We start from the raw sequence: 57,671 nt of genomic DNA, 5'->3' as shown, positions 1-57,671 counted from the left end.
TAGCTTTCCATTAATTTAGCTTGTTCAACTAATTTATTAACTGGAGCCATATGATTCATCATAAGGAATCCAACTGTTTCCATCCCTAGTTCTTTGGCATAAGCAATATGCTGTGGAGCTACGTCTGCCTCTGTCACATGTGTAGCAATTCGGGCCATTTTAGCACCTAAATTTGCAGCTTCTTTTAATTCATGCAAAGTACCGATTCCTGGTAAAAGAAGCACAGCAATTTTTGATTTATCAACAACGGATACAGCCGCTTCAATTAATTCCATCTCATTCGTACGGGAAAGGCCGTACTGCAGGGAAGAGCCCGCTAGCCCGTCTCCATGGGATACTTCTATAAAGGGTACGTTAGCATCGTTTAATGCTTTGGTGATTTTAAGTACTTGTTCAACTGTATATTGATGGTTAATCGCATGACTTCCATCCCGTAAGGCTACCTCGGTAATTACGATATCTCTCTCATTTGTCATTTTTCTTTACCCCTTTCTAACAGCTTAAACTGTTTCTTTCGTTAATAGTTTTTTCGCAAATGCTTCAGCAATTCTTACACCAGCAGAAGTCATGATATCAAGGTTACCTGCATAAACCGGCAAGTAATCACCAGCACCTTCTACTTGAAGGAAGATCGTCACTTTATTACCGTCAAAAATTGCTTCAGTCCGGAGACGGTATCCAGGCACATAGGATTGAACTACTTTCTCCATTTCAGCGATGGATTGTCTGATCGCTTCTTCATCCATTTTTCCTTCTTCAACAAGTGTATAAACTGTATCACGCATCATGATTGGCGGTTCAGCAGGGTTTAATATCATAATGGCTTTCCCTTTTTTCGCTCCTCCGACTACTTCAATTGCTCTGGAAGTGGTTTCCGTAAATTCATCAATATTGGCACGTGTTCCAGGCCCGGCACTCTTACTTGCAATGGTAGCAACGATTTCTGCATATTCAACGGGTGCAACACGGTTTACAGCATGTACCATTGGAATGGTTGCTTGGCCGCCGCAAGTAATCAGATTGATATTATCTTTATCTAAATGGTCCTCAATATTAACAGCTGCACATACATATGGTCCTACAGCAGCTGGAGTCATATCAATTACTTTGATGCCCGCTTCTTTTAAAACTTTTGCATTATATAAATGCGCTTTTGCAGACGTGGCATCAAAGACGATATCTGCTTCTAAGGTTGGATCAGCAAGGAATCCATCAATTCCTGTATCAACCCCGGCGTAACCTAATTCCCTCGCACGACGGAGTCCATCTGATTGTGGGTCAATCCCAATCACAGCAGTTAACTCTAATAGTTCAGAACGGCCTAGTTTAATCATTAAATCTGTACCAATGTTCCCCGATCCAAGAACGGCAACTTTTACTTTTGACAAAATAATTCTCCTCCAATACCAACATTTTTTTTAATATAGGCTCTATTAAATTGGACTGTTGACTTCCGCTCCAATCAACAGAGTTAATAAACATCGAACGTTTAACAGAGCAAAAATTTATTCTCTATACTTGCTCTATTTAGAGTGCATTTTCCCCTTTGTAACCTAACTGTCTTGAAATCTCAGCTGCAGCATGTTTAATTCCCTCAATTACTTTAGGCAGACGTTCTTCATCTAACCTCATTTTAGGGGCGGCACAGCTTATCGAAGCAATTGCCTTCCCTTGATAATTAAAGATTGGTGCAGCTACACATTTAAGTCCTAGCTCAATCTCTTCATCATCGAAGGCATAACCTTGTTCTCGGATTGAGGGCAAAATGCTTTTGATTTCCTCGATATCGGTGGTCGTAAACTCCGTGAATGCTTCCAAGCTGACGGATGATAAAATACGATCTACCTCTTCTTCACTTAATTGGGACAGGATCGCTTTGCCAACACCTGTACAATGAAATGGGGCTCTTTTACCAATATGGGAATAAATCGTTAAGGCACTTGGACCCTCTACCTTTTCAATGTAAATTAGTTCATCTCGCTGCAGCGTAACTAGGTGAACGGTTTCATTTAGTTCTTCAACAAGATCTTTAATGATAGGTCTGGCAATTCTACCAATATCAAGATTCTTCCCTACATAATTACCTAGTTCAAAAAGTTTAATTCCGAGTCGATATTTCAGATTGTCTAAATTTTGCTCCAGGTAACCTCGATGTTCCAAGGTTTTAATAATGCCGTGGACAGTACTCTTTGATAAGTTCAATCTGTCGCTAATTTCTTTAATACTTTGTTCTGGATGTGAAGTCAAAAAAACTTCGAGGATATCTGCAGCTCTTTCAATTGATTGAATCAGGCGTTCCGTCACTTCGTCCCCTCTTTCTGTTCGACATTACCGAATGACGTTCGTAAATATTAAGTACACTTTTATAGTACTCTTAGGTCATCATTCTGTCAACGTTTTCATTTGTACTATTTTGATAAAAAAAGCCGAATTCTCCCATGGGAAAATACGGCTTCTTTAAAAATAATCCGACTAAATAATCTCAAATTGTTTAAAACCAGTTGCATCCGGAAGATAATCTAACGTTTTATGATTGAAATAATGACATTCTCCTGCGTCAATAATGAAGTGCAAACCATCTCTTGTGACTTCTGTATCATTAGCTTGAATGTTTTCTTCTAATGTTACCTTCACTTTCATAAAACAACTTTTCCGCATTTGCATCCGAATAAACTGTTTAGGACCATATTGTTTTAACCTTGTTTTTAGCTCTTGATTTGCCGCTTCAGTAACAATAAACATAAAATCACCCCGTTTCTACTCGTACCTAGGATGATTATGGCAGATTATTGGAGGCCTGTCATGGACAAAAATTTAACCATCGTAGCTTAAAACCTGCCAAGTGCCGTTGTTCTCATAATACTTTTACTTATTATCCTTTAAAACAAAGCACATGATGCTTCTATCTTCGCTTAAGTCCCAATCCACAAAAATGTCCGCAACAGGATTTTGAAAGATTTCTTCAAAGCGGCCATCTCGATGTAAATATGATTTTTCCAGTTCATCCTTAGTGACCAAGAGTGTATGTTCATATCCCTTAGAAACTAATGCCTTTTCAATCTGAACTAAAATCCCATCGCGTTTTATTAAATAAATACTTGGTGAAATAAAATAGGCTTCTGTTCTTTCAGGTCTTTTTTGTACCAATATGCTTATCCTCTCTACCTCTTCAATCAAAGGTTTAAGGTCCACAGAGCCCCCCTGATTTCGAGCCATAGGCTGTGTAATCTCACCTTCAAATTCGACTACAATCATCCCTGTATTTTGCGGATAGTTCCAATCATGGTAAAAGGATTCAATATCCTGTTCAAATTCCAGTTCAAGAATTCCTTTTAACTGGTTACTTACCGACTTCATAACAATATGTCGCGAGATATCAATATTATCAGGATTTCCATTCTCCAATAAAGTCGATTCTAATGGAGACATGAAACCGCGTATGTAAAACACTAAAAACCGCTCATTTGCATAAGCATAGCAGGATTCCGGTCCACGCCCAAAACTTTTTCTTAGCAATTTGCTAGTTAGGCTGCTAATATCCATTAGCTTTTGTTGCAGTGGCAATACCATTTAGGTTTCGACCTCACTTTCGGGTAAAGGCAAAAAAATACTGCCTTACATTAACATTCCCAGGCAGTAAAAATTTTATAGTCGATCATTTTATGTATAGGTCTTATTGAAACTAAAGATTAAGAACCCTTTATTAGCAGGGATATCCCATATCATAAATAAATCCTCAATCGACCGATTAAATAAGTCTTCAAATAGCAGTTTATGCTGATAATACCCTTTTTTAATTTCTCTTGTATAAGTTAATAATAAGTCGGAATCGCCATTTTCTGCTAACAAATGGTCTAACGGCAGCATAACCCCTTTTAATTCAATTGCACAGATATTCTGCGTATCCTTCACTACCTTTAATTGCCTGGGAACCTTGTGAAGCTGTGAGCCCACCATTCGGATTAGATGAAATAGCTTCTTCTCAAGACGATCATCTATTTTCACAACTGGATTACTGCGATTATTTACTAAAAGTAAAATTCCCGAATTGCTATTAAAGTTCCAATCTTGGTACAAGGATTCAAACGAAATCCCTAAAAGTTGCGATGCCTCTTGCATTACTTCTTTTGACAAAACGGTTATGACCGATGAACGGAATTTTGTTGCCAAATCATATTCTTGTTTTTCTGATAAAATTTCTTCTGCTGGTATCATAAAATTACGGATATGAACGTATAATATATTTCCTTTTAAATATGTATAACAGCTTTCAGGACCTTTACCAAATCCCCGCTTTATTATTTTACTAAATGAACTGCTTAGAGAAAGCAAATCCTCTTGAGTTGCAACCATTCAAATCCCCCTAATAAAATATAAAAAGGCCTAACTTCACTAAAAGGAAGTTAGGCCACGGAAAAGACGACTATATAAAAATAGTTTCCACCATTTACCATCACAAAGAAAGTATTATATATAATGTTCTTAAAATAAGGCACCAAAACTAATGACTGCAAGACATTAGACAAATATCATAATAACATTAATTCTTCAAGATAACAACACCATTAGAAAAAAAATAAAAAGGCCCAACGTTTATGCTTGTGACGATAAGGGTAATTTCACATGGATAGAGGTCCCATTTGAATCACTCTCAATGCATAGATCCCCTTTATGTTCTTTTACAATTTGCCGGCTGACCAGCATGCCAAGCCCCGTTCCGTTTTCTTTTGTTGTAAAAAAAGGCTGGCCAATTTGAGAAAGAATGCTAGGGGGAATCCCACGACCCTGATCGATAATACTAATTTTGACCTGCCCGCCTACAAGGGGACTTCCATTTATTATCAGGACTCCTCCATCGGACATTGCTTCAATTGCATTTTTTATATAATTAATTAAAACCTGTTTTAACTGGTTAGGATCACCGACGATCCACATGTTAGTGAAATCAAACTGTTTGTCGATTTGGATATTATTAAGGAGGGCCTGTGAGGCCATTAAGGTAACAACTTGATCTAATAAGACTTGAAGATTTACTCTTTCATTTTTTTGTTTGGATGGTTTAGCAAGTACCATTAATTCCTTTAGAATGCCTTCAATCCGATCGATCTCTGAATTAATGATTTCGAAGTAGATTTTATTACCAATGTTTTCTCCCATTAGTAATTGTAAAAAGCCTTTAATGGCTGTAATGGGGTTGCGTATCTCATGGGCAATACCGGCAGCTAGTTGTCCGGCAGTGGCTTGTTTTTCTGATAAGCGGGATAAATGATGGATTAGGGTATGATACTCTTGTTCACGTTCCAACGATAACCTATTTTGTTTAATGAACGTTATATCCTTTAAAACTAAATACGAGCCAAGAAACTCGTGTTCAAAAAAAATAGGAATCGCGGTAACGTTAACATCTAATGTACTTCCCTCAATTACGTTTACCTTAGCATCAAAATTATCAATTTTCTCCTGTTCTCTGCCTTTAAAGAAGGTTTGCTCTTGATCTAAAAAGTCGGTTACAAACAGTTTATTTAACTTTTTCTGTTGCAAAGTATCCCTTGAAAAACCTAGTAGTGGTTCACAAGCATGGCTGGCATATTCAATATTTCCTTGCAAATCGATCAGTATAAACGCATCACGAGTTTTTGACAGGATCGAAAAATCCTTATCCATATTCGTATCTCGGTACACTTTTAACAGAACACTTTTTCGATCGGTTCCATGCATAACCATAAGGCAGATCCTCCTTTCATCATTTAAAAAAATAAAAAAGCCACAATAAGAGCAGGTAATTACCTACTTCTTACTGTGGCTTTAAAATCTAGCATACATTTTCTAGAATTCATTACCTTTATAAATTTCCCTATTTACACAAATTGCCAAGTTTATAACATAAGAACAGAGCATCGACTCTATATCCATACTAAATATATTATATTCTTCCATATTTAGCAATAAGTTATCAGTATTTTCTCAAAATAAAATAGTCACTTAGCCCTGCAACTCTTATCTCAGGTTCCACAAAAGGTTTGGTAAGGAATTTTTGAAGGTTCAGGCAGTTTACCATATTCCACCTGTTCCGCAGTATGAGCATACGGGTTTGAGAGCACAGCTAAGAGCCTGTTCATGACGCCGTAATCTTCATAATTTACTGCCGCTTCAAGCGCTTCCTCTACCCGATGGTTTCGAGGGATTACCGCAGGGTTACTGCTCCTCATTAACTGGCGGGATTGCTCTTTTGTTTCTTCCTGCCTTTCAAGTCTACCCAGCCACCGCTCCTTCCATTTTGTAAATCCAACGGACCCAAATAACTCGTTCTCTTCGTATTTATCAAAGGTTAAGGCTAGGAATGTATTAGTATAGTCGGCCTTATACTTATGCATCAAATTGAGCAGTTCTTCAAATAATGATTCATCCTGTTCCTCTTCGTTAAATATGCCTAGTTTCGCTCTCATCCCTGTGAGCCAATTTTTTTGAAACAACTTTGTAAATCCTGAAATATTCTCCTGTGCTAATTGAAGAGCTTGCTCTTGACTTTTATCGAGAAGCGGCAGTAAAGTTTCCGCAAATCGTGCCAGATTCCATCCGCCAATGTACGGCTGATTAGCATAGGCGTACCGCCCTTCTCTGTCAATTGAACTAAAAACCGTGGCCGGATCATATTGATCCATAAAGGCGCAAGGTCCATAATCAATGGTTTCACCACTTATTGCCATATTATCAGTGTTCATGACTCCATGGATAAAACCTATTAGCTGCCATTTGGCAATCAAAGCAGCCTGGCGTTTAATAACTTCCTGTAGCAGCGATAAATATTTGTTCTGAGCATCTTTAATATGTGGATAATGGCGCTTTATAGTATAGTCAGCCAATTCTCGCAGATCATCCACTTCTCCTCTTCCTGCTGCATATTGGAATGTTCCGACACGGATATGGCTGGCAGCCACTCGTGTAAGAACGGCACCAGGTAACATGGTTTCGCGGATAATTGTCTCCCCGGTTGTAACTACTGCTAGGCTGCGGGTAGTTGGAATTCCAAGTGCATGCATGGCTTCGCTGATAATGTATTCGCGCAACATTGGTCCGAGTGCTGCTCTGCCATCACCGCCGCGCGAGTAAGGTGTTCGACCTGAACCTTTTAACTGAATATCGAACCGTTCATCTTTAGGGGTAATTTGCTCCCCAAGCAGTACTGCCCGGCCGTCTCCCAGCATGGTAAAATGCCCAAATTGGTGCCCGGCATAGGCTTGAGCAAGCGGAGCGGCACCGTCAGGGATTTCGTTGCCTGCAAACACCGCTGTACCGTCTTCACTTTGAAGCCCTAACACGTCCAATCCTAATTCTTCTGCCAATAGTTCATTCAGAACCACTAGCTTTGGGGAATTTACAGGGCTTGGATTCTGACTGGTGAAAAATGAATTAGGAAGTCGGGAGTAACTGTTATCAAAATTCCATCCTATTTTTGTCATGGCAGCTCCTTTTCTACATAAAATTATCATTTTTTGTTATTCTTCGTAAAAAGGTGATCCCTTTTTACTTTTTGCCTTCGCATAGTTATTATACCTTTTCTCCTTCTAGGTAATGTGGAGTATGCGTTGATCAGTTATTAAAAAAGCAGCTCCCTGGAGAGAGCAGCTTCATATAGAATGGTTAACTAGTTTTTGATAATCATGTTTCGTATCCACATCCAAAATCGTCCATTCATCATCTATCGGTACGTAAATATGTTGATCAGCAAATTTAAAAATCGGTTTCGCCCCCTGGTCACCGGTGATTGTTTTTAAATAAGGGATCATTGAGGCAGAAATAAAAACAGGATGCCCCGGTGCTCCATTGTAGGTTGGTTGAACAATAAATTTGGATTGAGCTAGTCCCTTTTCTATAATAACTTTGAGAATTTGGTCGATTGTCGATATCCTTAAAAAGGGCTGGTCACCCAAGAAAACTAAAACACCACTTGTTTCATTATTACCAAAACCGATTGCTGCTTTTATAGAACTACTTAACCCTTCTAAGAATTGTTCATTTGTGATCCAATTGAATCGATCATCTTCAAGATTTATAGCTTCTTTTAGTTCCTGTCCTTTATACCCAACAACTGCCATGACTTCTTGAAATGGAAACGATAAAACCTTTGTTAAAACAATCTCAAGCATAGGTTTTCCATCAATCGGAAGCAAAGGCTTAAATTTCCCCATTCTAGAGGAAACACCAGCAGCTAAAACTACTGCTCTTATCTGTATCAAATTTATTGGTAGCCCCATGAATTTTTTCCTCCTCTTTTATAAAGCGTGAGGTTTAAAAATACACACATGTTGGTGTTTAATAGAATAGCTCAACTTAAACCATATTCTTTTATTTTGTTATAAAGAGTCCCCCGTGAAATACCGAGTAAACTAGCCGCGGCGCTCTTATTTCCATATGTTTTTCTTAATGCCTCTTCTATTTGCAACGCTTCCGCATTCTTTGAGGAAACTTCGGAAGAGGTGTTTTCCGCACCTTTTCCCTCGTTATGATTGATTATAATTTTGCTCTTTATGTTCTCAGGCAATTGTTCACTTGTAATAATTGGCTTGTCATTCAATAGAACGATTCTTTCAATGGTATTCCTGATTTCACGCACATTCCCAGGCCAATCATAGTTCACTATGTGGAGCATCGTTTCGGGATGAACCTCTGGAACCATTTTTTTATATTTAGCACTAAACTCATTGATAAATTTATCAACCAATGTGACAATATCCTCTTTTCTGGCCCGAAGCGGAGGGATATCGATTGTAATTACTGATAGATGGAAGTAGAGCTTCTCATTTAAACTCCCTTCCCTTAGCAGCAAATCAATGGGTTCCGAGGTGGACGTTATGATCCGGGTACTAGATGCAATCTTCTTTACCCCTCCAACCCTGTTGAAACTATGGTCGACTAGGTATTCCAGCAGCTTTCCTTGGATGGATAGCGGCATTTTATCAACATCTTCAATAAATAACGTACCATTAGACGCCTGTTCAATCCTTCCAATTTGCAAAGTTTGCTGTTCGGAGGTGTCGGTAACCTTTTGAAAACCAAAAAGTTCAATTTCTAATATGGCCGCAGGAATAACCGCACAATTTAAAGTGATAAAAGCTCCATCTGCTTTTGCTCCACCATAGTGAATCGCTTGTGCTAACATTTCCTTGCCTGAACCAGGTTCCCCTGTTATATGGATCGGTATGTCGGCATGCGCTACCTTTTGCGCAATTTTCAATGACTCTTGAAATCTCGCACTTCCCGTTACCATTGTGGAAAACGGATTTGTTTTAGGGACGAGTAAAGATGAGTTTGAGTCCAACTCTTCATTAAGCCGAATAATATTGGTAATATTATGTTCTGTAGCGACACCGCCGATAATTTTATTTTCAATTATAATCGGTAAGGCATTTATTAGAACATGCGTATCTTTATTTGGACGATGGTACTCTCCCCTTACAAACCGCCCTTCATTCAGAATTCGATGAAGAATAACCGAGTCATCATTAAAGTGCTCACCAATTTTCTTACCCAGGATAAATTCCTTTTTAATCTTGTATGTCTCTTCTGCTGTTGTATTCCAGTAAACAACATTTCCTGATTCATCCACTGCCGTAACAGAATCACTTATAGTCTCAGCCAAGGTTTCAAAATAAGCTGCAATCTTGTTATTCTCTTCATTAAGTTTTTTAATTTCCTTTCCTGATGTTAGGATTCCAATGTATCCCCCTTCATTTTTAAAAAGGACTGGCCTTCTCCAGTCCACTTCCGACGGGAGACCTTTATCAGCTAAAACTACTGTTGAAGGCAGCCATTTGAGATGCCGAAGCCAGTCAATAATAGGCTTAGAATCGTTCCCTAAAGCCATCAGGTTATATTCATAGTTATTAATGATAAAGTATGCTCCATCTGCAACAACGACAAAATTATACTCGTTCAGTTTCTTTTTAATTTCAGTTAACGGTGTACGATCATTTACAATTGTAAAGGAGTAATCTAATTGATATTGTGCACTTTTGAACATACTATAATCCTTTCTCGCTTTTCTTTCACTTTAACACAAAATAAAACGCTTTATCCACTTAATCGCATCAAGAATGCTTCAACACCTATAAAGCAAAAACATTATTATAATAACTGATTTTATCTGAATTTTTAACAACGAGTTTATCTTTGTTAGATATAATAAGGCGCCTGATTATCAATCACCAAAGCTTAGATTAAGTACAAAAAAGCTGAACCCGTATGGTACGGGCTTCAGCTTTTTTAAATGGAATTACTGAATACTTCCCCGCCAACTTAATCAAGAATTTTGACTAAACAATCAAAATCAGAAATATCTCTTGCAACTTAACAATTATGCTGATTGTTTGTATTGATCAAATTCTTTCTTTAACTGGTCACTCGGTTCCGGTGTAACTAAACTGACTAACCAGATAGCGGCCAACCCAACAATGAACCCTGGAATAATCTCATAAAGACTTTTTGCCAATACGGGAACATTCGCCCAAACAATTACAGTAACCGCTCCTGCAACCATACCGGCAAGAGCCCCCCACCGATTCATCCGTTTCCAGTAAAGGCTCAACAGAATAACAGGCCCAAAAGCTGCTCCAAAGCCTGCCCATGCATAAGCAACAAGGGAGAGAATAGTGCCATTTTTATTAAAGGCCAGTAATACAGCTATAAAGGAAACAACAAGGACGGAAAGTCTGCTTACAAGCAACAGCTCTTTGTCTGTTGCTGACCTGCGGAAAAAAGTCTTATAGACATCTTCTGTCAGCGAGCTTGCCGTAACCAAAAGTTGCGAAGAAATCGTACTCATGACGGCAGCTAATAATGCCGCTAACAAAAAACCAGTAATGAGTGGATGGAAAAGAATACCGCTTAATTTAATAAAAATTGTTTCTGGATCTGATAGATTAAGTCCTTGCTTTGAATAATAAGCTAAGCCAATAAACCCAGTAAACATCGCGCCACCGACAGAGAAAATCATCCATCCCATACCTATTTTCCGAGCTTTCTTAATCTCTTTTACGGATGAGATTGCCATAAAACGAACAATGATATGAGGTTGTCCAAAGTAACCTAACCCCCATGCCATTAAAGAAATAATCCCGAGCAATGAAGTCCCTTTAAAAATATCAAATAATTTAGGATCGATCCCTTTGATCTCACCAAATGCCGAGTCAAATCCGCCTACTTGAATTATAGTGACAGCGGGAACAAGAATAAGAGCAATCACCATGATTATTCCTTGGACAAAGTCGGTCCAACTAACCGCTAAAAATCCGCCGAATAAAGTATAGCCAATGACAACAGCAGCTATTATCCAAAGACCTGCCTGATAGTTAAGATTGAAAGTTGACTCAAAAAGAACCCCGCCTGATACCATTCCAGAAGAAACATAGAAGGTAAAGAATACAATAATAACAAGTCCGGAAGTTAACCGCAGTATTGACGAGTTATCCCCAAAACGATTTTCCAAATAGGCTGGTATCGTCATTGAATTATTAGCGGTTTCCGTATAAATTCGCAGTCTTGGAGCCACGTACAGCCAGTTTAAATATGCGCCTATTGTCAGACCGATGGCAATCCAGGATGCACTCAAACCTTGGGTAAACATCGCACCAGGCAATCCCATTAGCAGCCATCCGCTCATATCAGATGCACCGGCACTTAATGCCGTAACTGCCGCTCCCAGGCCTCTTCCACCAATCATATAATCTGATAGATTAGAAGTTCGTTTGTAGGCGAAATAACCAATTAACAGCATTCCCACCATATAAATACCAATTGAAATAAGTATCTGAGTATTCAATCTTCATCCCCCATTTTCCGTATTACCCCATAATAACACGATTACATCCATAGAAGATACACTTGGTTCAATTTCCCGGGAGAGCCCCCTCAAGAGGGGGCTCTCCGATCCTTTTGGTTATGATAGTTTTTTAGATTTTAACTTAGCTTGAGTAAATAACAGTAAGTAATCGTATCCGCCTGCTTTTGAATCCGTTCCTGACATATTAAAACCGCCAAACGGGTGTGCTCCCACTAATGCACCCGTACACTTTTTATTGATATACAAGTTGCCACAATGCATATTTTCAAGAGCAAAGTTAATTCTTTCCTCATCCTTTGAATGGTAGGCACCTGTTAAACCATACTCTGTATCATTATAAATCTCAATGGCTTCCTTCCAATCAGCAGCTTTCGAAATCGCTAGAACCGGTCCAAAGATTTCCTCCTGCATGATACGGGCTTTTGGATTAACATCAGCAAAAATTGTTGGTTCAATATAAAATCCGTTCCCTTCCGCTCTTGAACCGCCAGTAAGCAGTCTGCCTTCCGTTTTACCAATTTCAATATAGTCCATAATTTTATCGACCGATTTCTGATCGATTACTGGACCAATTGAACAGTTCTCTTCCGGCAAACCAATGGATAGGTTCTTCGTCAATTCTACTACTTTTTCTACCACTTGGTCATAAACCGATTCTACGATAATCGCCCTAGATCCAGCCGAGCATTTTTGTCCCTGAAAACCATAAGCTGAAGCCACGATTGCTGCCGCGGCTGCATCCAAGTCAGCTGTTTCATCAACGACAACGCCGTCTTTCCCACCCATCTCGGCGATGACACGCTTTAACCACAACTGGCCTGGCTGAACCTTTGATGCCCGCTCATAAATACGGCAACCTACAGCACGTGAGCCTGTAAACGAGATGAATCGTGTTTTTGGATGTTCAACCAAATATTCACCCACGTCGATTCCATCCCCAGGCATAAAGTTAAGTACACCTGAAGGTAGTCCAACCTCTTCCATTAATTCTACAAATTTAGCTGCAATCACAGGAGTTGCATCTGCAGGCTTTAAAATAACGGTATTACCAGATACAATCGCGGCTACGGTAGTACCCGCCATGATGGCCAATGGGAAGTTAAATGGAGATATGACAATTCCCACGCCCAGCGGGATGTAAGATATTTGGTTGTCTTCTCCTTCAATTTTAGTAAGAGGTTGATGAATGCTTGTTTCACTCAAGCGAATCATTTCCCTCGCATAAAACTCCATAAAATCAATGGCTTCAGCTGTGTCCGCATCAGCCTCAGCCCAATTTTTCCCTGATTCATATACTAAGTAGGAGGAAAACTCATGCTTTCGTTGTCTCATTAAGTCAGCTGCTTTGAATAAATACTCTGCCCGTTCGACAGGGGCAACTTTTTTCCACGTTTCAAATGTTTTCAAAGCTTCCTGCATAGCCTTTTCAGCCAGCTCCTGATTCCCTTTACTAACAGTTCCAATAATTTCATCGAAATTCCCAGGATTTATAGAAACGGTTTGCTCTTCGGTAAACACTTTTTCATTTCCTATTACTATCGGATACTTTTTGCCAAGCTCCTTTTTAACTTTTGCAAGAGCTGCATACATGGATTGTTTATTTTCCTCGATTGAAAAATCAGTGAAAGGCTCGTTTTTAAATGGTGATACCTGAATTGTTGTTGTCATAATTTTTCGACTCCTCTGTATACAAAATTGTTATTTTAATAGATTTTTCAGTACAAACCAAACATTAGCAGGTCTTTCTGCCAAACGTCTCATAAAATAGCCAAACCAATCGACCCCGTATGGTACATACACTCGAACTTTAAAGCCTTCTTTTACTAGTTTTGTTTGAATATCTTCACAAATTCCATAAAGCATTTGGAATTCGAATTGCTCTTTCGGTATTTGATGCTCTTTAACAACTGACTTGGTATATTCAATCATTGTTTCATCATGGGTTGCGATGGCAGTATAGTTGCCATTCAGTAGATGCTGCTTAATGATTTTTTTGTAGTTTTCATCCACATCTGTTTTCTCTGGAAAGGCTACAGTCGGTGATTCTTTGTAAGCTCCTTTTACAAGGCGTAAGTTTGCATTCAGCATATTTAACTCGGCTATATCCTGCTCGGTCCTGTAGAGATAAGCTTGGATGACCAGGCCGACAATGTCATATTCCTTGCGAAGCTCTTTGTAAATATCGATTGATAGTTGGCAATGTGCATAATCCTCCATATCAATTCGTACAAAATTATTATAGAGTTTAGCACGATCGAGAATTTTACGCATATTTTTCATACACAGCTCTTTGCTAATATCAAGGCCAAGAGAAGTCATCTTAAGGGAAAGATTTGAATTAACGCCTGCTTCATTAATAGCATCCAAAGTTTGAATACACATGGCTGCTGATTCGAGTGCCTCTTCTTCGGTATAAACAAATTCACCCAAATGGTCTAAGGTCACAACCTTCTCCTCGCTATTAAGCCTTTTAACAGCCTCTATAGCAGATTTAATAGATTCACCTGCTACAAAACGGTTTGCCCCAAAACGCAATCCATATTTCTTTGCAAGTTTATTGGCGGAAGAGTTTTTCCCAAGTGATTGAAACATGTTTCTCATTATTAATTCCAAATCCTTCAATCCTCCTTAAAATATTATGTAAGCTCTTACACAATTTTAATATTGTTTACACACATTTGTCTATATATTTTTAATTTAAACAATATTGTTAACTTAACAAATTGATAATAAACTATATTCGGCACTTTTTGAACATTATCGTCACATTATCTCACACCCTATTTACAACAGTGTTTAATCTATTTATTCACGAGTAAATATAAAATTTACTGTTTTACAAAAAAAACATCCTATTCTCGTAAATAGGATGTTTTTAGATTATAGCTATATATTTAAACCTAACGTAAAACTCTAGCTGCACTAGTAAATTTAGACGGGTTATAAGCTGCGATTTTTACGACGTCACCTGTTTGTGGCGCGTGGATATATTGTCCGCCTCCAATGTAAATACCAACATGGTAAGCTGGATTTCCTCTGAATACCAAATCTCCCGGCTGTACTTGACTAGGAGAAATTCTGGTACCAACATCTTGCTGGTCTCGTGCTACCCTTGGAAGATTAATGCCAGCTGCATTTCTAAACACATATGAGGTGAAACCCGAGCAATCAAATCCACTTGGTGTTGTCCCGCCCCAAACATACGGAGTGCCCAAAAATTGTTTTGCATAGGCAATAACTGCACTTGCCGAACCAGAGTTAACTGGAGGGGCTGCGACTGCCGTTGGTGCAGGTTTAACAGGCGTGCTGCTTACTGGCGCTTGCGTTACAGGTGCTTGCTGTTCAGGTGCTTGCTCGGTTTGTCGAGCAGGCTTCTGGGAATGTTGTTGGGCTTGTTGGGCATGCTGTTGCGCTTGTTGAGCACGTTGTTGGGCTTGCTGTTGGGCTAACTGACGAGCTGCTTCCTCAGCCTTTTGTTGTGCAATCTGGCGGGCTTCTTCAGCCTTTTGTTCTGCCAATTGTGCCTGTTGATTTTGTAATGTATTTTTCGCATCTGCTAATTCTTGCTCAATTTCTTTTTTATCTTCTGCAATTTTTTGTTGTTCAGAAGCTAATTCAGTTTGGCTCTCTTTTAATTGATCGAATTCATTATGTAATTTTTCCTCAGCATTTTTTAACGCTTGTTCTTTTTCATTCAAACCATTCAGCAAATCTGTATCACTTTGCATAATACTAGAAATCGCAGTAAACCTAGTTAAAAACTCAGAAATGTTATCAGATGACAGCAAAAGTTCTGCGTAAGTTGCTACAGACTGTTTACCTTCTAATTGAATAGTTTTTAGTCTTTCAGCGTAGACCTCTTTGTGAGCATCCAGAGACTTTTGGGCTGCTGTGATTTCACCCTTTGTTTCTTCGATTTTCCCTTGTTGTGTTTTAATTTGATTGTTAAGTTCTTGACTTTTCTCAATTGCAATAGAAATTCGATCGTCTAATTGTTGAACTTTTGTTTCAAAGTCATCAATTTGATTTTGTGTTTGATTGATTTGACCTTGGGTGACTGGATTCGCAAAAGCAGGTGTAGCAGAAATCATTGTCGCAATTATGGAAGCGGATACGGTATATTTTATTAATTTTTTTATCATAATTAGTTCTCCTCTAGTAACCTATAATTCATTCATACATTCTTAATCTATTCTTAATATAATCCTAGTTTATATTCCGAAAGGACTAAAAACAATGAATTAGTCGATAATGTAATATAATTGTAATTTAATGTAGAATAATTTAGTTAGAATGTCGACTTCTGTTATTACATGCTAGAGGAGGTATAGCCGGCAAAAAAAAGAAACAGGATCTATGATCCCATTTCATTATTTTACTTGTGCCTAAGACCCATTTGCTTTGCTAACTAGTTCTAATTTGTATTTTCCCTATTAGAAAGTTACTCCACATGTTCGTATAAAGTCACACTTTCAATGTAGTTTATGAATTTTCGAAGTTCTTTTGTTTGATCTCTGCCAATTTCACCAAACTCGTACATCCTATGTATTTCTGCACGTTCGATATCCATGACCCTCAGCCGCAGCTCTTCTTTTTGCTCTTCGCTTTTTTCATTATAACGGGCAGCCCGTTGTTTTAATTGATCAATGATTCGTTTGTAATCGAGGATCACCAGATTCACAGCATCTGTTATTTTATCTGATTTGTTTGAATATTCTTCTAGAAATTTTAGTGCGGCATGCAAGGATTTTAATTGAATTCCTCTGCTTACACGTAATCTAGCGACTCTTACTTCTTTATCTTTTCGATATTTTAGCCAAAAGCGGCCCCATGTTCTTTTTATTACCCGTAAAAGATACAAGGACCTCGAGCGAACATTGTTAGATAACGCTTCTTCACGATGATCCAGCGCTTTTTCAAACGTAGCAAATACTTCCTCATCCAGCCCTTTTTTTCTCATAAGCTCATGTAAATAGATTCTTTCCACTTTTAGTGCCAGTAATCGAGTTTCGGTTACCTGTTGTTGAAAGACATGGGAATATTTTGAGCTCGCATTCTTACTAGGTTGGATTTGATGAAATTTTCGTTTATATTCAGTCATTAACTCATATCCTGCGGCTTCATTTTCTTCGTTTATTTCTTCTCTAATCTTCTTTATCGCTGCCAGCAAAATCTTTCGCTTTGCCTCTTGAATGCTTATGTAATGCTTGTCCGTTCCTTCAATCTTTTCGCGTTCACTTAAAAATGGCAAAAACACTGTAGCAGCAAGCAGGGTAAACAGTATCACCCCTGCTGCCAAAAAGAGAAGCAAGGAACGTTCCGGAAATGCCGCGCCGTTTATCTTGGTAAAAGGAATCGAAAGTATGCCTGCCATTGTCACAGCTCCGCGAACACCTGTTAAACTAGTGATTAGTGCTGTTTTTATATCGGGCTTCGGTGTATTCTTTGTTCCTGCCTCATGATATTCATAATATGAAATAAAGTACGACCAGATAGCACGGATCCCAAGAATCACAAATCCAAGCGCGATCACATAACTAATGATTAACCCATTTCCTATATTGGGATTTCTGACAGCCTCCTCCATCGATGTTGGTATGTTTAATCCTAATAAAAGGAAGACAACACCGTTAAGTACAAATAACACAATTGACCAGATCCCCTCTGTCAATACTTGCTCTTCGGCTACGAAGGTTTCTGTTTTTTCTTTAACAAGTGAATGAAAAATTCCAGCAACAACAACTGCAATCACTCCAGAAGCATGCAGCAGTTCTTCTGCAATGATAAAAATAACAAACGGTGTCAGGAGATGTAATAAGGAATGAAATGTCACATCAATGATTCCTTGTTTTCTTAATAGATAGCGGACCCAAGTAATCAGGATTCCTAGGAATAGACCGGCGGCTGCCCCAACAATGAACATATAGGAGAAATCAAATATCGCCTCTTTTAAGGAAAAATAACCCGTTACAACAGCTGCAACTGCATAATTAAATGCCACCAAACCAGAGGCATCATTAATGAGGGATTCTCCTCTAACCAGATTTAACACCTTTTCTGGTATATGGATTCGTTTTGCAATTCCATTTACTGCAACAGGGTCCGTTGGAGACAGAATCGCTGCCAGTGCAAAAGCTGCTGGAAGGGGAATATTGGGAATCATCCAATGAATGAAATAGCCACCGCCAATAGTGGTGACCAAAACAAGGACAATGGCATTAGCAAGGATGGGTCTTCTCATTTTCCACAGTTCATCCCGCGGAAAATGCCGCCCATCGTTATATAACAATGGTGCTACAAATAGCAGCAAAAACCACTCTGCTTCCAGTTCAAGTGTTAATTTGCTTGATAGTAGGGCAATCATTATACCGAAGGCAATTTGTGTTAATGCTGTCGGAATAAACGGTATATAATGGCTGATAACATTTGATATTAATAAACATAGCAGCAAGATTAAAATAGTCATTAATAGATTCATCCTGTTACTCTCCTATTGTGATCAGTGTTTTTATTATCCCCATAAGTAAAAATATCGAAACTCATCTTCAAGTATTTTCCATCATTATTCAATGCAACACAAAACATAAAGTGTCTCACCCCCGCAAACCAGAAGTATCTTTAATTTCTTAAGTATTATCTTTAGTTTTTGGTGGTTAAAAGTTTTGAGTGCCAAGCTAGAATAAAAGAATAAGAGAATGAGAGGAGGGCAGTCCTTCATTTATAAGCGCTTCATTTGTTATGAAAAAAACTTTTGTGGGGGTAGAAAATGATAGGAAAGTTGAAAAGATTTATTTCATTACTTCTTGTAGCTTTTTTAGTAATTCCGACAGGCTGGATTGGACATGTTGCAAAGGCAGCGACAAATGGAGATATACCCGTTCTTTTGTATCACCGAATTGTTCAAACTCCTACCAACCAATGGACTGATACAAGCATTGATCATTTTAACCAGGCCATGAAGTACCTTCATGACAATGGTTACACCACGCTATCAGCGGATGAATATGTGAGCATCATGCAAGGAACTGCAACGGCTCCTGCGAAGGCTGTTTTATTAACCTTTGATGATGCTACTCCTGACTTCGTTACCACTGCTCTTCCCGTACTGAAGCAATATAACATGAAATCCGTTCTGTTTGTTGTCAGCAGCTGGATTGGCGGCGGTTACAGCATGTCATTAGACCAGTTGAAAAGTTTGTTGAATGAACCAAGTGTGAGCATTGAGAATCATTCCAAAACTCACGATCAAAACATCTGGGGAAATGGTGCTGCGGGTACTAGTCCAATGACGACTGCGCAAGCTTCAGATGAAATTGTAACAGCGGAAAATTATTTAAAAGATTTAACAGGCAAAGCTCCTGTCCTTTTAGCCTATCCATATGGTTCTTTTAATGCGACTGTAAAGGATGTTGCTAAAACCAACGGCATCAAGTATGCATTTAAGGTTGGTACCCCTAGTACTGGGGATTACGAAAAGGGTCGTTACTATGTATTAGATGCAGATTTAGCAACAATTGCAGGCTGGGTTGGCGGACCGGCACCTGAGCCAACAACTCCTCCAACAACCGGAGACCAAACGCAAACGGTTTTTCACGAAACCTTTGAAAATGGTTTAGGTGTTGCAACAAAAGCAGGCAACCCGCAAATAGAAGCAGTTTCCGGAAAGGTTTTTGACGGCAATGCTGATGGAAAAGCGATCTCTGTAAGCGGTAGAGTGAACAACTGGGATAGCGTAGATATCCCTTTCAGCAAAGTCGGCATGGTAAACGGCAAAAAATATACGATCACAGTCAAAGGGTACGTTGACGGTAGTGAAAGTGTTCTTGCAGGTGCACAAGCTTTGCTTCAGAATGTAAACAGCTATAATGGCTTGTATGTAGCAGCGGATTATAAAGCAGGACAAGCTTTTACGTTAACTGGAGATTACACCGTTGATACAAGCAAAGATAGCGCACTGCGTATTCAATCTAACGACGCAGGAAAAACTGTTCCGTTCTACATTGGAGATATCCTGATCACGGAAAAGGTAACTAGCCCTACTCCTGTGGTCACAAGACCAGCAGCGCAAACCTTCAATCCAATTACGTTTGAAAATCAAACAACAGGTGGCTTCGTGGGCAGAGCTGGTACTGAAACGCTAACTGTAACCAATGAAGATAACCATACTTCTGGCGGTTCTAATGCTCTTAAGGTTGAGGGCAGAACACAAGCCTGGAATGGTCCATCTTTAAATGTTGCGAAATACATTGATCTTGGACAAGAATATAAGATTTCTGCTTGGGTCAAGCTGATTTCACCAGAAAGCTCACAGCTTCAGCTTTCCACACAGGTTGGAACTGGCGGAGCTGCCAGCTACAATAACCTTCAAGGGAAAACAATCAATAAAGCAGACGGCTGGGTTAAGCTAGAAGGAACGTATCGTTATACCACTGCAGGCGACGAAAATTTGACAATTTATGTAGAAAGTTCAAATAACGCTACCGCATCTTTCTATATTGACGACATCACCTTTGAACCTACTGGTTCAGCTCCGGTTACAGTCCAAGATTTAACCCCGATAAAAGATGTCTATAAGAATGATTTCTTGATCGGAAATGCTGTATCATCAGCAGACTTGGATGGTGTTAGAGGCGACCTTCTCAAAAAGCATTTCAATATTGTCACAGCAGAAAACGCAATGAAACCAGATGGAGTGTATGATGCGAATAGACAATTTGACTTTACCGATGAGGACGCGCTCGTTAACAAAATTGCAGCAGCAGGCCTGAAATTACATGGTCACGTCCTTGTTTGGCACCAACAGACACCAACATGGTTGTATTCTGATGACAATGGACAGCCATTAAGTCGTGATGTAGCATTAGCCAATTTAAGAAGACATATTGACACAGTCGTTGAGCATTACGGTAACAAGGTCGTTTCTTGGGACGTGGTCAACGAAGCGATCAATGATGGCATAACAAATCCAGCAGATTGGCAAGCAAACCTGCGTCAATCCGGTTGGTATAAAGCGATTGGACCGGACTTCGTTGAACAGGCCTTCTTAGAAGCAAGAAAAGTAGTTGACGCACATGGTTGGAATATTAAGCTTTATTACAACGATTACAATGAAGATAATCAGAACAAAGCTCAAGCCATTTATAACATGGTCAAAGATATCAACAACAAATATGCACAAACTCACCCGGGAAAACTTCTTATTGACGGTATCGGAATGCAATCGCACTATAACTTAAACACCAATCCTGCAAACGTTCAAGCGTCCATGGAAAAATTTATTTCTTTAGGTGTTCAGGTTAGCATTTCAGAGCTTGATGTTACCGCTGGAAGCAACAGCCAACTGACCGACAAGCAAGCGAATGATCAAGCTTATCTATACGCGCAATTGTTCAAGATTTACAAAGATCACGCATCTCACATCGGTCGCGTTACCTTCTGGGGATTAAATGATGCGACAAGCTGGAGAGCTGCCCAAAATCCGCTTATTTTCGATAAAAACTTGCAAGCGAAACCTGCCTACTATGCTGTCACAGATCCGGATAAATTTATCGCAGAACATTCACCTGAAGTGAAAGTCGCTAAACAATCTACCGCTTTATTCGGTACTCCTGCCATTGATGGAACTGTAGATGATATTTGGAAGAACGCACCCGAACTTCCAGTTAACCACTATCTACAGGCATGGCAAGGGGCAAATGGTGTATCCAAGGTCCTTTGGGATAAGGAAAACCTGTATATTTTAACGCAGGTGAGCGATTCCTCGCTCGACAAATCAAGCCCTAATCCATGGGAGCAGGATTCAGTCGAAGTCTTCGTGGATGAAAACAATGCAAAGACATCGTCTTATGAAAACGGAGACGGACAATACCGAGTAAACTTTAACAATGAGACTTCCTTTAACCCTGGAAGCATTGCCAATGGTTTCAAATCGGCAACCCATTTATCGGGTAATAGCTACGTCGTTGAAATGAAGATTCCGTTCAAAACGGTTACTCCACAACACAACTCAAAAATTGGTTTTGACGTACAGATCAATGACGGTAAAGATGGTACACGTCAAAGTTCTGCTACATGGAACGACACAACTGGTAATGGATATCAAGATACTTCAGTGTTTGGCGTTCTAACACTTGTTGACACCGTCGCACCCGTCACTGCTGATAATGCACCTACAGATTGGGTTAATAAAGATGTTAAGGTTGATCTTTCAGCGACTGATAATAGTTCTGGTGTTAAAGCTACGTACTACAAAGTTGATAACGGTGACCAACAAACTGGAAATTCAATCACTATTTCTGATGAGGGTGTCCATAAGATCACTTATTGGAGTGTAGACAACGCTGGAAATAACGAAGCGCAACATACAGCGACGGTCAAAATTGACAAGACAGCACCAAGGTTAACTATTACTCTAGATAAAACGACAATTTGGTCACCGAATCATAAAATGGTGCCTGTCACCGCAACTATTCGTTCGTCTGATACCGCATCAGGAGTTGACTCAGTTGTGTTAACTTCCATTACTAGTAATGAGAAGCTTCAAGCTGATGATATTCAGAACGCTAAATTGAATACAGCCATTACTGGTTCTACTGCTACCTTCGATCTTCGTGCAGATCGTTTAGGAAACGGTAACGGACGTGTTTACACGATTACTTTTTCGGCTACAGATAAAGCTGGTAATGTAACAACTAAGAGTGTTACTGTCACTGTTCCACACGATCAATCTAAATAATATTTAAAATGTTGAAATACCCTGAATGTACACCATTCAGGGTATTTCTTTGATTAGATTTGTTATAGATAGCCTAAACGTTTGTGGCGTATCTGCATAGAAACAAACACCATTAGACTTTTTACCTAAATGTTTGAGATTGTCCAGTCAATCTCCTTTTGCCCTGTTTGGCGTAAGAACTCATTAGTCCGGGAAAAAGGCTTGCTGCCAAAAAAACCACTGTTGGCAGAAAACGGACTAGGATGCGGTGATTTTATAATAAAATGTCTTGGTGAGGTAATCAGCTGTTGCTTTTGCTGGGCAAATCTTCCCCACAAGATAAAGACTACAGGTGTCGTTCGTTCATTCAGAATTTCTATGATTCTATCAGTAAACTTTTCCCAGCCTATCCCTTTATGCGAGTTGGGCTTTCCTGCCTGTACAGTGAGCACTGCATTAAGCAGCAGCACTCCCTGCCCCGTCCAATCCGTTAGAGATCCATGATTTGGTACCTCGCAGCCTATATCATCATGCAATTCTTTATAAATATTTTTCAATGAAGGCGGTATGCCCACCCCTGGCTTGACGGAAAAACTAAGTCCATGAGCCTGTCCCTCTCCATGATACGGATCCTGTCCGATAATCACCACTTTTGTATCCTCAAAGGAAGTAAAATGAAGTGCATTGTATATATCATTTCTATCAGGATAAATTACTTTATTTTGGTATTCTTCCTTTAGTTTTTGCCGCAAACGCAGATAATAGCTTTCTGTGAATTCCCGTTCTAGTAAAGGAGCCCAGTCATTTTTTAAAATAGTCATTACATAAACACTCGTTTCATTTTGGGTTGTCTATTTATTATAAATACCTGTAGAAGATGTTATCAATGTCAAAAACATTATTTCCTTGATTGATTGAATAAAAGAATAGAAATAGGCAGGCATTTTAGTGGATCTGCCTTTTCTACATCATCAAATACCCTATCAGGAAATGAGGTAAACATTAGGAGGTCACCTGTAGTGGCGATGATTTGAATTATGTGGCAGTTTAACTATGCTTCTTGGGAATCTAACAGTCATGGTAAATTTTATCCAAGATTTCTTAATTGAAATATTTTATCAAGGGGCGTATTCTATGAAAGTTATTGTTTTTTTTAGTGATAGGACATTGGCTCCAAAGTTTATGAGCCAGTTAGTTAGTTTAATAAGGGAGAAGGGCTTTGATGAATGGAAAATGGTTTTTAATGATGGCAGGCTTAATCATAATTTGGAGTGTTTCTTGGCCCATTTATAAACTTGCATTGGTATTTACACCTCCATTGCTTTTTGCAGGGATGCGGTGTTTGTTTGGCGGAGTGCTGTTAGGTGCAGTCATTTGGAAAACACGTGCCCGCATTCAATGGCGAAAGAATTGGAAAATATATGTTGTTACCGGCACTTTAAATATTGCGTTGTTCTATGGGCTGCAAACAGAGGGGCTTAAATTAGTACCATCGGGTTTATTCTCTGTAATTGTCTATTTTCAACCTATTTTAGTAGGTCTTCTTGCTTGGCTATGGTTAGGCGAATCGATGACACTAACTAAAGTATTGGGGCTGCTTCTAGGGTTTCTTGGAGTCATTTCTGTCAGCGCAGAGGGATTTTCCGGCCATGTCTCAATTTTAGGTATTATATTCGGTTTATTATCAGCCCTTTCCTGGGCGTTAGGGACGGTTTACACCAAAAAAAATGCTCACTCGGTTGATACTCTTTGGATGGTTGCTTTCCAGTGTTTAATTGGGGGATGTATTCTTATGATAGCCGGACTTTCGTCTGAAAAATGGACTAGCATTGTCTGGAATGATACTTTTTTGTGGGGGCTTTCATTTGGTACAATTCTCGGAATCGCGATATCATGGATTTTGTACGTCATACTTGTGAAAACAGGGGACGCAAGTGTTGTGGCAACATTTACATTTTTAGTTCCAATGCTCGCAGTTGTCATAGGAACTGTATTTTTGAACGAACCCTTTACGAAACTCTTATTTTTAGGAATTGTACTAATTGTGGCTAGTATTTATCTCGTAAATAGGAAGCAGACCACGAAACAGGTTGTCATTAAAGGGAAAATTGGAGCTTAATATTTCAGAAGGAAAACGAAAGCAGACCCTCGTTTTATTGTTATAAGTTTGACAAGCACTGAGCCCCAAAATCACAAAAGATTTTGGGGCTCAAATTTATGGCTTTTTTTAAATAATCTGTTCCAAGACATTTTGTTCAAATGGCAGGCTTAAATCAGTTATTTCTAGGAAATTCTTAATTGCCAGGGTACAGGCGCCCAATACACACGCTTTTCTCCCAAGCCTTGATAATAAGAATTCTTTATAATTACTAATGGAGGATTTTAAGTTTGTTTTAATTTTACTCTCAACATCAGGAAATAATTGCAATAATTCACTATTAAACACTACTGTATCAGGATTTAATATATTTATTATATTATTTAAACCGATAGAGATATACTTAATAAACACGTCTATCTGAGTCATAACTACTGGGTCTCGTAAAGCAATTAGACTTTCAAGCTCTTTATAAGTCAATTTGGCTTTATTTAGTTTTTTAGATAATTGTTTAAAAAAGCTGACTTCTGAAGTGTAAAGCTCCCAGCAGCCGGAATTACCACAATTACATAATTCCCCATTAGGATTAATGATCATGTGGCCCATTTCACCTGCATGTCCCTGATATCCTTTTACCAATTCACCATTAATCAAAAATCCTAGGCCTATTCCAGAATACATACTGATATTGATTAAGTTCTCACTTCGATGGCAATTAAAGACCTTTTCCGCAAATGTACATAAATTTGCATTATTTTCAATATAAACCATCATATCTAAATTTTTCTCTAAGTCGCCCTTTAAATCCTTGTTATGCCATTGATGCTGTGGAACAAAGCCGATGGTTTGGTCACTCTTCACAGTTCCATGAATTCCAATGACTACGCCAACAATCCCAAATCGACTTTTAGAATATTTTTCTTTATATTCGCTTATATGGTCGATTAATATTTGAAGAATCTCTTTATAGTTCGAGTTTTCTACATTTAAATTTTCAGAATGAACTGGATTCCCCAGAATATCGGATACAGCAAAAGTTATATTTTGATAGTCTAAATCAACTCCTAAAGCATAACCAGCATCCGCATTTAAAGATAGCATGATTGGCTTTCTTCCAACATGGTTATACTCCTGCTGCGATTCAACTATTATCTCTTCTTTTAGTAGATTTGCTACCTGTACAGAAATAGTAGCTTTAGTTAAGTTAGTAATATTAGATAAATCAGCCCTCGAAATCTTTCCATGTTCTATAATTTTACTAATAATCAAGCTTCTATTTATCTTCTTAAGATAAGTACCTACGCCTATTTCCATGAAGATCACCCTTCTACTCATAAAAACATCTATCTAACTCCTTGACATGCTACATTAATAGGTTAGTCCATGACCAAGTTTATAGATTTCCTAACAAACAGAATGTTTTCCAGTGCAAAATCATTATTTATTTTTCGATACCCTAAATATTATATAGATTTATAGTAGCAATATTGAATACGTTTTCACATCCAATATTGCTATCTTTTATATAAAATTGCGTATTGGTTTTAAATATTTTTATAATCATTTACAATCTGACCATCGTCAGATAAAATACTTTTTATATTTGAAAGTATATATCATTTTGAGGTGATTCTTATGTCTGACCAAATCGATTCAGCTACAAAAGTAAAAGTAAGCTTATGGACCCGCTCTTTCCTCTTTATTATGGCAGCAAACGGCTTGCTGTTTATGGCGTTTGAAATGTTGCTTCCCACCTTGCCCTTGTTTGTATCAAGCATTGGAGGTGAAGCTTCCCAAATTGGCCTGATCACAGGGATTTTTACAGTTTCAGCTATTCTTGTCCGCCCATTTTCTGGGATACTCACAACCAGATTCAATAAAAAATATCTACTGATTTTCGGGATGGCAATTTGTGCACTTTCAACAGGGTTTTACTACCTGGCGTCAGATTTTTGGACACTTCTTGCTATTCGTTTAATTCATGGGATTGGATTTGGATTAGCAACCATCTATATTACAACCATTGCGGCTGAAAATATGCCTAAGGAGCGAATGGGTGAAGCTATGGGTTATTTTGGTGTTGGGGAGACCATCGCTATCTCTCTAGGGCCGGTAATAGGGGTTAGTCTGTTACAATCCTTTGATTTTAATGGCATGTTTTGGAGTGCTATGGCGATTTCTCTCTTAGCAATATTATTCGCCTGTTTTACTTCTAGAAAATCTGAGTTTAGTAATGAAAACGGGACTGAAAACCATACTCCTTCAAAATTCAAATGGGTCGAAAAACGAGTATTGCTCCCTTCTATTCTTATCTTTATGACAGGAATAGCTGCTGGTGGTGTCATGTCCTTTACGGCTTTATACGCAGTAGAAAAAGGATTTCACCTTGTTGCATGGTTTTTCTTTCTTTCCGCAGCGAGTGGTCTAGTGGTGCGGGTGATTTCCGGAAAAATGTTTGACCGTTATGGACCCGGAGCAGTTTTAATACCCTCAGGAATGATTACGATAGCGGGGGTTATTGTGTTATTATTAGCACATAATGAACTCCAGTTTCTTATAGCCGGATTCCTATATGGCTCAGGATTTGGGGCTATTTTTCCAGCACTTCAAACATGGTGCTTAAGCATGGTAGAAATATATGAACGCGAAAATTCTATTGCCTCCTTTTTTAATTTCTTCGATTTTGGTTTAGGAGGAGGTTCACTTATTCTTGGTCTCGTTGCAGAAGCATTTTCATACCAGTCAGTATATTTCGTAGCTATAATCGCTTATTTATTGTTTCTACTTATCTATATAATTTATACTGCCAGTAAAAATAGACAGATAGCCGCTGCAAAAAATCAGAAGGATTCACTTTTTCGCTAATGGAGGTAATATGAGCAAAGAACAGATTAAAAAAATCGCCATAAAACATTTTAACCAGTTTGGTTATGATGGAACTAAAATGGCTCAAATCGCTGAAGAGGCTGGAATTCGCAAACAATCCCTTTCTTACCACTATCCAACAAAAAAAGTGTTACTTATGGAAGTGTATAAAGAGGTAATCGAAGAAGAATGTACCTTTGTTCGTCACTATTTTGAAGAACATAAAGAGGAACCATTAGAAAAACAGTTGTATGATTTTATTACTGAACATAAGAATCGTTTTTTGACAGAACCTAATGTTACCTTAATGTACTCATTATCATTCATTACACCACTAGAGGTACATGATTTTGTACTTTCACAGTTCCGGATGTACTTAACAGCGTTAAAAGAGGTACTAAGATTATGCTTTACCCGGCATAAGAGTAGATTAAGTCCTGAAGAATGTACGATTGCTTTTGTTACGATGCTGGATGGTCTAGATATTCAATTAGTATATGAAACACGCCTAGCTTACGAAAGAGCCCAAAAGATCACATGGGATATTTATTGGAAAGGTATCCAATAGATGCCTGCTTAACATTCAAAAAGAGGCCATGAGTTAATCATGTGCCTCTTTTCTTACTGCCTTTATATTCTGTTGCTGTCATTCCTGTAACTTCTTTGAATACCTTACAAAAATAATTATAGCTGCTAAAGCCTACTTGGATACCAATATCTGTAATCGATAACCGCCCTTGTTCAATGAGAAAAATGGCCTCATCGATCCGCTTTTTATGAATATAATCAATCACACTTATTTGCACTTCCTGTTTAAATTTCTTTGCAAGATAAGTTCGATTAAATCCAATTTCATCAGCTATAGTTTGCACATTAATAGGTTCATTAAAGTAGAGATTTATATGCACTAAGGCTTTCCTTACGACAGGACTATATCCTTTAACTGCAAAGTTCTTTACCGCCTCACAATATTCTTCTATCATACTGAATTCCACTGTATCTAATTCCGACATAGACACAGCCTCCTCAATCCTCAACGCGAATTTATCGGAAATTGCATGTAAATATTGTGGTTCAACTCCTCCTTTAGCCGCAGCGATCCTATACAGGGTATTACTCGAAAAGGTAATATTTTTTTTTGCCCTTAATGGATTCCCTGGGACTCTATATAAAAAATCACCTGTATATTCAGGCAATGCTTTCATGGCACTCTCTTTATCCCCAGTTTCAATAAAATGTAAAAACTTCTTTTCTGCCTCATACCTTAGTTTAATGTCCAAGCCCTTCCGGTCATAATCCTCTAGCTGTACCAACGGCTGATCGCGCTTATCTCTGTTATTCATCATAATAAATTGAGAGTCAATATGCGGGTTAACTATTAGATTTACTAACATATCACCGACTGCTAGGTATGATTGTCCTAAATAGACTAATGATTTATAAAACTTTTCTAAAGGGTTGAACCAGGTATTTTCAAGACGATTGTTCCTAATTATATTCCATAGAAATGAGTCATTAACCCGCTCATTTAAGAAAGGGCCAACTAAAATAATTTCAGTAAACTGTGCTTCTTTCTGGTTACCAACCGCGAAATACGAGAGTTGAAAAGAATCTGTATGAAAACAAAAACTATTTTTATTTGCCTTTTCTAGCGCTTGTTGAAGATCAGAGTAGATTCTTTTTCGTGCTTCAACCAAAATGAGCGGCTCATTATCACTAGATAGGTGAAAAATCGTTTGAAACTGATGATCAAACACCTGAACATCTATATTAAAAGCATTTTTAATAAGCAAACATTTACTTAGAAGTTCATCCATTTTAATCACCTTTCGAATCATTTACCACATTATTATCTAGATCATAGTAAGAATGGAAAAATTATTTTTTTTACAAAGTCTCAATTTTATAAAAAAAACAACAAAATTGGATGTGAAAACGCTTTATTATCCTTATTATTTGAATATGTTAATGATACCAATTAACGGTTAAGCCAACAACAAGTTTAAGTTTAAGTAAGGTTGGGTAATTTGGGTTATTTTGGTCATTTCACCTTAGAAAAAGACTCGAATAAAGGAGGTAATGGATGATAATTTGAATCTTCAATTGGTTTGTTTAATAAATTAACTAATTAATTGAAATCTCTCTAGAAAGGTCTGTTAATGTACTTTTTTCAATAGGATTTGAAAGAGATTTTACAGTAAATACTTTAACGCTTTTTGGAACACCAGCAAACAGGACTAATTCTAAATTCAACCAACTTTATATTACTAAAACTGAAAGCGTTTTACGAATTCTTATCATATTTAAGAATAATGGGGGTAACACTGATGCAACAATTTGGATTAAAAGACAAAATCGGCTACATGTTTGGAGATTTTGGCAATGATTTTTTCTTTGCAATCGTAACTTATTATTTAATGGTTTTTTATACGGATATTCTTCATATCAGCCCTGCAACTGTTGGTGTCCTCTTTCTAACGGCCCGATTATGGGATGCGGTGGCTGATGTTACTTGGGGACGTTTTATTGATTCTAGAAAAGCTGGGATAAATGGTAAATTTAGACCGTGGATTTTAAGAATGTCGATCCCGCTAGTGATTTCAGGTGTATTGATGTTTGTGAAAATACCAGGTGTATCAGATGGTTTTCATTTAGCATGGGCATTCGTTACGTATATTTTATGGGGAACTCTTTATAGCACAGTCAATATTCCATACGGCTCCATGGCATCTGTGGTGACAGATAATCCGAATGAACGTACAAGTTTAGCCACTTGGAGAACAGCAGGTGCAAACTTTGCCTGGTTAATCATTGGGGCTGCATCTCCATTTATCTTTTTTGTTAATAATCAGGCAAATGCAAATCGTTTTCTAATGGGGGCAGTTATTTTTGCTATCCTTTCTCTTGCTTGCTACATGGCATGTTATAAATTATCAACTGAACGAATTGAAATGAACACTAAAACTCAGGAAAAAGTTAACCTTGGAAAAACCTTAAAAGGTGTTTTGAAAAATAAAGCATTGTTGGTGCTTCTGCTTGCTGCATTGGTTTTACTTGTAGTTACCATGCTCCAAGGAACTGTTCAAACGTACTTACTGAAAGATTACTTTGGTAGTGCCACAACCTTAAGTATCATGACCACTGTCCAAACTGTTCTAGCATTCGTAGCTATACCCTTAATCACTCCATTAGCGAAAAAGTTTGGAAAAAAAGAAATGTCCGGAATATCGATGGTGATTTCTGGTGTTGTGTACACTGCAATGTACTTCATGCCAAATATGAGTCTAACAACATTTATTGTTCTTTCATCTCTTGCTTACTTTGCACTTTGTTTCTTCAATACAGCAATTTGGGCATTTGTAACAGACTGTATTGATTACCAGGAACTATTAACAGGCATAAGAGAAGATGGAACGATCTATTCGATTTATTCCTTTTCACGCAAAGTAGGCCAAGCTGTAGCTGGCGGTCTTGGTGGTTTTGCCCTTTCCGCTGTTGGATACGATGCTACGCTTAAAGCACAAACAGCAGGTACACTTCATGGGATTTTCTCACTTAATACAATTATAATGGGAGTCGGCTATGCTGTAGTAGGATTAATCATCCTATTCTTGTATCCATTAAACAAAAAACGCACACTACAACTAACCGTTGATTTAGCAGAAAAAAGAAAAGCTCCGCTTGAATCAAGCGGCAAACCAGCTTAACGTTTGGAAAATCAAGGGGCACCTATTAATGGGTTCGAGCTAATCTGAAAAACAAATATGATATTAAAAAGACGTGCGAACCAACCATTGTTCGATACGTCTTTTTTCTTTTTTAAGAAATGGTCATCAGAAAAAAATGTTGTCTCCAAACTATGAAGGTTTCCGTTAATTATTGAACCTCTGCATAATAAGCTCTGCTAAGTAACTTGGGCTATAAGGGGTCCCTTCTTGTATCCACCATGTAATGATGCCAAGTGACGAGGCAACAAGAATCTCTTTGGGCAATTGGAACGACTGCCCTTTTGCTCTGCGATTTACTTCCGAATAAGTGACGATATCTAACAAGATACCAAACACTCTTTTGCGGAAGTCCTTGTTTTCGAGCATTACATTGTAGAGTCTTGCATTTCGATAAAAATGCTCAAGAAAGGAGACCAGCTTTCCCGGAGGTGTTTGAACTTTCATGGTCCGTTGCCCCTCTGGTGAAGATTTCATTGTATCATTTAGCTCTTCGAATACTTCCTCAATCATTTGCTCCATTAGATCGTGAATATCGTGATAGTGTAAGTAGAACGTCGCCCGGTTTAATTCGGCTCGGTCCGCAATCATTTGTACTGTCAATTTACTTGCGTCTTCATGTTCCTGAATCAATGAGATGAGTGCCTCTTTAAACATTTTCTTTGTCCGTTTGATTCGTGGATCGGTCTTTAACTTCTCTTGATTAGACATCTTATCAGTCCTTCGTCTATAATTTCCAACTTTATCGACAAACACATTATAGAATGTTGATTAGTTTACATTTAATCAAAAAGTGTTTATGGTTTTACCACTATTCTCATGGTAGTATTTAATTTATTGATACACTATCAATTAAACGACAACATGTCAATTAAATAACAAATGGGAAAGGAATTTAATCATTCATGAATAAACCAATAAAAAAAGGGCCTCTAATTTTCGTCTTATTGTTAGGCTCATTTTTATCCGTGTTAAATCATACGATTTTAAATGTGGTATTGCCTGATTTGATGAAGGAATTTGAGGTCTCAGCCACTACCATTCAATGGCTGTCAACTGGTTTTATGCTCGTAAATGGAATCTTAATCCCGGTAACAGCCTTTTTAATGCAGCGTTTTACCACTCGGCAGCTTTTTATTAGCTCAATGGTTTTATTGCTTGTGGGGACCTTCATCAACGCCATCGCCCCGAACTTTGCTCTTTTATTAACTGGAAGGCTAATTCAGGCTGCCGGAGCAGGTATCATTATGCCTCTATTAATGACCGTTACTCTTACAGTGTTTCCCGAAGAAAAACGGGGCACGGCAATGGGAATGCTCGGACTTGTAATGATTTTTGCACCAGCAATTGGTCCGACTTTAGCTGGATTCATTATTGAACACTTTTCATGGCGGTGGTTATTTATTGGCATGTTCCCTCTGGTCGCCATCGTGATTGCTTTATCCTTAAAATATCTAGTAAATGTATCGGAAACCTCTAAACCAAATCTCGATATCACCAGTATTATTATGTCTACTGCAGGGTTTGGTGCATTGCTTTATGGATTCAGCATTGCAGGCGACAAAGGCTGGGGAAGTGTTTTGGTTTTGGGCTGCATAACAGCAGGTATATTATTTTTAATACTCTTTTGCTGGCGGCAGCTGGCTTCGAAGAATCCATTGTTAAATATCCGAGTCTTCAGAATCAGAATGTTCACCATGACCACCATTGTTAATATTTTGGTGACGATGGTCATGTATGCGGATATGATCTTATTGCCTATCTACTTGCAAACAAGTAGAGGATATACCGTTCTTGAAACGGGACTGCTATTACTGCCTGGTGCTCTCATTAATGCAATCATGTCTCCGATCACCGGCAGGTTATTCGATAAATTCGGGGTAAAACCGCTAGCAATAATCGGGTTACTCTTTATTATCGCGGCCTCATGGGGAGTTACCGATTTAAGTGAAACGACTAGTTATAGTTATTTGCTAATTCGAACTATCATCTTGCGAATTGGTATGTCTTTCATTACGATGCCGATTACAACCGCAGGACTAAATGCTCTTCCGAAACACCTGCATTCCCACGGTTCAGCTGTTTCTAACACCGTCCGCCAGGTAGCGGGTTCGATTGGAATTGCACTGGTGATCACCATTATGACAACCAGAGCGAAAAGTCATGCTACTGAGCTCATTCTTTCTGGTAAAGGGCTGTCTAAATCTCAGCTAATGATGGAATCTTCTATACTTGGCACAAGTGATGCCTACATTTTCACGGTCATTTTGGTCATCATCGCCTTCCTTTTGACTTTATTAATGCCTAGAAAGGGAGCTCCTAAGCAAGAGAAGACCATAATAGAACAGCACCACAATACGCAGCCTGCTGAAGAAAGTTGAATTTTCGAAGTGAGTAAAATAAAGTATATGTAGAAAATTTAATGGTTATAGTAACCGACGCTGGCTGGGCCTCAGCTTTTTAATTAAAGAAAGAAAAAACTGACTCTACCATCAAAAAATGGGTGGAGTCAGTTTTTTTTTTACAGATTACTAAAAACCATTTGTATTAAACCTTTTTCCTCAAATGACACTTAGCGAGCCACGGAAGCCCCTGGCAGCATAGTAGGATTCTGCTCCATTGTGGTACTTAAAGACAGTGTCGTAGCGGCGGTCACAAAAGATGGCCCCGCCAAGTTTTCTAATATTAGCAGGTGTTTTCACCCAGCTCGATGTTTTAGTATCGAAATTTCCAAGTTTCTGCAGTTCTCGGTATTGTTCTTCCGTTAAAATCTCAATACCCATGTCAGCAGCCATATCAATAGCGCTGTTTTTTGGTTTGTGTTCTTTCCTCGACTCGAGCGCTTCACGATCGTAACACAGACTCCTGCGTCCTTTAGGACTTTCTGCTGCACAATCATAAAAAATGTATTCGTCTGCCTTTATATCATATGCAACAACATCCGGTTCACCGCCAGTTCTTTCCATTTCATTAAGCGACCACAGTTTTTCAGTATTCGTTTCTAGCTTTGTTTGTACTTTAGCCCATTCGAGTCCATTATGGCGATTCATGTTTTTCTCAAAACGGACTTTTAATGTTTTGAGTATTTCTTCATGTTGTTCTGGTGACAACTTCCTTTTATCATTTTCCATACTAAAACCCTCTTTGTATAATAGGATTAGAACTACCTTTTTTAGATTACTTCATTTGCCCCGAGAGAATTCGCCTACTTTTCAGAAATGGTTCTTTTTGGATTACCTCATCTACTATTTTCTTATACCTCCTTCAGTTTGTCGATAAATAATAAATGTTTAAATTTAATAGGGGGTTTTTTTAAGGATAAAAGGAAATTCTTAAGATGATCTGGAAATGGAAGGCAAATGGTTATAATAGGAAGGTAATTGCTTCTATAGAGGTGTATGGATACGCAGTGAAATGGAAGGATTTACAGAAAACGTCTTAAAACATTAGCCAAAATACACTCTTACACTCCCTTCTATTTTTGCTGTTGCTAAACAATTTTGGATAAAATCCTGGATTTGTTTTTGGTCCCAAGGAAAGAACTCCCTTCTTGCCAGAGAAAAATCACCTTTTTTACAGAATTGCTTGTAGGCATTCATAGCCTTTTCAATTTGTTGTATGGAGAAAGTAGTACTGCCGCCTGATCCACTAACTCCTGCATAGTAATTATTTGCATCAAGCACATTATACAGTATGGTAGCATTATAATTCCCCATGCTAAAACGAGCATAAGCAATTTCTTCTCCTGCTTTATTGAATCCTGATATATCGTGGCCCATTATTAATTTTCCTCCTTCAGATCTAATTGAACTTATCAGAAATAACTAGTCTTAAGAAACTTATATTATTTGGTTTACCTATCCTTTCAAGTCTATTTTTTTATTAAACAATTTTCTTGGAATAACACGGAAGAAATGGATGTTAAAAGAGAAATACGTGAAAGTTCAATAAGAGGGTTAAACGTTTACATCATTAAATGTTGTATATATTCTTCGAGGGCTTCATGAAATCATGGTTTTAATGGGGAAAATGTTGAAGAAAAGAAACTCCATAATTTAAAAATTAATAATTTTTATTGTCATGCTTCCATTTTGTTACCTCCTCCCGATAAAATAATATCACATTAGATTTCATATAAATTTAGTCTTTTCAAAAGCTTTTCTACAATTATGTGAACATAGTGGTAAATCATTAAAATAAACGTTAATACAAATGGCCTGTATCGCCGACGATTTCTTGGTAATCTACGATACAGGCTCTTTTACTTATTGAACTTTTTTATCAGGAGTAGTCACTAGTAATAATAGGAGACCTTCCATTAAATTGTGCTATTATTCGCCGATTCCCTCAAGATTATTTGAAAAGTTATCAAGCAATGCACGCACTTCATCTGTTGACTTTGTGTTCATTAATTGATTTCTTAATTCACTTGCCCCTCGAAACCCTTTGACATATATCTTAAAAAAGCGATGAAGAGCAGTGTACGGACGCAGCCCTAAACTTGAATATTGATCATGGAGATCTAAATGCAATCTTAAGAGATCAAGTAATTCCTTACTGCTATGATCTTTCGGTTCTTTTTCAAAGGCAAAAGGATTATGGAAAATACCACGTCCAATCATAACCCCATCAATACCGTATTGATGCGCAAGCTTCAAGCCAGTTTGACGGTCAGGAATATCCCCATTGATTGTCAAGAGTGTATCCGGTGCCACCTGGTCTCGAAGTTTCTTAATTTCCGGGATTAGTTCCCAATGAGCATCTACTTTGCTCATTTCCTTTCTTGTCCGCAGATGAATGGAAAGATTAGCAATATCCTGTTTCAATATGTGTGTAAGCCAGTCGCGCCATTCGTCTACCTCTGTGAAACCAAGCCTTGTCTTTACACTTACGGGCAATCCTCCTGCTTTTGCTGCTTGAATTAATTCTGCTGCAACTTCTGGACGAAGGATAAGGCCGCTTCCCTTTCCGTGTTGTGTCACATTAGGTACGGGACAACCCATATTGATATCTATACCTCGAAACCCAAGTTCCGCCATACCAATACTCATTTGCCGAAAATATTCAGGCTTATCTCCCCATATATGGGCTACTATCGGTTGTTCATCTTCCGTAAAAGTCAAACGTCCCTTCACACTTTGTTTTCCCTCTGGGTGACAATAACTCTCCGTATTTGTAAACTCTGTAAAAAACACATCAGGTCTGGCTGCCTCGCTTACTACGTGTCGAAAAACAACATCTGTCACTTCTTCCATTGGTGCCAGTATAAAAAATGGTCGTGGTAGATCACGCCAAAAATTATCTATCATTTCGAATTCAAATCCTCTCATTATGGGATATCTGTGCAAGCCTTGTTCCCCAAAATAAAAAGCAAGGATTCCCCTGCTTCTTCTACCCTGATACGTGCTTAAGCACTTTTATCAAGCTATAGTAAATATACATTTTAATATTATCAAATAAAAAGTGCAAAGGAAAATAGGGAAGTTGAGGTAATTTAGGAAAAAGGTATAGACAAATCGTTCAGGTTTCAGCTTGTTAATTTTTTTCCTAATCAAAAAAATAGTGCCTGTCACCACCGAAAATAGTTGATAAGAATTCAACTATTTTCGGGGAGTGACAGGCACTGGCCATTATATATTATGAGAGACGGACTTGGTACCTTGTTTTGCTAATTCTTGAGGATTTCTAACTACTTTCCCTTCAGAGCCCTCATATTCACGGCCCCATCCCGTTATGACCGAGGATAATAGCACCAAAAACAGTACCATGCAATAAATCATACCGCTTGAGACCTGTGTTAGTAAAAGCGGTTTAACAAAATCATATCCTTTCGACAGCAACGCACCTAGGAATACAAAAACACTTAAAAAAGGTATAACCAGTACAATAGCATTAGCGAAACCATCCAATAGATAGGCACGTCGGTATGGATGCAATCCTACACGTTTTCCAATCTCATTCTGTACTTTTCCAAATGTCGTCATTGATGCACTAGTCACACCACCGAAGAGCAAAGTTGTAAACGAAATACCAAGCATCATAGCAATTTCTGCACCGCGGACTGTCTTACCCATTTTGCTGTTAAGTATGCCATTTGTCACTTTTTCAAGCACTCCGGCACCGTTAAGCACACCCATTATTCCATAGACAGAAATAACCAGCGTAACCGTTGCCATCATGCTGCTGATGCCGCCCGTTAGGAAACCTTTCGGTGCACCATCCTTAACGGAGATAACATTGTCGAACGTTAGAAGGTGAAACGCCAGGCCTGTTATTGTTCCTAAAATAATCCCTATAGTTATAGCTTTATAGATATTCCGGGTTTTGATAGCGATAATTAACATGACGAAGACTGGAACCAGCATAACTAGTGAGTTTGGATTCATGTTCTTGGCAAGGATTTCCGAAGCGCCATCACCTACCGTGCCGCCGCCGCCGAGCATCCAGAACAGAACAAAAGAGATAGTACCTGCGACCAAGGAGTATTTCAACCGGCTGGCAACACAGCCGCCCACTTCAGCAAAGCCTTCTTTTTTTGTATATTCTTGAGTTCCTGCAGAGATGATGGTGGTATCCGATATCGGTGCTAAGTTATCACCAAAAATAGAAGCACTGACGAGTGCACCTGCAAGAACGGCAGGATCGCTTCCCAACAATACCCCAGCCGGGTAGAAAATAGGGAAGCAGGTAAACATTGTTCCAATCGATGACCCGGTGGCAGTCGAAATCATACAAACTGCCAGGAATGTAAACGCCGTGAATAATCCTCCATCCACGCCCAAGAGGTTTGCAAGCCATACGAAACCTGACGAAATGTTTGTAGATTTTATCAATTCCGAGAACATCCCGATGACGAACAGAAGGATTAAAATCGGGACGGCCTCCTTTACACCTGCATAGACTGAATCCCAGTATCGATCGTAGTTGCCCTTTTTGGCAAAAATGGCACCGACCATCAGTGCTACGAAAGCGCCCATTGCAAGAGCATACATTTCAAATGCTTTAAAAACGATAAAATACAATATGCAGAAGAACAGAAAAATCACAACTGGAATAAACGCAACTCCCCAGCCACCTCTAAATTCAAGTTTTTTATCCATATAAAACCCCCCCTTTTAATAGTAAACTTTTACTCTGGTGATTTTGGAAATCTGAGATATTTATTCTTCGTTTAAATTCATTTTCATAATATTACGATATTTGGAACCAATTGTCCGCTCTAACTCAAAAGGTTCACCCTCTACTATTGGATACTTATCTAAGAATTGTTTTATCTCATCCATATCAGACTTGTCGAGTTCGAATGTAAATATTTGCGCATTTGACTCAACGTGCCTGCTATTTCTAACTCCAATAATGGAAGCTCCGACACCTTGCTGATTTAATATATACTTTGTTGCAATTTGTGAAACCTTGACAGAATGTTTAGTAGCGATTCCTTGCAGCAATAACAATAATTCTTGATAGTCATCCCAACCTAAGGTATCCTCAATTACCTGAAAATATTTTACATGTGAGCGCGTTTCTGGTTGAATAGAAGTTTGTCCAATCCATTTTTCCGCTATCATACCTCCTGATAATGTACCATAGCACAGCAGAGAAATCCCCTTGCTTTTACAGTAATCTAGTAACTCTTTTTCTGGACGTCTATCAAAAACCGAGTATTGACTTTGACAGGACACAATAGGGATACCGGCATCAACAAGTTCGGCCAAATGCTTCGTATCAAAGTTTGTAACGCCGATATTACGGATCTTTCCTTTTTCTTTAAGTTTCAATAGATCTCCCGCTGTCTCAACATAGCCGGGCACATTGTAATCCCACCAATGAAACTGAACAAGATCCAATACATCACGTTTTTGACGTTTGAGACTTCTATCTATTATTTTTTCGGTGTAACTGTAATCGACCTCACGAAGCAAGTTGATATCCGGTACATACTTGGTATGAACTTGGATATCATGTGGTGAATGGGTACTCCCTGTTTTTAACTCCGTTAAAAATTCACCTAGAAATTCTTCAGTACCTGTATAGATATCTGCACAATCAAATGTCGTAAATCCTTTGTCAGCAAGCATATTGAAGGCCTTCAAGACATCTTTCATATCCAATTTCGTTTCTAAACTATGACCTTCTGATAATTGCCAACAGCCGTTGATCACTCTATTAATTGTATAATCTTTTGCTAATTCGAATCGTTCTGCCATTATTATTGATCTCCTTTATGTATGGGTTCTATTGTGCATACAGCATGACTAAATTCATGAGTTCCGATACGAGTTATTTTAAATTTGGCACCACAGTTTGGGTCCGGGCAGGCAATGAGACTATCAGACAACATCCAGTCATTAGCGTGTAATGCCCGCTGCTTTGCAGGCAGTAGTGGCAAAATAGCGCTTAATGCATACATGGAAAATGAATTAGTTTCCGGAAAAATCAAGTTTTCCCCTATAACCAAGAAATAGTCACCTTCCTTATGACTGCAGACCATTTGTTTATTAGTAGCCACAACCTCTACTTTTAAGTTAAATAGCGTGAATCTATCATCCATTTCACCTTCTCCTTTACAGTTATTTGGATCCATAAATAAATAAAAAACACCTGTCCTTAAATAAAATTCAAGGACAAGTGTTAACTTGCGGTACCACCTTGTTTGATATGTATCATACATACCCACTCTGCAGGGTGTTTTCACACCCTTAGCCCCATAACGCTGGCTTTGCGTCTAAGCTACTAAAAAAATTCTTTCACTTCGCCCTCTGAGGCCCACTTGCTGTGACTGCATCTGTCCGGCTTACACCATCCCGGATTCGCTAAGAGATCGTTTAACAGTTTTACTCCCTCGTCTTTGGTTTATAAGAATGTTAGCACCCTATTTTTCTATTGTCAACAATAATTTCCAATATTAAGATAATTTAAAATATTACTCTTCAGGTTAGTTTCCCCACACACTCAAGGTGACTAGAGTGTCTGGGACAACGTGACCAGAACTTTACGACTCTAACAAAAATTTCTTTAGGATGTAAAGCCCTTTCTCCAATTCAACGGAGTCCTTAGGAGATGTTAGTGAAATACGAATAAATTGAGCTGATTCATCTTTTTTGACCAAGAAACGATGAGAATGATAAACATGGATTCCCCGGTTTAAAGCAATATCCTCAAACTGATTTAGCTGCCATTCTTTATGCAATGGTAACCAGCGAAAAAAACTAATAGGGTTTTCGCTCGGATGATTGATTTGAAAGTATTTCTGGTAAAGCAGGTTCCGTTCTTGCGAAATTTCCCGCTTTTTCCTAATGATTTGTTCTGCAACCCCTGTATTAATTAATTCTGTGATAATTTCTGCATTTAAGGCAGATGTTTTTACGTTGAGATTGAAAATTCCATAGGTTATTTTTTCAACAAACGGATTAGCGTAAGCGATAAATGCAACGCGGATACCAGAGCTAAGTGATTTGGCAATACTCAGAATATAAACAAATCTTTCCGGTACAAAATGTGAAATAGGGAAATAGCCTGTTGGTGCCAGGAAAGAGTATACGTCATCCTCTATTAAAATAAGCCCGTGTTTATTAATGACCTCTGCTATTTCCTTTCTGCGGTTCATATTCATTGATACAGCAGTCGGATTATTGCAGGAGGGACTTAAATAAATTCCCTGCAATGCATTTGTTCTGCAGACAGCATCTAATCTCTCCGGCTTCATGCCTAACTCATCTCCCTCAATAGGGATTAATTGGATATTCAATATTTTAGCCAATTCAATAAAATTAGGATAAGTATAGATAGCGACCGCTATTTTATCTCCCGGATGAAACAAGGCCATTAGAATAAGTGAAAATGAATTTTGCCCTCCTGAAGTGATGGCTATATTTTCAATCGGTACATCCATGTTAAAGCGCTGCATCCACTTTTTAGCTGCCATTCGATGATAAGGCATCCCCAACGGATGTCTGTAATCTAATAAATTTTCCAGATAATCTTTGGTGGCAATGCTTTTAATCGCCTGTGCGACAAATGCGTTTGTACTATCAAGGGGCTTGATGATCCCCATCTCTATATAATTCTTATTCTCATCACTGTCCGCCATAAAAATAGCATTTTTTATATTGGGAGTAACAAAGGTTCCCCTTCCGGTAACGGCATAGATGAATCCTTTCACTTCGCATATTTTAAATGCCCTTGTGACAGTGCTTAGATTAATATCAAGATAATCTGCTATTTCTCGCTGAGGAGGAAGTTTCGTATTGGGTGCTAGAAAGCCGTTGAGAATATCATATTCCAGTAAACTGGCAATCGATCGATACAATGGAGGAGCAAGCTGTTTTTTATCCGGCTTCCACGACATAGGATAATTTTCAAATGAATTAACTGGCATCTAACACCCTCCTCGGAAAAATTGTATTGCATACAATTATATCATTGAAGCCATACAATAGGGATGATAAAGTAAATTTACATACAATTTCTTATAAGTGGGTGAAAGATTTGAACATCAGTGATAACACGTTTTTGCGGGAAGAAAGCAGCTTCCTTGCCGGTGTACGGGATTGTCTGCCCACTGTACTTGGTTACTTAAGCATTGGATTTGCGGCCGGTGTTGTGGAAAAAACAGCAGGACTATCGATAGTTGAAATTGGACTCATTTCCTTACTTTTATACGCTGGTTCTGGTCAATTTATTGCAGCCGCGATGATTGGAGCTAATAGTCCGACTCTAGCGATTATTTTTACTATTTTCTTTATTAACCTCCGCCATCTTTTAATGAGCGCGGCTATATCGCCTTATTTCCGTCATCTTACACCCTTCAAGAATATATTTATCGGTTCTTTACTTACCGATGAAACATTTGGTGTAGCAATGAATGAAGCAGCAAGTAAAGAATGGCTTAGCGAAAAATGGATGCATGGACTCAATATAACTGCTTATTTGAATTGGTTTATTGCTAATATTGCAGGAGCATTTTTTGGAGAATGGATTTCCAATCCGGAAAAGTTCGGTCTTGATTTTGCATTACCGGGAATGTTTATTGGCCTTCTTGTCCTGCAAATGGTCAGCCGAAAAAAATGGATGAAAGATGTTCTTGTTGCACTAAGTGCTGTTGCTATTGTTGTAGGGGTAAGTTTAGTGGCATCTGGAAGTGTCGGTGTTATTGTGGCGACTATCATTGCCTCTAGCGTAGGAATGGTGGTGGAAAAATGGAAGTAAGATGGTCCATCTTTTTAATTATTTTAGGCTCAGCCCTTGTAACATTCATCCCAAGAGTACTTCCAATTGCGATCTTAAGTCGTGTTGAACTGCCAGAATGGGCCATGCGGTGGTTGAACTACGTTCCTATTGCCGTTATGGCAGCCTTAGTGGGGCAAGAATTACTAATGCCAAACGGAAAATTGGAACCTTTGCAAAAAAACCTTGAACTAATCGCAGCGTTGCCTGCTTTTATGATTGCGATTGTCACACGCAGTTTGTTAGGAACTGTTGTCGCTGGAATCCTCTCTATAATGGTCTTACGTTTTGTGTTTTAACTTGGTAAAGTACTGCTGTAATAAGGGAAGAGGGGCTGTTCACAAAGTAATTTTTCATCACTTCGTGAACAGCCCCTCTTCGTTATTCTCCAAACATCTTGAGTATTAACAATTAATCATTTTGATTAATCCAATCATCGTTATTGGAGCTTTTGCTATGTTATTTTAACATGGTAGCTTGGAGGAATTCTTTTGTACGTTCCTCTTTTGGATGATCAAAGAATTCATTTGGCCGATCTCTTTCGATAATTCTCCCATCGTCCATAAAGACAATCCAATCAGCAACCTCACGAGCAAAGCCCATTTCATGCGTAACCACTACCATAGTCATTCCTTCATCGGCTAACTCTTTCATGGTTGTCAATACCTCACCAACAAGCTGCGGATCAAGGGCAGATGTCGGTTCATCAAAAAGCATGATATCGGGCTTCATCGCCAGCGACCTGGCAATTGCCACACGCTGCTTTTGACCGCCTGACAATTTGCTAGGATAAACATCTGCCTTATCCTCAAGACCCACCTTTTGGAGCAGCTCCTTTGCTTCAGCAATGGCCTGATCTTTAGGGATTTTTTTAACCATGATGGGTGCTTCAATCACATTTTCAAGAACAGTTTTATGCGGGAATAGATTAAAGTGCTGGAAAACCATTCCCACCGTTTGGCGGACATTGTTAATATTGTGGGTTTCCGGGCTAATCTCTTCCCCGCGGATTGAAATTCTTCCACCATCCCTTTTTTCTAAAAAGTTCAGGCATCGCAGCAGCGTACTTTTACCAGAACCAGATGCTCCGACCAAGCAGACAACTTCACTTTCATATACGGACATGTTTATATCTTTTAATACATGTAAACTGCCATAAGATTTATGTAAGTTTTCTATTTTTATCATTTCTCGTTCATTCACGTTATCGTCCTCCTATCGATCACTAACGGCCAATCTCTTTTCGAACAGGCTCACCAGCATCGTTAATACTGCAACAAGTATGAGATAATAAACGGCTACTATTAGCAAGTAGGTCATTTCATCGAAATTATTGGAACCCAATGTCGTCGAAACATTGAACAGTTCATTCATGGAAATAAAGGCGGCCAGAGATGAATCCTTAAGTCCAATAATAAATTGGTTTCCAAGGGGAGGCAGTGCCCTCTTGAAAGCCTGGGGAAGAATGATACGGCGCATGGCTAGTATTCTGGTCATACCGAGAGATCGTGCCGCTTCCATTTGCCCCTTATCAATGGACTGAATTGTTCCCCTGAAAATTTCAGCAATATAGGCACCGTTATGGAAGGCGAGCGCCAGAGCCGCTGCCCAAAAGTCAGGAATGAGGAAAATTCCGCTAAAGCCAAAATACAGAATGAAAATCTGAACAATGAGCGGAGTTCCCCTTACAAGGAATACATACGCATTTGAAATATAGCCCAATACTTTAATCCTTGAAATTTTTAAAAGAGCAAAAAATAATCCGAATAAAATCCCAATTAAAATAGAGACAACCGTAAGTTTTAATGTCAACAGCGCAGCATCTACGAAAAGGTTTTTGCTGCTGAACAACGTATGTAAAAAATGAGAAAAACTAGGCAAAATAACAACATCCTTTCTTTCTAATGATCAATCTATTATTCTGGTTTTTTCGTAATATCCTCACCAAAATACTTTTGACTGATCCGTGATAGTGTTCCATCGTTACGAAGTCTTTGAAGTGCATCATTAATTCGCTTAAGCAGCTTTGGATTATCCTTCGGAACAACAATCGCCTGCTCACTTCGCTCGATTAACTGCTGCCCCTGAATCTTGAACCCCTCTTTTTTTGCACTTTTACCAGTGACAAAATCGGTAATAACGGCGTCATGCCGGCCAATACTTAGCGCTTTTAATGCCGTAATATCACTGTCATACATTTTAATATTGCTGGTATACTTTTTGGCTGTATCCGCATAAGTGGAGCCCTTTGCCACGGCAACTTCTTTTCCTTTTAAGTCATCTACTGTTTTAATCTTGCTGTCAGGTCTTGTGAAAATCTGTGGACCTGAGTAATAGTAGGGTGTGGAAAAGTTAACTTGTTTGGCGCGCTCTGGGTTAATGGTGTGGCTGGCAACGGCTGCGTCTGCCCGTCCAGTTTTAATACCCTCGATAAGTCCTTTGAATTTCATCCTTTTTTGGACTGGTTCAAGGCCCAGTTCTTTTCCGACTGCGTTTCCTACCTCAATATCGAAACCGGTCATCGATAAATCATCATTTTTAACATAGCTAAAAGGCTTAAATTCTCCTGAAGCTGCAAAAATAAATTTCTGCTTATCTATCAGCTTTGTTCCATCTGCCAACTGGTCCTTTTGGATACAGCCAGTCAGTATCCCCATTAGAAACAAGCACGATAGAATCATTATGTATCGTTTTTTCATGCTTGATTTTCTCCTCTCTCGTTCAAGCTATACCGTTTTTTTTCCGGCATTTAAGAAAAGGACTGCCCTTCTGCTTGTGAAGCAGAAGAGCAGTCCCCTGATTTTCATTCACGAAGCTCGAAAGTTTTGCAAGCTGTTTCTTCCACACTATCAGCCTCTCTGCTGCCGTGTGAACCAATAACATAAATGGAGTCAGCCACACATTGGTCGCCATCAGCCCAATACTTGCAGTTTTTAACATTACATTTCACATCCAATTTCATATTGTGCCACCCCCTCTAAACGATTTTCTATTTAGATACCCCCTTCAAAGTTGGTTGAAACAAGATGTTTCCAGCAATGCTTTGCCACTGACAATTCAGCCCCGTCATTTAGAATCTTTTATTCTCTTTAAAGATTATGTACACTTTCATTCTCTGTGGTGCAGCTTCATTTTGTGATGTAAGTATTCAGACATAAATAAAAAAGGCTCTCACCATATATGAGAACCGGGACTTAATAACTATCATTAGGTTAATTATTTCTCCTTTACAAGACTTTGTTTTCCCTTTAAACTAAGTATGCAAAAGCATTAATTCACTAGAAAAGAGATGTCCTAATGAATTCAGACCTGAAAAAGCTGTTCCTTCTTCAATCGGTTTTTTTGAGCATAACCGGTTACAGCACCATTTTTATCAGTTATTATTTCTGGAAAAACAGCACCACACTCGGACCACTGATTGCCTTTAATGGCTTAAGTTATTTTTTGTCGTGCTTTGCATATACAATCGGAACGTATTATCTATTTAAAAACAAGTTAAAAACAAGCTATTATTTAAGCGCTTTGTCAGCCATCATCCTTTTTATTGTTCTGCTTTTAAGTTCTTACTTAAATCATATAGTTCTTCTTGTCATTTCATCAGCTTGTTTTGGCTGCGTTTTTGGTTTCTTTTATTCTTCTTCCAATTACGCGCTAAGTGTTCTATCCACTCGATCAGAACTCGATATCTTTAATTCGCGAATTGGTTATGTAAAGAATATCTTAATGATTATACTTCCACTCATTAACTCTTTTTTCATTTATTTTTTTAATTTCACTGTTTCCTTTTGTTTTATGCTTTTGATTTCAATTTTTTATTTTGTTGCGGTCACAAAAATGCCTTCCATTGAAGCTGAATTTAAATCCAACTTCGTCCACGATTATAGGACTGTTAAAGTATCTAAACAAATGGTGCCCTTTGGGATCATTACAGCAGGCGTTTTAGAATGTATGGCGTGCCTTCAAGTCATTTTGATGGTGGTTTTATCCAAAAATGCACTTTATGTATCGTATTTGAATGTGTTAAATATTGTGGTTTTAACCATTGGCATTGTATATATAACGAGATTGAAAGAATTGAAAATGGAAAAGCAATTTGTGATTTATACCTTAATCAGTATCGCGTTCATTCTGCTCACCGGCTTCGCACAATTAAAACCACTTTATTTTGTGGCAATGGTCGGACTTGTGATTTCAGTTTACGTGTACGGTTACACAATGGACAATACATTTTTCCGATATTTAAACGGTATGAAAAAAGAAGATCAAATCGTGATTCTTTTGAAACGTGAATTTTTAATTACACTTGGCCGTTCGATAATATATCTGCTGTTGTATCTGTTTGTTCAGTCTATTCACTCTCCTTACCTCCCTTATTTGGCGCTTGGAGTAATGCTTGTACTTGTTTACTCACTTATTAGATTTCGAAGATTTGATCATGAAAATGAACAACAGCTAGCGGGGTAAAAAGATTACGTTTATAGGAAATTAACGAAAGTACTCTTCAGAAAATACTTCTGATTATCAGCAAAAAAATGGTCTATTGTCAGGAAACTGAAAAAGGCAACTGCCAAAGTTGGTTAGTTGCCTTTTTCACGAAATCATTATTTAGTCTGGATTATTAATATTTCATCAATGATTGGAATTTCGTTTTTTAATGTGGTTAAAAGTTCTTCCCCAATCTGATTGTCGATTTCGCAAATTGTAATCGCTGGACCATTGATTTTTGATCGTTCATTCGCCATACGTGCAATATTAAGCCCTTTTTGATAAAGAATGCCTGATAGCTCGGAAATGACCCCTTTTCGGTCCGTATGGTGAATCACAAGTGTCGTCCGTTCACCAGAAAACTTTAAAGGATAATCATTCAATTCCTGAACCTCTACTTTGCCGCCGCCTAAAGAACTGGCCAGTACCTTTACAGTCTGCGTTTCCCCAGATAATTCTACTAGCACCGTATTCGGATGGTAGCTTCCAAGCACCCGTTTCGTGAACTCGTATTGTAAGCCATTTTCCTCAGCAATGGATTTAGCTTGTGGAATGCCTCCATCCTTGGTTGTCATTCCCATTACACCTGCTATTAGTGCCAGGTCTGTTCCATGTCCTTGATAAGTTTCGGCGAAGGAGCCCATTAACGAAAACCTCACAAATAATGGTTGTTCGTTTAACAACTGGCGTGCAATATTGCCGATGCGGACAGCCCCAGCTGTATGAGAGCTGGATGGCCCCACCATGACAGGCCCGATAATCTCATAGGCACTTTGGTATTGCGCCGGTCCACTTTTACTGCTTTTTCCCCCGAAAACCTGCTCTTTTAATTTTTTTCCTGTCGGAGTCCCGGCAAGTCCGCCAATCCCTGTTTCTCGCAACGACTCTGGCATTTGCTGCCCGACTTCATGCATCACATGGATCACCTCATCCGGTGGAATGATGCTGACCATCCCTGCTAACGCCATATCTGCCGCAGCCTGGGCGGTAATTGCGTGTAACCCGTTCCGAATGATACACGGAATTTCCACCAGCCCGGCGACCGGATCACAAACTAGTCCCAGTGAATTTTTTAAAGCAATTCCAATGGCATTTCCAACCTGCTTTGGAGTGCCGCCGGCAAGCTCAACTAAAGTGCCAGCGGCCATCGCAGTTGCTGAGCCGATTTCCGCTTGGCATCCGCCGGCAGCCCCTGATATGGAAGCTTTATTAGCAATCACCAAACCAAGGGCAGAGGCGGTAAACATCGACAGTACGATCCGCTCCCGTGGGAATTTCCCGCTGTCCAGAGCGTGAACAAGTACTGCCGGCAATATTCCTGCTGAGCCTGCAGTCGGTGTCGCCACAATCCGCCCCATTGCCGCATTAACCTCTGATACTGCTAGTGCATTGGCTGCGGCATTTAAAGTTACGGGATTGATAAAGGATTTTCCATTTTGGGCATATTGGTGAAGTCGGTACCCATCGCCGCCGGTCAAGCCGGTACGGGACATGACAGCACTTGTTGTCCCCGTATGGACAGCCTCTTCCATTACTTTAAATTGCTCGGCCATTTTTTCGATAATCGCTTCCCGTGGAATGCTCTTTTGCTGTATTTCAGTTTGGATCATTAATTCCGCAATCGTTATATTTTGCTGCTCTGCCAGTTCAATTACTTCTCTTAAACTCGTGAAAGACATACTATCACTCCCTCAAAGAAAACGGTCCCCATGCAAGAAGCATTAGAACCGTCCCCCTGTTTTTATTTATTATACTGCTTTCGTTTTCGTGCCTTTTTCGTTTTCGGCCTCGTCTAACGGTACGCGTTTTTCCATTTTTAACAGATAGAAAAGGGCTGTCATAATGGCAAGGAATCCAATTCCCGCGATTAACGGGATGCGCGTGCTTGGATTGATCGCCATACCGACAAGAACAACTAGTAAAAATACAATTGTAGCATAGTTGCTGTACGGTGTTAGAGGCATTTTAAATGGATGTTTTTCCATTGCATCAGCGTTTACTTTTCTAAATTTGATTTCACTGATGAGCAGTACAAACCATGGAATCATTCCTGGAAGTACACTCGCACTGTAAACATACACAAAGATGGATGGCGGTGCAACATAGCTTAACACAACACCAAAAGCCAAACCTATTAAAACCGTTATAGTTGAATAAACAGGAACTTTATTTTCCGATAATTTGGCAAAAACCTTTGGTGCCTGACCATTTTTTGCCAATGCGTAAAGCATTCGTGTTGCGCTGAAGATGCCGCTGTTACAGCCGCTCATTGCTGCCGTAATGACGACAAAGTTGATAATACCGGCTGCTGCGGTTATTCCAATTTTAGCAAAAACCGATACGAATGGGCTGCCAACTTGATTGAGCTCGTTCCAAGGATAGACAGTTACAATGACAAAGATAGCACCAATATAGAAAATTAAAATACGCCAAACGGTGGTTTTCACAGCATGTGTAATTGTTTTTTGCGGATTCTCTGCTTCTCCAGCTGTCATCCCTATTAGTTCCACCCCTTGATATGCACCGATAACGATGGAAAGAGCAAAGAAGAAACCTTTAAATCCCCCAGTAAAAAAGCCGCCGTTTTTCCAAATGTTTGAAAATCCAATGGCATGGCCGCCATTTCCGAACCCAAAGAGAATAATACCAATACCAGCTATAATCATGAAGACAATCGTTAACACTTTAATTAATGAGAACCAGAATTCAAATTCACCAAAGTTTTTAACCGAAATCATATTAGCAACGCCCAGAATCACCATCGCGACCACCCCAGGGACCCATGTTGGCAAATGTGGGAACCAATAATGCATATACGCACCAACCGCGATGATTTCCGACATGCCGACAGTGATCCATTGGAACCAATAGCTCCAAGCTGTCAAATAACCAGCCAAAGGATGGATATATTTATTGCCGAGGTCAGCAAATGAACCGGTGGTTGGTTCCAAATAAAGCATTTCCCCCATCGAGCGCATGATGAAAAATAAGAAAAGGCCGGCAATTGCATAGGCAATCATAACCGATGGACCCGTCCATTTAATGGTACTGGTCGAACCCATAAATAAACCAACCCCGATTGTACCACCCAAAGCAATCATTTGAATATGACGCGCTTTAAGTCCACGCTTTAATTCCTGGTTTTTTGACATAAACTTCCCTCTTTCCCCTTGTTGTTTTAAACCGTTTCTTCTTGATGTTATTCTTTCCTTTAAACCAATATAAGTTCTCCAATTGGAACGTCCCATTTTTTCGCTAAGTTTTCGAGCATTGATTTTGTCATACGGTCTAAATCGTACTGTGGATTAAAATCCCATTCCTCTTTGGCAGCGGTCGCATCAATGGAGTTTGGCCAAGAGTCGGCAATCTGCTGCCGGACCGGATCCACTTGATAATCCATGGTAAATTCCGGTATAAATTTCCTGATGGAAGCAGCAATTTCTTCAGGTTCAAAGCTCATCGCTGTAATATTAAAGGCATTTCGATGTTTTAATCTTGATGAATCCGCTTCCATTAGTTTGATAATCGAATCAATCGCATCTGGAATATACATCATATCCATGTAAGTGCCTTGCGCAATATAGGACGTATATTTTTTGTTCCTTAATGCTTCATAGTAGATATCAACCGCATAGTCTGTCGTTCCTCCGCCAGGTAGTGTTTTGTAGGAAATCAATCCGGGGAAGCGGACGCCTCGGGTATCGACGCCAAATTTTGAAAAATAATAGTCACATAGCAATTCGGCGCTGACTTTGGTGACACCGTACATCGTGTTTGGCCGTTGGATTGTATCCTGGGGCGTATTGTCTTTTGGCGTAGATAGACCAAATGCGCCAATCGAGCTTGGTGTAAAGAACTGTGCATTGGAATTCCGCGCCACCTCAAGTGCATTTACCAATCCACCCATATTTAAATTCCAAGCTAGCAGCGGTTTTTTCTCAGCTGTGGCCGATAACAGCGCTGCCAAATGGATAATCGTATCAATGTGATAGTCATTAACCAGCTTCTGCATTTTCTCTCCATCCAGCACATCCAATGTATCAAATAAGCCATTTTCCACCACTGGGTTGCCATCTACATGGCGGATATCAGTGGCAAGGACATTTGTCTCTCCGTAGAGTTCCCTAAGCCTCAACGTTAACTCTGAACCGATTTGACCCAAGCTTCCAGTCACAAGTATTTTTTTCACCGTAAACAACCTCCTGAGTATTTCCCTTATCTAATGAACACATGGTATCAAGTTGTAACAGAGAGGGACCTGTCCCGAAAAACGAGACCCTCCCCTGTTTATCTTCTAAACTTAGATGACGCCCAGCTCTTTTCCAACCTTTCCGTATACAGCTAGCACTTGGTCCAGCATTTCTTTTGTATGGACTGCCGTCGGCATATTGCGCACCCTGCCTGTTCCCTTCGGCACTGTCGGGAAAGTGATGGCTTTGGCGTAAACTCCCTCTTCCATTAGACGGCGGGAAAATTGCTGCGTTAATGTTTCTTCTCCGATAATACATGGCGTAATCGGTGTTTCTGAATGGCCAATATCAAACCCTAAGTTTTTCAAGCCTTCTTTTAAATAGCGGCCATTTTCCCATAGCTGATCAACTCTCTCCGTTGATTCCGTCATAATGTTAATAGCTTCAATGCAGGCAGCAGCAGCTCCTGGTGTAAGCGATGTTGAAAATAAGAATGGACGGGCGCGCACTTTTAACCAATCAATCAATTGCTGGGTACCGGCCACATAACCGCCCACGACACCAATGGCCTTGGAAAGCGTTCCAATTTGAAAATCAATTTGATCGGAAAGGCCAAAATGTTTAACCGTACCGGCCCCATTGCCCATAACGCCTGATCCATGTGCGTCATCAACATATGTAAGCAAGCCATATTCTTCGGCAATTTCCACGATTTCCGGAAGCTTTCCCACATCCCCATCCATTGAAAAAACACCATCGGTAATATACATAATTTTTTCATAAGCGCCGCTTTCGACTGCTTCTTTTGCAACCCGCCTTAAATCATCCATGTCCTGATGCTTGACCCGTAGGATTTTTGCTCCGGACAAACGGCAGCCATCAATAATCGAGGCGTGATTCAATTCATCAGAAATAATCGCGTCCTTCTTTGTCATGACTGCCGAGATTGCGCCCATATTGCAATTAAATCCTGACTGGAACGCAATCGCTGCTTCCGTATGCTTAAATTCGGCAATCCTTTTTTCCAATTCATTATGAATGGTCATCGTTCCGTTAATTGTACGAACGGCACCAGCACCCACACCATACTGTTTTGTGGCTTCGTTCGCCTTTTGAATTAATCTTTCATGGTTTGCTAATCCAAGGTAATTGTTGGACGACATATTGATGACTTCTTTGCCCTTGATTGTCACGATTGGGCCATTAGGTCCCTCTACTGTATCAATGACGTTATATAGCCCTTTCTCATGCAGCTCTTGCAGCTGGGGGGTTAATATCTCTTCTAAAACTTTTCTTGACATCGTATAAACCTCCATCGATTAACTTTTCAGTGAGAATTTCTTTTTATTCTCGATTAGGAAGAGTTAGGTTGAAAACGTTTTCATATACCTAGTTTATATCGTTTTTTGTCGATTTACATTCCCATCTTTGTTGTATGTATCACCCATATTTGCCCTCCTTCACATTTTCGTCACATTCAACGACAAAAAAAGACCATTAAGTTTTAACTTAATGGCTTAATTTCAAAGAGATGAAAAGCGTTAAAGGTCAGGGTGGATTGTAAATAAAGCTCTGCCTCCACTTTTTCCTCATAAATTTGCAGATCAGGGCGGGTTCCCTGCTTGATAAAAGAAATGACCTCTTGGTCGTAAATATCCTGATGCTGCAAATTAATCCAGTTAATATAAAATTCACCGTTATTTTGGTCAAGAATGTGCTTGCGAATTTGGTAACGTCCAGGCGGCAGACCCGAAATCACGACTTTCTTTTCCTTTGTGATGGATTGCAAAAAGAAGCTCTCGACCGAATAAGAAGGATTGATATAGGAGGGGTTATAAACGGCCAATTGATAGCCGCTTTCCCCCATTGTCATAACAAAATCCTCACCTTCAGCTAAGATGTTCAAATCCATTTTTTTCATTAGTTGAAAATTAAAATAAGCAGGGCGTTTAATTTGATAATAATAAAGGAGGGCAATTCCATTCATGGCAATATGGTCTTGGTCCAGATTATTTTTTTCCAGTGAGTGGGTGTCAATCCAAAACCCCAAACCGGTTATTTCCTTCATCGCATCCAGCATTTCTTTAAAAATAAGGGCTGATCGGAAAAAAGTGCCGCTTAAATCCATCGTATTTCCATATAGCGTATTCCAATCCGTTAGAAAAATCGGAATCTCTTCCAAACCCGCAGACGATAAGCTTTCCTTTAATCTGCTGCAAGCTTTCTTTACATAATTTTTTACTCCTTCAAAAGTAAGATTATCCATATCGGCAAAATCCACTTCTTCATTCGGGTTGCAGGTGAAGCAGACCAGTTCACAACGATCGGAAACTTGGTTTAAAAAGTCTTCAGCAGGACCGGGTATAGCCTTTCCTAAAGAAAACGGTACATGAAGACCCACTTTTGCGGCTGAAGCCCATTTTTTAACAGTTTGATAAAAATCTTGATAAAAGCTCTTTGCTGTCTCATCCCAAGCCGAGAAAACCAATTCAAACCGCCATTTGCCTACAAAGACACTGCCAAAATAACTAAGACTGTGCTGTAAGAATTCATCAAGCTTTTTAAGATATTCAGAGCTGCTTTCTACTTCCTTTTCAACTTCTACGCGAATGAAAGGAACCAACCCTAATTGCTGAAAGCGGGTGAACAAGGCATCCATCTGATAAAATTGCCCACCGATTTGATAGAGGGGCGTTGTCATCGCAAAGCTGTCCGAAAAAAGGTTCGTAAAATAGATATAGTCAAATCCAAGTTCCTCTTGAATTAGCTTTAAGTCTGCCTGCACCTCTTCATGCAAAGCATATTCCAGCTGCCCAATCACCAGGACCTTTAAGGCTTTTTCTTTTATAAAAATGGGCTCCTGGGGCAGGTCCACATATACGGCTGAAGCAGCCGGTTCCATCAGCGTAGTGCTTTTCTCATTTCCTGAAATATATTTGCTGATTTCCATTAAAAAATTAGGCGATTGCAGTAAAGTATATTGTTCCGTTTCATAGTTCATTTCCTCGACATCCATCGGTTCCACTTTATGAATGCTGCGATATTCAGTAGGCGTTTGCTGGTACATTTCTTTAAAAGCCTTATTAAACGCCTTTACATTGGGAAAACCATTATTCAGCGAGATTCGAAGAATGTTATGGTCGGTATACAGGAGCTCATGAACCGCTGATTTCAAACGGACATTTTTGACATATTGGGAGAAACTAACCCCAACTTCCTGCTTGAAATAACGCGATAAATAATAAAGAGACAAATACTGCTGCTTGGCGATTTCCTCCAATGATATCGGTTTGCGATAGTTTCTTTCGATAAAAGCCAGAAGCTCTCTAATTCTTTCATCCTTCATTTCGGTGAATTGATGACTCCCGAGGTGTGTTGTTTTAAAATTTCGAATCAACAGTGTAACTAACTGAAAAATCAGTCCGTTAATCTCGATCTCACTTCCATCCTGCTTTTGATAATAGGCAATCAAAATTTTCGCCATTAGTTGGCGAATTTGATCAAAAAGCAGATACAGCCCGTTACCCTCTTTGGAAGAATTGCAGTTAAAATAGCACTCATGGATAGTCGGATAATGCTGCTCGATTAGATCCAAGGGGACTTGTAACGATAAGACCACATTCTCCTTATTCCCCTTAATAGAGCGAATATCATTGGCATTTATAAGCAAAAGATCATTTTCGGCTAATTGGAAGGAATTTTGATTGACCGTAACCTCAATTTCTCCCCTTATAACAAGAAGAATCTCAATTCCTAAACGGATATGGTGTGAGTAATATTCAATGTTTTGTATACTTATTTGATAAGAATCATCTTTTATTGGCCGGTTCATGAACATTCACCTCAAGATTAGATTAAACACATGCTATGCACATAAAGAATAGACTAGAGTCTTTAACTCTAGCCTTTTTACTTCGTTATTCAGAGGGAGACGTTTAATGACGTACAAACTATGAAGCAATGTCGGACAAGAACAAAGAACTTTTTTAATGATGTTCTAATGAAGAAACTAAATATTTATAAACGTTAATCGTTACAAGAAACATCAAAAGGAAAATACCCAATGTGGGTTAGCTTCTTAAAATGAGTTGCGAAACACACTCCACATGTGTGGACTGTAATTGACAACACAATGGATGTTGGTGGGCTTATCAACATTCTTGAGACCTTTTTCTTCCAGAAAACATACTTGTTACACTTAAGCACCCGTTAGCTTAAGTGTAATGCTTCACAAACTCAAAAAAAACGCATATACAGCTTGATTACTGCTCAATTCATACTACTTAATTACATTCCTAAAACGGATATGACTTTAGTTGAAGAGCTTTTATCTTCAATCCACTTTTGGAATTCCATAATCATAGTTATAAGTTGCTTTATATTCTTATCATAGTTTTCCATAAATTCTTCCTCTGAATAGATGAAAGGAAACCCAATAACAGCTTTTAGCGAATTTGGTTCAGGATTATTAGAGAGATAATCCTTCATTTTTTGCAATTCCTTTATAATCGATTTCCAGGTTTCAATATCTATTTCATTGAAGGCATAATAATTAAATTTTTTATAGCACTTTTCAAAGACAGGCATTATATAGCCAAAATTATCTTCTGAAAAGAAAATAGAAGAACTACTCCAACATTCTCCTTTATACTTTTCAGGGAGAATCTCTATATAACAAGAACCTTCAAGCGTACCAGCATCGCATATTATTTCAATCATTATTACTCCCCTTAAAAAGAAAACCTTATAAGCTAAGAATATCATAATTTGGACTTGATGGTATAGGAAGTTTCTAATACTACCCTGTCAGTTAGCTCAATAAAAAACAGGATCGCCGTAGCCATCCCATCTTTGACATACGAAGAAGAAACCTCTAACGTAAATCGTCAATATCACCAATATTAACTGAATTTACTGCCCGCATTGCATCCACAGCGTGACTTCCCCAATGTGATTCAAAACTAAACTTCCATCCCCAAACCGCTTCATTATAATAATTTTTTTGGTATAAGATTATCCCTTCCTTAACGTCCTTGTATATATCTAAAGTGTCATCACTTAAACTGCCGCATACAGGTTCACCATCTTCTTGTAGGGGTTAAATACTTCCCAGTAATATTCGTACTTGTCGAAATTAATTTGGGGAAGAGATACATTAACTTTCCGTGATTTGCCTGGTTCAACATCGGGGAGATTCAGAGCTTTTGAATATAAATCTAAAAGCGAAACGAGAAGAGTTTTAAATTTGTTTTCGTCCTGATTGTAGTCAAAACTTTCAATTACGCTACAATATCGAACAGCTGAATGAAAAAAGTCATCTACCTCTTTACCATTCATTTATCTCACTCCTTTCGGTTAAACTGCTTATTGGTTCACTAAGAAAAAAGCTGCCGTAATATCTTTACCATACAAAACTCAAGCACCCGTTAGCTGAAGAAGGCTTACGACTGATTGTAGGAATTTAAATCTTTCCAACCTTGAAAAGTGTTTCGGAAATTTTTAGAGAGGGTATTATCTTTGCTAAGAAGTAGAATCAATGAGGAGTCCCAAAAAACTAATTCAACGAACAAAAAAAGTTTTTCTATATGTATTTAATACAATGTCGGACTGGGAATGTGGATATTTAATTGCTGAACTAAACTCAGGAAGATATTTCAAAAAAGATTTAGCACCTTTAAAAGTAATTACAGTAGGAGCTAATAAAGAAATAATTACTACTATGGGAGGACTGAGCATAAAACCAGATATATCCCTTGATGAATGTACTCTTGAGAGTAAAGATCTTTTAATTTTACCAGGAGGGACTACTTGGAGTGAAGAAATTCATCAACCTATCTTGGAAAGAATTGGCCAAGCTTTAAAGCTTGGCACTATTGTTGTTGCAATTTGTGGTGCAACTGAGGCCCTTGCTAATATGGGATACTTAGATACTAGAAAGCATACAAGTAATAATTTAGAATACACTAAAATGGTATGTCCTAACTATAAAGGGGAAAAGTTCTATGAGTTGGGATCTGCGGTATCTGATGCGAATTTAGTTACTGCATCAGGAATAGCTCCTCTGGAATTTGCGATGGAAGTACTGAAAAAATTAGATGTATTTGCACCAGATACATTACATTCCTGGTATAACCTAAATAAGACACATAATTCCGAATACTACTTCCAGTTAATGAATTCAATAAATAGCTAAAAAATCAACCCTTTATATTAGTTCACATAAAAATAATAAAGTAACTGAAAAGCTCACTTTCTCTATTCTGTTTTTTCAGAGAAGTTGGGCTTTTTAATTTGGAATTTCCTTATCGTTGTAAATCCGCATTTTCCTGACGCTACCCCTTATTGAAGATACGTGCAACATTCCTGATAGAAGTTTGTGAACAAATGTACTTAAACTATAGGGTGCGTTAGTGAAATAAAGGGTCGTCAATAAGATAACGGGTTCTCTTTTGGGTGACAAAAGGCAATAAAAATATTTAAAAACGCAAATAAAAATCACGATTTCTAAAAAAAAATCGTGGTTTTTTTA

The 57,671-nt window shown here is 38.8% G+C and carries 48 protein-coding genes (1 of these 48 running past the window's edge); 10 read left to right on the top strand and 38 right to left on the bottom strand.

Translation table 11 applies throughout. The features are described 5' to 3' along the window. The 15 genes from dmpG to J7E81_RS27490 all read right to left on the bottom strand — a co-directional run. On the bottom strand, positions 1-476 hold the beginning of the coding sequence (dmpG, locus tag J7E81_RS27560) for a 4-hydroxy-2-oxovalerate aldolase (RefSeq protein ID WP_215047371.1). It extends 553 nt beyond the left edge of the window; only the first 476 of its 1,029 coding nucleotides appear in the window; it begins with the start codon at positions 474-476; the stop codon falls past the left edge of the window. 24 nt (positions 477-500) lie between these two features. Then, positions 501-1,388, bottom strand: coding sequence for an acetaldehyde dehydrogenase (acetylating) (locus J7E81_RS27555; protein WP_215047370.1), 888 nt, complete (start codon positions 1,386-1,388; stop codon positions 501-503). A gap of 139 nt (positions 1,389-1,527) precedes the next feature. Beyond that, positions 1,528-2,304 (bottom strand): IclR family transcriptional regulator, encoded by a 777-nt coding sequence (locus J7E81_RS27550; protein ID WP_215047369.1) that lies wholly within the window; start codon positions 2,302-2,304, stop codon positions 1,528-1,530. 168 nt (positions 2,305-2,472) lie between these two features. Continuing rightward, on the bottom strand, positions 2,473-2,742 hold the full coding sequence (locus J7E81_RS27545) for an iron-sulfur cluster biosynthesis family protein (protein ID WP_215047368.1): 270 nt from the start codon (positions 2,740-2,742) through the stop codon (positions 2,473-2,475). 123 nt (positions 2,743-2,865) lie between these two features. Beyond that, the gene (locus J7E81_RS27540; RefSeq protein WP_251028921.1) at positions 2,866-3,570 is read right to left on the bottom strand and encodes a Na-translocating system protein MpsC family protein; all 705 of its coding nucleotides are present in this window, start codon (positions 3,568-3,570) and stop codon (positions 2,866-2,868) included. A 90-nt stretch (positions 3,571-3,660) separates the two neighbouring features. Continuing rightward, on the bottom strand, positions 3,661-4,353 hold the full coding sequence (locus J7E81_RS27535) for a Na-translocating system protein MpsC family protein (protein WP_215047367.1): 693 nt from the start codon (positions 4,351-4,353) through the stop codon (positions 3,661-3,663). Between the two features lie 240 nt (positions 4,354-4,593). Beyond that, positions 4,594-5,724, bottom strand: a complete 1,131-nt coding sequence (locus tag J7E81_RS27530; protein ID WP_215047366.1) for an ATP-binding protein — start codon at positions 5,722-5,724, stop codon at positions 4,594-4,596. 278 nt (positions 5,725-6,002) lie between these two features. Next, positions 6,003-7,460 (bottom strand): protein adenylyltransferase SelO, encoded by a 1,458-nt coding sequence (locus tag J7E81_RS27525; RefSeq protein WP_251028920.1) that lies wholly within the window; start codon positions 7,458-7,460, stop codon positions 6,003-6,005. A 168-nt stretch (positions 7,461-7,628) separates the two neighbouring features. Then, complete coding sequence (locus J7E81_RS27520; protein WP_215047364.1) at positions 7,629-8,255, bottom strand: nucleotidyltransferase family protein; 627 nt, start codon at positions 8,253-8,255, stop codon at positions 7,629-7,631. A gap of 71 nt (positions 8,256-8,326) precedes the next feature. Beyond that, a complete protein-coding gene (locus J7E81_RS27515; protein WP_215047363.1) occupies positions 8,327-10,021 on the bottom strand; it encodes a sigma-54 interaction domain-containing protein in 1,695 nt (564 codons plus the stop codon). 333 nt (positions 10,022-10,354) lie between these two features. Next, positions 10,355-11,818, bottom strand: coding sequence for a sodium/proline symporter PutP (gene putP, locus J7E81_RS27510; RefSeq protein ID WP_215047362.1), 1,464 nt, complete (start codon positions 11,816-11,818; stop codon positions 10,355-10,357). Between the two features lie 117 nt (positions 11,819-11,935). Next, complete coding sequence (gene pruA, locus J7E81_RS27505) at positions 11,936-13,507, bottom strand: L-glutamate gamma-semialdehyde dehydrogenase (RefSeq protein ID WP_215047361.1); 1,572 nt, start codon at positions 13,505-13,507, stop codon at positions 11,936-11,938. Positions 13,508-13,537: 30 nt separating this feature from the next. Continuing rightward, entirely contained in the window at positions 13,538-14,452 is a 915-nt protein-coding gene (locus tag J7E81_RS27500) for a proline dehydrogenase (RefSeq protein ID WP_285292062.1), read from the bottom strand. A gap of 287 nt (positions 14,453-14,739) precedes the next feature. Then, complete coding sequence (locus J7E81_RS27495; RefSeq protein ID WP_215047360.1) at positions 14,740-15,981, bottom strand: C40 family peptidase; 1,242 nt, start codon at positions 15,979-15,981, stop codon at positions 14,740-14,742. A 299-nt stretch (positions 15,982-16,280) separates the two neighbouring features. Next, positions 16,281-18,317 carry a Na+/H+ antiporter gene (locus J7E81_RS27490; RefSeq protein ID WP_215047359.1) on the bottom strand — a complete coding sequence of 679 codons (2,037 nt, stop codon included), beginning with the start codon at positions 18,315-18,317 and terminating at the stop codon, positions 16,281-16,283. Positions 18,318-18,605: 288 nt separating this feature from the next. Here J7E81_RS27490 and J7E81_RS27485 point away from each other — a divergent pair, with 288 nt between their 5' ends. After that, the gene (locus tag J7E81_RS27485) at positions 18,606-22,574 is read left to right on the top strand and encodes an endo-1,4-beta-xylanase (protein WP_215047358.1); all 3,969 of its coding nucleotides are present in this window, start codon (positions 18,606-18,608) and stop codon (positions 22,572-22,574) included. Between the two features lie 125 nt (positions 22,575-22,699). On the opposite strand, the gene J7E81_RS27480 is transcribed toward J7E81_RS27485, so the two are convergent. Next, positions 22,700-23,374 (bottom strand): uracil-DNA glycosylase, encoded by a 675-nt coding sequence (locus J7E81_RS27480; RefSeq protein ID WP_215047357.1) that lies wholly within the window; start codon positions 23,372-23,374, stop codon positions 22,700-22,702. Positions 23,375-23,775: 401 nt separating this feature from the next. Here J7E81_RS27480 and J7E81_RS27475 point away from each other — a divergent pair, with 401 nt between their 5' ends. Next, positions 23,776-24,672, top strand: coding sequence for a DMT family transporter (locus J7E81_RS27475; RefSeq protein ID WP_215047356.1), 897 nt, complete (start codon positions 23,776-23,778; stop codon positions 24,670-24,672). A gap of 108 nt (positions 24,673-24,780) precedes the next feature. On the opposite strand, the gene J7E81_RS27470 is transcribed toward J7E81_RS27475, so the two are convergent. After that, positions 24,781-25,965 carry an ROK family protein gene (locus tag J7E81_RS27470; protein ID WP_215047355.1) on the bottom strand — a complete coding sequence of 395 codons (1,185 nt, stop codon included), beginning with the start codon at positions 25,963-25,965 and terminating at the stop codon, positions 24,781-24,783. A gap of 321 nt (positions 25,966-26,286) precedes the next feature. Between J7E81_RS27470 and J7E81_RS27465 the strand changes: the two genes are divergently transcribed. After that, positions 26,287-27,516: an MFS transporter gene (locus tag J7E81_RS27465; RefSeq protein WP_215047354.1), complete on the top strand. Its 1,230-nt coding sequence runs from the start codon at positions 26,287-26,289 to the stop codon at positions 27,514-27,516. A 10-nt stretch (positions 27,517-27,526) separates the two neighbouring features. Further along, the gene (locus tag J7E81_RS27460) at positions 27,527-28,084 is read left to right on the top strand and encodes a TetR/AcrR family transcriptional regulator (RefSeq protein ID WP_215047353.1); all 558 of its coding nucleotides are present in this window, start codon (positions 27,527-27,529) and stop codon (positions 28,082-28,084) included. 37 nt (positions 28,085-28,121) lie between these two features. Here J7E81_RS27460 and J7E81_RS27455 read toward each other — a convergent pair whose 3' ends face one another. After that, the gene (locus J7E81_RS27455) at positions 28,122-29,333 is read right to left on the bottom strand and encodes an AraC family transcriptional regulator (protein WP_215047352.1); all 1,212 of its coding nucleotides are present in this window, start codon (positions 29,331-29,333) and stop codon (positions 28,122-28,124) included. Positions 29,334-29,843: 510 nt separating this feature from the next. Between J7E81_RS27455 and J7E81_RS27450 the strand changes: the two genes are divergently transcribed. Beyond that, positions 29,844-31,223, top strand: a complete 1,380-nt coding sequence (locus J7E81_RS27450) for an MFS transporter (RefSeq protein ID WP_251028919.1) — start codon at positions 29,844-29,846, stop codon at positions 31,221-31,223. A gap of 165 nt (positions 31,224-31,388) precedes the next feature. Here the strand turns inward: J7E81_RS27450 and J7E81_RS27445 are convergent, their stop codons facing one another. Continuing rightward, on the bottom strand, positions 31,389-31,952 hold the full coding sequence (locus J7E81_RS27445; protein ID WP_215047350.1) for a TetR/AcrR family transcriptional regulator: 564 nt from the start codon (positions 31,950-31,952) through the stop codon (positions 31,389-31,391). A 194-nt stretch (positions 31,953-32,146) separates the two neighbouring features. Between J7E81_RS27445 and J7E81_RS27440 the strand changes: the two genes are divergently transcribed. Then, positions 32,147-33,622: a DHA2 family efflux MFS transporter permease subunit gene (locus tag J7E81_RS27440; protein WP_215047349.1), complete on the top strand. Its 1,476-nt coding sequence runs from the start codon at positions 32,147-32,149 to the stop codon at positions 33,620-33,622. Between the two features lie 180 nt (positions 33,623-33,802). Here the strand turns inward: J7E81_RS27440 and J7E81_RS27435 are convergent, their stop codons facing one another. From J7E81_RS27435 to J7E81_RS27405, 7 genes are all read right to left on the bottom strand, one after another. Continuing rightward, entirely contained in the window at positions 33,803-34,372 is a 570-nt protein-coding gene (locus J7E81_RS27435) for a DUF4256 domain-containing protein (protein WP_215047348.1), read from the bottom strand. Positions 34,373-34,687: 315 nt separating this feature from the next. Then, positions 34,688-35,020, bottom strand: coding sequence for a hypothetical protein (locus J7E81_RS27430; RefSeq protein ID WP_215047347.1), 333 nt, complete (start codon positions 35,018-35,020; stop codon positions 34,688-34,690). Positions 35,021-35,572: 552 nt separating this feature from the next. Next, complete coding sequence (locus J7E81_RS27425; protein ID WP_215047346.1) at positions 35,573-36,550, bottom strand: tRNA dihydrouridine synthase; 978 nt, start codon at positions 36,548-36,550, stop codon at positions 35,573-35,575. 321 nt (positions 36,551-36,871) lie between these two features. Continuing rightward, on the bottom strand, positions 36,872-38,341 hold the full coding sequence (locus J7E81_RS27420) for a Na+/H+ antiporter NhaC family protein (RefSeq protein ID WP_215047345.1): 1,470 nt from the start codon (positions 38,339-38,341) through the stop codon (positions 36,872-36,874). Between the two features lie 60 nt (positions 38,342-38,401). Then, entirely contained in the window at positions 38,402-39,448 is a 1,047-nt protein-coding gene (locus tag J7E81_RS27415) for an aldo/keto reductase (RefSeq protein WP_215047344.1), read from the bottom strand. 2 nt (positions 39,449-39,450) lie between these two features. After that, positions 39,451-39,792, bottom strand: coding sequence for a TIGR04076 family protein (locus J7E81_RS27410; protein WP_215047343.1), 342 nt, complete (start codon positions 39,790-39,792; stop codon positions 39,451-39,453). 441 nt (positions 39,793-40,233) lie between these two features. Continuing rightward, positions 40,234-41,619 (bottom strand): aminotransferase-like domain-containing protein, encoded by a 1,386-nt coding sequence (locus J7E81_RS27405; protein ID WP_215047342.1) that lies wholly within the window; start codon positions 41,617-41,619, stop codon positions 40,234-40,236. Between the two features lie 110 nt (positions 41,620-41,729). On the opposite strand from J7E81_RS27405, the gene J7E81_RS27400 reads away from it, so the two are divergent. Next, positions 41,730-42,449: an AzlC family ABC transporter permease gene (locus J7E81_RS27400; protein ID WP_215047341.1), complete on the top strand. Its 720-nt coding sequence runs from the start codon at positions 41,730-41,732 to the stop codon at positions 42,447-42,449. Further along, positions 42,440-42,766 (top strand): AzlD domain-containing protein, encoded by a 327-nt coding sequence (locus J7E81_RS27395; RefSeq protein ID WP_215047340.1) that lies wholly within the window; start codon positions 42,440-42,442, stop codon positions 42,764-42,766. The genes J7E81_RS27400 and J7E81_RS27395 overlap by 10 nt, the downstream gene beginning before the upstream one ends. Before the next feature lie 160 nt (positions 42,767-42,926). Here J7E81_RS27395 and J7E81_RS27390 read toward each other — a convergent pair whose 3' ends face one another. From J7E81_RS27390 to J7E81_RS27375, 4 genes are all read right to left on the bottom strand, one after another. Then, positions 42,927-43,655 (bottom strand): amino acid ABC transporter ATP-binding protein, encoded by a 729-nt coding sequence (locus J7E81_RS27390; RefSeq protein WP_215047420.1) that lies wholly within the window; start codon positions 43,653-43,655, stop codon positions 42,927-42,929. Between the two features lie 27 nt (positions 43,656-43,682). Beyond that, complete coding sequence (locus J7E81_RS27385) at positions 43,683-44,348, bottom strand: amino acid ABC transporter permease (RefSeq protein ID WP_215047339.1); 666 nt, start codon at positions 44,346-44,348, stop codon at positions 43,683-43,685. A 35-nt stretch (positions 44,349-44,383) separates the two neighbouring features. Then, complete coding sequence (locus J7E81_RS27380; protein WP_215047338.1) at positions 44,384-45,166, bottom strand: transporter substrate-binding domain-containing protein; 783 nt, start codon at positions 45,164-45,166, stop codon at positions 44,384-44,386. A gap of 104 nt (positions 45,167-45,270) precedes the next feature. After that, positions 45,271-45,429, bottom strand: a complete 159-nt coding sequence (locus J7E81_RS27375) for a DUF1540 domain-containing protein (protein WP_215047337.1) — start codon at positions 45,427-45,429, stop codon at positions 45,271-45,273. Positions 45,430-45,764: 335 nt separating this feature from the next. On the opposite strand from J7E81_RS27375, the gene J7E81_RS27370 reads away from it, so the two are divergent. Then, positions 45,765-46,931: a hypothetical protein gene (locus J7E81_RS27370; protein ID WP_215047336.1), complete on the top strand. Its 1,167-nt coding sequence runs from the start codon at positions 45,765-45,767 to the stop codon at positions 46,929-46,931. 137 nt (positions 46,932-47,068) lie between these two features. On the opposite strand, the gene sdaAA is transcribed toward J7E81_RS27370, so the two are convergent. The 8 genes from sdaAA to J7E81_RS27330 form a co-directional block, all read right to left on the bottom strand. Then, positions 47,069-48,631: an L-serine ammonia-lyase, iron-sulfur-dependent, subunit alpha gene (sdaAA, locus tag J7E81_RS31190; protein ID WP_215047335.1), complete on the bottom strand. Its 1,563-nt coding sequence runs from the start codon at positions 48,629-48,631 to the stop codon at positions 47,069-47,071. A gap of 69 nt (positions 48,632-48,700) precedes the next feature. Then, complete coding sequence (locus J7E81_RS27360; RefSeq protein WP_215047334.1) at positions 48,701-50,104, bottom strand: amino acid permease; 1,404 nt, start codon at positions 50,102-50,104, stop codon at positions 48,701-48,703. A 59-nt stretch (positions 50,105-50,163) separates the two neighbouring features. Continuing rightward, complete coding sequence (locus J7E81_RS27355) at positions 50,164-51,141, bottom strand: L-threonine 3-dehydrogenase (protein WP_215047333.1); 978 nt, start codon at positions 51,139-51,141, stop codon at positions 50,164-50,166. Between the two features lie 111 nt (positions 51,142-51,252). Further along, positions 51,253-52,443 carry a glycine C-acetyltransferase gene (locus tag J7E81_RS27350; RefSeq protein ID WP_215047332.1) on the bottom strand — a complete coding sequence of 397 codons (1,191 nt, stop codon included), beginning with the start codon at positions 52,441-52,443 and terminating at the stop codon, positions 51,253-51,255. 203 nt (positions 52,444-52,646) lie between these two features. Further along, a complete protein-coding gene (locus J7E81_RS27345; RefSeq protein WP_215047331.1) occupies positions 52,647-54,974 on the bottom strand; it encodes a helix-turn-helix domain-containing protein in 2,328 nt (775 codons plus the stop codon). Positions 54,975-55,429: 455 nt separating this feature from the next. After that, on the bottom strand, positions 55,430-55,861 hold the full coding sequence (locus tag J7E81_RS27340) for a hypothetical protein (protein WP_215047330.1): 432 nt from the start codon (positions 55,859-55,861) through the stop codon (positions 55,430-55,432). A gap of 154 nt (positions 55,862-56,015) precedes the next feature. Beyond that, on the bottom strand, positions 56,016-56,183 hold the full coding sequence (locus tag J7E81_RS31460) for a DUF5063 domain-containing protein (RefSeq protein ID WP_215047419.1): 168 nt from the start codon (positions 56,181-56,183) through the stop codon (positions 56,016-56,018). A 17-nt stretch (positions 56,184-56,200) separates the two neighbouring features. Next, a complete protein-coding gene (locus tag J7E81_RS27330) occupies positions 56,201-56,479 on the bottom strand; it encodes a hypothetical protein (RefSeq protein WP_215047329.1) in 279 nt (92 codons plus the stop codon). 199 nt (positions 56,480-56,678) lie between these two features. On the opposite strand from J7E81_RS27330, the gene J7E81_RS27325 reads away from it, so the two are divergent. Next, positions 56,679-57,335 (top strand): type 1 glutamine amidotransferase family protein, encoded by a 657-nt coding sequence (locus tag J7E81_RS27325; RefSeq protein ID WP_215047328.1) that lies wholly within the window; start codon positions 56,679-56,681, stop codon positions 57,333-57,335. Positions 57,336-57,671: the final 336 nt, after the last annotated feature.

It is taken from the genome of Bacillus sp. ISL-18 (assembly GCF_018613415.1).
GTDB lineage: Bacteria > Bacillota > Bacilli > Bacillales > Cytobacillaceae > Neobacillus.
This window is presented reverse-complemented; position numbering and strand designations above follow the sequence as displayed.

Coding starts and splice junctions, on each gene's coding strand:
- J7E81_RS27545 (WP_215047368.1), bottom strand. CDS start 2,742: ATGTTTATTGTTACTGAAGCGGCAAATCAAGAGCTAAAAACAAGGTTA.
- J7E81_RS27540 (WP_251028921.1), bottom strand. CDS start 3,570: ATGGTATTGCCACTGCAACAAAAGCTAATGGATATTAGCAGCCTAACT.
- J7E81_RS27535 (WP_215047367.1), bottom strand. CDS start 4,353: ATGGTTGCAACTCAAGAGGATTTGCTTTCTCTAAGCAGTTCATTTAGT.
- J7E81_RS27530 (WP_215047366.1), bottom strand. CDS start 5,724: ATGGTTATGCATGGAACCGATCGAAAAAGTGTTCTGTTAAAAGTGTAC.
- J7E81_RS27525 (WP_251028920.1), bottom strand. CDS start 7,460: ATGACAAAAATAGGATGGAATTTTGATAACAGTTACTCCCGACTTCCT.
- J7E81_RS27520 (WP_215047364.1), bottom strand. CDS start 8,255: ATGGGGCTACCAATAAATTTGATACAGATAAGAGCAGTAGTTTTAGCT.
- J7E81_RS27515 (WP_215047363.1), bottom strand. CDS start 10,021: ATGTTCAAAAGTGCACAATATCAATTAGATTACTCCTTTACAATTGTA.
- pruA (WP_215047361.1), bottom strand. CDS start 13,507: ATGACAACAACAATTCAGGTATCACCATTTAAAAACGAGCCTTTCACT.
- J7E81_RS27495 (WP_215047360.1), bottom strand. CDS start 15,981: ATGATAAAAAAATTAATAAAATATACCGTATCCGCTTCCATAATTGCG.
- J7E81_RS27490 (WP_215047359.1), bottom strand. CDS start 18,317: ATGAATCTATTAATGACTATTTTAATCTTGCTGCTATGTTTATTAATA.
- J7E81_RS27485 (WP_215047358.1), top strand. CDS start 18,606: ATGATAGGAAAGTTGAAAAGATTTATTTCATTACTTCTTGTAGCTTTT.
- J7E81_RS27480 (WP_215047357.1), bottom strand. CDS start 23,374: ATGACTATTTTAAAAAATGACTGGGCTCCTTTACTAGAACGGGAATTC.
- J7E81_RS27475 (WP_215047356.1), top strand. CDS start 23,776: ATGAATGGAAAATGGTTTTTAATGATGGCAGGCTTAATCATAATTTGG.
- J7E81_RS27470 (WP_215047355.1), bottom strand. CDS start 25,965: ATGGAAATAGGCGTAGGTACTTATCTTAAGAAGATAAATAGAAGCTTG.
- J7E81_RS27465 (WP_215047354.1), top strand. CDS start 26,287: ATGTCTGACCAAATCGATTCAGCTACAAAAGTAAAAGTAAGCTTATGG.
- J7E81_RS27460 (WP_215047353.1), top strand. CDS start 27,527: ATGAGCAAAGAACAGATTAAAAAAATCGCCATAAAACATTTTAACCAG.
- J7E81_RS27455 (WP_215047352.1), bottom strand. CDS start 29,333: ATGGATGAACTTCTAAGTAAATGTTTGCTTATTAAAAATGCTTTTAAT.
- J7E81_RS27450 (WP_251028919.1), top strand. CDS start 29,844: ATGCAACAATTTGGATTAAAAGACAAAATCGGCTACATGTTTGGAGAT.
- J7E81_RS27445 (WP_215047350.1), bottom strand. CDS start 31,952: ATGTCTAATCAAGAGAAGTTAAAGACCGATCCACGAATCAAACGGACA.
- J7E81_RS27440 (WP_215047349.1), top strand. CDS start 32,147: ATGAATAAACCAATAAAAAAAGGGCCTCTAATTTTCGTCTTATTGTTA.
- J7E81_RS27435 (WP_215047348.1), bottom strand. CDS start 34,372: ATGGAAAATGATAAAAGGAAGTTGTCACCAGAACAACATGAAGAAATA.
- J7E81_RS27430 (WP_215047347.1), bottom strand. CDS start 35,020: ATGGGCCACGATATATCAGGATTCAATAAAGCAGGAGAAGAAATTGCT.
- J7E81_RS27425 (WP_215047346.1), bottom strand. CDS start 36,550: ATGATAGATAATTTTTGGCGTGATCTACCACGACCATTTTTTATACTG.
- J7E81_RS27420 (WP_215047345.1), bottom strand. CDS start 38,341: ATGGATAAAAAACTTGAATTTAGAGGTGGCTGGGGAGTTGCGTTTATT.
- J7E81_RS27415 (WP_215047344.1), bottom strand. CDS start 39,448: ATGGCAGAACGATTCGAATTAGCAAAAGATTATACAATTAATAGAGTG.
- J7E81_RS27410 (WP_215047343.1), bottom strand. CDS start 39,792: ATGGATGATAGATTCACGCTATTTAACTTAAAAGTAGAGGTTGTGGCT.
- J7E81_RS27405 (WP_215047342.1), bottom strand. CDS start 41,619: ATGCCAGTTAATTCATTTGAAAATTATCCTATGTCGTGGAAGCCGGAT.
- J7E81_RS27395 (WP_215047340.1), top strand. CDS start 42,440: ATGGAAGTAAGATGGTCCATCTTTTTAATTATTTTAGGCTCAGCCCTT.
- J7E81_RS27390 (WP_215047420.1), bottom strand. CDS start 43,655: ATGATAAAAATAGAAAACTTACATAAATCTTATGGCAGTTTACATGTA.
- J7E81_RS27380 (WP_215047338.1), bottom strand. CDS start 45,166: ATGAAAAAACGATACATAATGATTCTATCGTGCTTGTTTCTAATGGGG.
- J7E81_RS27375 (WP_215047337.1), bottom strand. CDS start 45,429: ATGAAATTGGATGTGAAATGTAATGTTAAAAACTGCAAGTATTGGGCT.
- J7E81_RS27370 (WP_215047336.1), top strand. CDS start 45,765: ATGAATTCAGACCTGAAAAAGCTGTTCCTTCTTCAATCGGTTTTTTTG.
- sdaAA (WP_215047335.1), bottom strand. CDS start 48,631: ATGTCTTTCACGAGTTTAAGAGAAGTAATTGAACTGGCAGAGCAGCAA.
- J7E81_RS27360 (WP_215047334.1), bottom strand. CDS start 50,104: ATGTCAAAAAACCAGGAATTAAAGCGTGGACTTAAAGCGCGTCATATT.
- J7E81_RS27350 (WP_215047332.1), bottom strand. CDS start 52,443: ATGTCAAGAAAAGTTTTAGAAGAGATATTAACCCCCCAGCTGCAAGAG.
- J7E81_RS27345 (WP_215047331.1), bottom strand. CDS start 54,974: ATGAACCGGCCAATAAAAGATGATTCTTATCAAATAAGTATACAAAAC.
- J7E81_RS27340 (WP_215047330.1), bottom strand. CDS start 55,861: ATGATTGAAATAATATGCGATGCTGGTACGCTTGAAGGTTCTTGTTAT.
- J7E81_RS27330 (WP_215047329.1), bottom strand. CDS start 56,479: ATGAATGGTAAAGAGGTAGATGACTTTTTTCATTCAGCTGTTCGATAT.
- J7E81_RS27325 (WP_215047328.1), top strand. CDS start 56,679: ATGAGGAGTCCCAAAAAACTAATTCAACGAACAAAAAAAGTTTTTCTA.